The following is a 56363-nucleotide window of genomic DNA, read 5'->3' on the forward strand; positions in this document are numbered from 1 at the left end:
TGGAACAGACCGTGATTGAGCGCCTCTTGCCAGGTGGCATAGTGCCCGTGGGTCAGCAAGGCGACAAAGCAGATCATCACCAGGGTCGCCTGGATGGCCAGGAACACCTTGAGTTCAGCATCATAGCAGGTAGCGACCAACCGCACCGGCGGTGGGAGAATACCATGAAATGCAGGGCGAAGTTGACGCTGGCCAGCAGCAGGAACAGCACGGTAATCAGGTTGATGGCCGGGCTGTTGAAGAAACCTATGCTGGCATCGTGGGTCGAGAAGCCGCCCACCGACAAGGTGGAGAAGGAGTGGCAGATGGCATCGAACAGCGTCATCCCCGCCATCCAGTAGGCTAGGGCACAGAGGGTGGTCAGCAACAGGTAGATGAACCAGAGCGCCTTGGCCGTCTCGGCGATGCGCGGAGTTACCTTGTTGTCCTTGACCGGCCCCGGGATCTCGGCGCGATAGAGCTGCATGCCCCCGATCCCCAGCAACGGCAGAACGGCCACGGCCAGCACTATGATCCCCATGCCCCCCAGCCATTGCAGTAGCTGGCGGTAGAACAGAAAGGCCTTGGGCAGATCGTCCAGCCCGGTCAACACAGTCGCCCCCGTGGTCGTCAGACCGGAGAAAGATTCGAAAAAGGCCTCGGAGACCGACATGTTCGGCACGTCGCTGATGATGAAGGGGACGGCCCCCACACTGCCCAGCACGGTCCAGAACAGCACCACGATGAGGAAACCCTCTTTCGAGCGCATCTCCTTCTTGTGATAGCGGTTGGGAAACCAGAGCACCACGCCGAGCAGCAGGGCGATCAGAAAAGAGCTGACGAACTCGGCACCACCACCATCCCGATAGCCGAAGGCCACCAGTGCAGGCAACAGCATGGTCGAGCTGAACAGCGCAACCAGCAGGCCAACAATGCGAATAATGCTCAGAATGTGCATTACAGCTCCCTTTCCCAATTAAAGAGCGATGGATTCTAGCCATCTAAGGGACTGAGAGATACCCGTCCATGAGTCCGGTCGGTCAATTCACGGTCCACCTGAGCCCAAACCGAGGATTCCCACGCCACCTGCAAGGTGACCTGCTGACCGTAATCGGCCGCCAGCAATTCGCCATTATGGCTGCTGATCAGCGACTCGACCGTCCCCATGTCACCGTAATCGCAGTGAATGAGGAAGGGGTGCGCGGCACCTTGAGCAGGGTGGGCAGCTGCTTGAGGGCGGCACCGACACCGCCCCCATAGGCTTTGACCAGTCCACCGGTACCAAGCAGGATGCCACCGTAGTAACGCACCACCACGGCGCTATTTCACCGATGCCGGCCCCCATCAGCTGGGCCAGGATCGGCTTGCCCGCGGTACCGGAAGGTTCGCCATCATCGCTGAAGCCATAAACCTGGCTATCTTGCGGCGCCCCGCCACAAAGGCCCAGCAGTGATGGCCGCGGCCGTCGGATGTTGACGCTTCACCTCGTTGACCCACCCCTTGGCCGCCTCGACGGTCGGGGTATGGGCAATCAGGGTAATGAAGCGGCTCTTCTTTATCTCTTCGGTCAGCTCCAGCGGGGCGGCCGGAATGGAGTACGCTGCCGCCATCAGAGCCCTGCTTGCCTGGTGAGGTTCTCCACCCCATCCCCATGCAGGACGACGTTGTCCTCGATCCGGATGCCACCGAAGGGGCGCAGCGCCTCGACCTTGTTCCAGTTGACCCTCTTGCCCTGCTCACCCTGACGCAGCGGCTCCAGCAGACTGTCGATGAAGTAGAGGCCGGGTTCTATGGTGAACACCTGCCCCACCTCCATCACCCGGGTGCAGCGCAGATAGGGGAACTGCTCGGGCGCCGCCAGGTGGGTACCCCGCTCGTCCTGCATGAAGCCACCGGCGTCGTGCACCTGCAGGCCGAGGAAGTGCCCCAGGCCATGGGGGAAGAACACATTGGTGACACCGGTGTGGATCATCTCGTCCACCGACATGTCCACCAGCTCGGTGGCCTGCAGCAAGCGCGCCAGTCTGTGGTGCATCTGCAGATGCAGCTCGCTGTAACGGCGACCGGGTTTGATCTCCGCGATGATCTCCTGCTGCTGCGCATCCAGCGCCGCGATCAGATCGGCAAACTCACCCCGGCGCCAGGCCCAGGTGCGGGTGATGTCGGAGGCATAGCCGTGATAATCCGCCCCGGCATCGATCAGGAAGGAGTGGCGCTCCGCATCCGGCACCCGCTGGGTCGACAGATGGGTGTAATGAAGGATGGCCGCGTTGCGGTTGATGGCGACGATATTGCCATAGGGCGCCTCATTGGCCCCCTGCCCGACCGCCTTCATGTAGGCCAGGTTGATCTCGAACTCGCTCGCCCCCGCCATGAAGGAGTCCTTGGCCGCAATGTGGCCGCGCACCCCGAGCCGATTCGCCGCCCGCAGACACTCCAACTCATAGGGCGTCTTGTAGGCACGGTGGTAGTGCAGATAGTTGAGCACCGCCTCCGGATTGGGCTGTCCCAATCCCACCAGCTGGGCCACCTCGAGATGACCGCCCAGATAGGCCCACTCCTGCTTGTCGGCTGGCAAGTGATCCGCCACCTGCTCCGGCTTGGTCAGGAAGCGGATGTCGAAGAAGTCGACCCAGAAGGCATTGGGCAGGTCCGCCACCTTGTGCCAGAAGTCCACCGGCCGGTAGAACAGCAGCACCGGCTTGCTCACCCCGTCCACCAGCAGCCAGCAGTGGGGATTGTCCAGCACCGGTAACCAGGCCTTGAAGTGCGGATTGACCTTGAAGGGGTAATCCTGATCGTCGAGGAAGATGCGGTGGGTCTGGCCGGAGTGGATGGCCAGTCCGCTGAGCCCCTGTTGTTGCAGAATGTCGCGGGTGCGCTGCTGCAGGGTGTCTAGGTGCTGGGCAAAAAGTTGGCTGTAGCTGCTCATGGCGTCCTGCTCCGAGGTGAATGTGATAGCAGCATAACACCAAGCTCGGGGCGGCTCGACCCGTCAAGCTGCCGCTTCGTGAGGTAACGCATGCGTTACAAAGTGTTTGTTATCAACAGAAAACCAACCATTAACAAATCAAAAACAATTCAATACACTGCCGGTAGACAGTAGATATCAGCAGTCAGGAACGATTCATGCAAAACCTTTGTCTGTGGAAACCGGATCAGGACAGGATGCAGCACTCCAACCTCCACCAGTTCATGGCCGAGGTCAACCACTTCCACGGCCTGCAATTACGCAGCTACGCCGACCTCTATCAGTGGTCGGTGGAGAAGACCACCCGTTTCTGGCCGCTGGTGTGGCAGCACTGCGGCGTCAAGGGAGAGCTGGGGGACATAGTGGCGGAGAACCGCCAGGAGATGCAGCGTGCCCGCTGGTTCCCCGACAGCCGGCTCAACTTCGCCGAGAACCTGTTGCGCCGCCAGGACGAGAGCCCGGCCATCATCTCCCGCCTCGAAGGGGGGGTGAGCCAGACCCTGAGCTGGCATGAGCTCGGCGATCAGGTGGCCCGACTGGCCCAGTGGCTGCGCAGCCAGGGCATAGGCCGTGGCGACGTGGTCGCCGCCTATCTACCCAATATTTCGGAAACCGTGGTTGCCATGCTGGCCACCACCAGCCTGGGCGCTATCTGGACCTCCACCAGCCCCGACTTCGGTGAAGCCAGCGTGGTGGAGCGCTTCGGCCAGACCCGGCCCCGGGTGCTGTTTGCGGTGGATGGCTACCGCTATGGCGGCAAGGCCATCGACATTCAGGCCAAGGTCGCCAGCGTGGTGAGCCAAATCGACAGCATAGAGCAGACTGTGATGATCCCCCTGCTGGGCAACCCCCTGCAGCTCGGTCACGACTGGCATCAGGTGCTGGCGAGCCAGCCCGGGGCCCAGCTCGCCTTCGAGTCCATGGCCTTCAACGATCCGCTCTACATCCTCTACTCCTCCGGCACCACGGGCAAACCCAAGTGCATAGTCCACGGCATAGGCGGCACCCTGCTACAGCATCTGAAAGAGCACCAGCTGCACTGCGACATCAAGCCGGGGGAACGGGTGTTCTACTTCACCACCTGTGGCTGGATGATGTGGAACTGGCTGGTGAGCGCCCTCGCCTCCGGCGCCACCCTGGTGCTCTATGACGGCTCGCCGTTTTACCCGGATGGCAACGCGCTCTGGGATCTCGCCCGCGACGAGCAGGTCAGTTTGTTTGGCACCTCCGCCAAGTATCTGGATGCCCTGCACAAGCAGGGTTATGCCCCGATCACCACCCACCAGTTGCCACAACTGCGGCTTATCTGCAGCACCGGATCTGTGCTGTCGCCGGAGGGGTTTGACTATGTCTATCAGGGGATCAAACAGGATGTGCAACTCAGCTCCATCTCCGGCGGCACCGACATCTGCTCCTGCTTCGTCATCGGCAACCCCTTGAGCCCCGTCTATCGCGGCGAGAGCCAGGGCCGCGGCCTCGGCCTCGCGGTGCAGGTGTTCAACGAGGCCGGCCAGCCGGTACAGGGGGAGAAGGGAGAACTGGTCTGCACCAAGCCCTTCCCGGCCCAGCCCATCTACTTCTGGGGCGACGAGAACGGTGACAAGTACCACGCCGCCTACTTCGAGCGGTTCGACAACATCTGGTGCCACGGGGACTGGATAGAGCTGACCCCGACCGGCGGCATCCTCTTCTACGGCCGCTCCGATGCCACCCTCAACCCGGGGGGGGTGCGCATCGGCACCAGCGAGATCTACCGCTACGTGGAACAGCTGGACGAGGTGGAGGAGAGCATAGTCATCGGCCAGCAGTGGCAGCAGGACGAGCGGGTGGTGCTCTTCGTCAAGCTCAAGGCTGGCATGAAACTGGACGAGCCCCTGCGCGAGCGCATTCGCCAGCAGATCCGCGAGCACAGCACGGCCCGCCACGTGCCCGCCCGCATCCTGCAGGTGGATGCCATCCCCCGCACCAAGTCCGGCAAGATAGTCGAGCTGGCGGTGCGGGAGGTGGTGCACAACAGGCCCGTCAACAACACCCATGCCCTCGCCGACCCCGAGGTACTGAACCAGTATCGCAACAGGCCGGAACTGGCCAGTTGATAAATGACTCATATCCAGAGCAGGCGCCGCAAGGCGCCTCTCTTTTGCCCGTTTTGTGATGAGGAGCTTTTACTCGAGTTCTGTTAAACAAATGTTTTAAATAGGTGTTGAAAATGTCTCCTTTTGGATCAATAGTGAGCCTCGCCCCCTGCTGGGGAGAAAGGAGCAAAGCCCCCCACCGCGTGGGAACAAGGAGACACTCTCATGATCTACCAAGGCGAAACCCTGTCGGTCAGCTACCTCGAACACGGCATTGCCGAGCTGAGGTTTGATGCCCCGGGTTCAGTCAACAAGCTGGATCGCGCTACCCTGCTCTCGCTGAGCGAAGCGATCGCCGCATTAAAACAAGAACGTGAACTAAAAGGTCTGATCCTCACCTCCGGCAAAGACGCCTTTATCGTCGGCGCCGACATCACCGAATTCCTGGAACTGTTCGATCTGCCGCAAGAAGATCTGCTCGGCTGGCTGAAAAAGGCCAACGACATCTTCAGCGCCATCGAAGATCTGCCGGTGCCGACCCTGTCCGCCATCAAGGGCCACGCCCTGGGCGGCGGCTGCGAGACCATACTCTCCACCGATTTCCGTCTGGCTGACACCACTGCCAGGATCGGCCTGCCCGAGACCAAACTCGGCATCATGCCGGGCTTTGGCGGCACAGTCCGTCTGCCGCGCCTGATCGGCGCCGACAACGCCCTGGAGTGGATCACCACAGGCAAGGATTACCGTGCCGATGACGCCCTCAAGGTAGGCGCCATCGACGCCGTGGTCGCCCCCGCTGCGCTGCAGAGCGCCGCCGTGCAGATGATGAGAGACGCCATCGCGGGCAAGCTGGACTGGCAGCGCCGTCGCGCCGCCAAGAAGGCGCCGCTGCGCCTCTCCAAGCTGGAAGCCATGATGAGCTTCACCACAGCCGCCGGCATGGTTGCCGCCGTGGCGGGCAAGCACTATCCGGCGCCGATGACAGCAGTCAAAACCGTCGAGGCCGCCGCCGGCATGAGCCGCGACGAGGCGCTCAACGTCGAGGCGCAAGGTTTCATCAAGCTGGCCAAGACAGACGTCGCCAAGGCGCTGGTCGGCATCTTCCTGAACGATCAGCACATCAAGGCGCTGGCCAAGAAGGCGGCCAAGCAGGCAGCCAAGGCCACCAGCCACGCAGCCGTGCTCGGTGCCGGCATCATGGGGGGCGGCATCGCCTACCAGTCCGCCAGCAAGGGCATTCCGGCGGTGATGAAGGACATCAACGAGAAGGCGCTGGCGCTTGGCATGGGCGAAGCCACCAAGCTGCTCAACGGCCAGCTCGAGAAGGGCCGCATCGATGGCATCAAGATGGGCCAGGTGCTCTCCGCCATTACCCCGACCCTGAGCTATGACAACGTCAAGCACGTGGATCTGGTGGTCGAAGCCGTGGTCGAGAATCCCAAGGTAAAGGCCGCCGTGCTGGGCGAAGTGGAAGGCATTATCGGTGACGACGCCGTGCTCGCCAGCAACACCTCCACCATCCCCATCTCCCTGCTGGCCAAGGGGCTGAAACGTCCGCAGAACTTCTGCGGCATGCACTTCTTCAACCCGGTGCACCGCATGCCTCTGGTGGAGATCATCCGCGGCGAGCAGACCTCCGATGAAACCATCAACCGCGTAGTGGCCTATGCCGCCGCCATGGGCAAGTCCCCGGTCGTGGTCAACGACTGCCCTGGCTTCTTCGTCAACCGGGTGCTGTTCCCCTACTTCTTCGGCTTCAACAAGCTGGTCGCCGATGGCGCCGACTTTGCCGCCGTCGACAAGGTGATGGAGAAGGAGTTTGGCTGGCCCATGGGCCCCGCCTACCTGCTGGACGTGGTCGGCATCGACACAGGTCACCATGCCGGTGACGTCATGGCGCAGGGCTTCCCGGCTCGCATGAGCAAGGAAGGCCGCACCGCCATCGATGTGATGTATGACGCCAGCCGCTTCGGTCAGAAGAATGGCAAGGGCTTCTACGCCTACGAGCAGGACAAGAAGGGCAAGCCGAAGAAGGTGGCCGATGTGGCCGCTTACGAGCTGCTGGCCCCCCTTGCCAAGCCGAAACAGGATTTCGACAAGGAAGCCATCATAGCCCGCATGATGATCCCCATGATCAACGAGGTGGTGCTCTGCCTGGAAGAGGCCATAGTCGCCACGCCGGCCGAGGCCGACATAGCGCTGGTCTATGGTCTGGGCTTCCCTCCCTTCCGTGGTGGCGTGTTCCGCTATCTGGACACCATTGGTCTGGATCGTTACGTGGCCATGGCCGACCAGTATGCCGATCTGGGCCCGCTCTACCGCGTCAGCGACAAGCTGCGTGAGATGGCCGCCCAGGGCAAAACCTTCTACTGATTGCGGAAAGGAGATCCATTCATGAAAGACGTAGTCATTGTCGACTGTATCCGGACCCCCATGGGCCGGTCCAAGGGCGGCGCCTTCCGCAACGTGCGTGCAGAAGATCTGTCCGCGCACCTGATGAGCTCCATCCTGCTGCGCAATCCCAACCTTGATCCGAACGAGATCGAGGACATCTACTGGGGCTGCGTGCAGCAGACCCTGGAGCAGGGCTTCAACATAGCCCGCAACGCGGCCCTGCTGGCGGGGATCCCCAAGCAGGTAGGTGCTGTCACCGTCAACCGGCTGTGTGGCTCCTCCATGCAGGCGCTGCATGATGCTTCCCGCGCCATTCAGGTGGGTGATGGGGACATCTTCATCATCGGCGGCGTCGAGCACATGGGCCACGTGCCCATGAGCCACGGCGTCGACTTCCACCCCGGCATGGCGAAATCGGTGGCCAAGGCCTCCGGCATGATGGGGCTGACCGCCGAGATGCTGGGCAAGCTGCACGGCATCAGCCGTCAGCAGCAGGACGAGTTTGCCGCCCGCTCCCACCGCCGCGCCCATGCCGCGACCCTGGAAGGACGCTTCGCCAGGGAGATCGTCGGGCTGGAAGGCCACGACGCCAGCGGCGCCCGCTTCTTCTACGACTACGACGAGGTGATCCGCCCGGAGACCACGGTCGATACCCTGAGCCAGTTGCGCCCGGTGTTTGATCCGGTCAACGGCACTGTCACCGCCGGTACCTCCTCGGCCCTGTCCGACGGCGCCGCCGCCATGCTGGTGATGAGCGCGGATCGCGCCAAGGCGCTGGGGCTAACCCCCCGCGCCAGGGTACGGGCCATGGCCATAGCCGGCTGTGACGCCGCCATCATGGGTTACGGCCCTGTGCCGGCCACCCAGAAGGCGCTCAAGCGTGCCGGTCTGACCGTGGGTGACATCGACCTGTTCGAGCTGAACGAGGCCTTCGCCGCCCAGTCCCTGCCCTGCGTCAAGGATCTCGGCCTGCAGGATCTGGTGGACGAGAAGGTGAACCTGAACGGCGGCGCCATCGCCCTGGGTCACCCCCTCGGCTGCTCCGGTGCCCGTATCTCCACCACCCTGATCAACCTGATGGAAGAGAAGGATGCCACCCTGGGGGTCGCCACCATGTGCATCGGCCTGGGTCAGGGCATAGCCACTGTGTTCGAGCGGGTGTGATCTAAGCGGCTCACGCCAAGCGTGAGCCTGCATTGTCTTTTTGGGGTCGGCCCATCCGGCCCGTTGTCGAGTCTGTGGAGCGCGCCACACGGGGTGCGCACCTGCCGTCGGAATCTGCGTGTTGGCCGGCCCGTTTGGGTCGGCCTTTTTTATTCCGATATCCCGATCAGGGCCGATTCGGGGGCTATATTGCCCATAACTTCACATTAGAGGGGGGCCTTGCTTGCTTTTTGCTCCCCCGACAGGTTCAATCTGCACAAAAAAATGGGTGGATGCACATACATATGTCAACGAGCAAACAACTGCTTATCGTCGACGACGATCAGGAGATCCGCGAGCTGCTCAACGAATACCTGACCCGGGCGGGTTTTCAGGTACTGACGGCGGCCGAGGGCAACGAGATGCGCCAGCAACTCGCCCTGCACAGCCCGGACCTCATCATTCTCGATATCATGATGCCAGGCGACGACGGCTTTACCCTGTGCCAGCAGATCCGTCGCGACTCCCAGGTACCCATCATCATGCTCACCGCTGCCTCCGATGAGGCGGATCGGGTGATCGGCCTGGAACTCGGCGCCGATGACTACATCGCCAAGCCGTTCAGCCCGCGCGAGCTGCAGGCCCGCATCAAGGCGCTGCTGCGCCGTGCCGAATTCCGCCAGCCGGAGAAAGAAAAAGAGCCGAGCCGCCGCCTGCGCTTCGCCGACTGGACCCTGGACACCCTGAGTCACCAACTAACCCACGACGACGGCAGCCTGCTGGATCTCTCCGGCAGCGACGCCCTGCTGCTCGGCATGTTCCTGCAGCAGCCCGGCGTGGTGCTGGACAGAGACACCATCTCCGATGCCACCCGTGGCCGCGAGAGCCTGCCCATGGAGCGCGGCATCGACGTGCAGATCAGCCGTCTGCGCCAGAAGCTGGGTGACAACGGCAAGAGCCCGCGCATCATCAAGACCATACGCGGCAGCGGCTACATGCTGATCGCGGAAGTACACGAGATCCCGTGAAGGGTAAAAAGGTAGCAACAGCATGCTGACTGGCAAGAGGCACGAGATCCCATGAGAGGTCGGCGATTCTGGCAGGCACTGGTCCCCCGCTCCCTGCTGTCACGGATGCTGCTGCTGTTGCTGCTCGCCATCCTGCTCTCCCAGACCATACTCACCGGCATCTGGATGCAGCAGATCCAGAAGCGGGAGCTGGAGGGCATGCTCAGCACCACCCGCAACCTGGCACTCTCCGCCGCCTCCACCGTCAACTTCTTCAAGTCCCTGCCGCTGCAATACCGCCACATCGCCCTGGACCAGCTGCGCAACATGGGGGGCAGCCGTTTCTTCGTCTCCCTGAATGAAGAAGAGATCCACATCAGCGCCATCCCGGACAGCGAGCGCAAGACGCTGGTGCTTAAAGAGGTGGAGGAGGTGCTGACCCGCAAACTCTCCGACGCCATGGCCATCAAGGTGGACTTCTCCCGTCCCGAGGAGCTGCACGTCTTCAACAACGACACCCTGCTGGCAGACCTGCCCTCCTCCTGGGCCCGCTATACCCTGTCGCTGGAGCCCATCAATCCGCCGGTGCTGGTGACCCAGATCGAGATAGAGCCGGGTGAGTGGCTCTATCTGGCGGCCCTGCTGCCCGCCCCCTACATGACGCTGGATGACACCGTCATGCCGAGCAACCAGGTGCGCTTCATCGCCCTGATGACTGTCTTCCTCTGCTTCTTCACCTTCATGCTGGTGCGCTGGCAGACCCGGCCCCTGCGCCGGCTGGCCAAGGCGGCGGTCAACCTCGGCAAGGACATAGATCAGCCCTCCCTCAAGGAGGAGGGTGCCTCCGAGATAGTGGCGGCGACCCGCGCCTTCAACATCATGCAGCAGCGCATCCGCCGCTTCATAGACGACAGGGAGCGGCTGTTCAGCTCCATCTCCCACGATCTCAAGACCCCCATCACCCGGCTGCGGCTGCGGGTCGAACTGCTCGACGACGAAGCCCAGATAGCCAAGTTCAACAAGGATCTGGACGAGCTGGAGCTGATGGTGAAGGGGGCGCTGCAGACGGTGAAAGAGACCGACATTCACGAGAACCTCGAGCTCATCGATATCAATGCCCTGCTGGAGCAGATGGCGGAGGCCATGAACCTGCACGAGGATCTGCTCACCATAGAGGGGCACTGCAAGTGGCCCTATCGCGGCAAGCTGCTGGCCCTCAAGCGCTGCATCGGCAACCTGGTGGACAACGGCATCAAGTACGGCCACCGGGTGCGCGTCATCCTGATGGATGACGAGGAGATGCTGATCCTCTTCATCATGGACGAGGGCCCCGGTCTGCCGGAGGATCAGTTCGAGCGCATCTTCGAGCCCTACTACCGCCTCAGTACGGATTCCGCCGGAACCGGGCTGGGTCTTGGCATAGCCCGCAACATAGCCCACGCCCACGGCGGCGATCTGGTGCTGGAAAATCGCCCCCAGGGCGGCCTGCAGGCCACCCTCTCCCTACCAAGGCAGTAAAGCTTATGAAGTGGTTGTCGTTTTCTGTCATCGCCCTGTTGTCTCTGCCCGTCGGCGCCTCCCAGCGCGTCGGGGTGCTGCACTGGTGGCCTCCGGCGGCGAAGCGAAAGCGGTGGAAGTGCTCAAGTCGGAATGGGCCGAGCAGGGCAACCAGTGGAACGACTTCGCGGTGCAGGGCGGCGGCGGCAAGAGCGCCATGACTGTGCTGAAAAGCCGGGCGCTGGCGGCCAATCCGCCGGAGGCGGCGCACCTCAAGGGTTATGAGCTGCACGAGTGGGCCAGCCTGGGTTTCCTGCGCGACCTCAGCCCCATGGCCGAGCACCTCGGCTGGTATCCAGTCAGATGCCGCCCATGGTGCGGGCCACCCTCAGCCAGAATGGCGCCCTGATGGCGGTGCCCACCGGCATCCACCGGGTCAACTGGCTGTGGCTCAACCGCAAGGTGTTCGAGCGCAACAAGCTGACGCCGCCCACCAGCTGGGCCCACTTCATGACGGTGGCGGAGCAGCTCAAGGAGCAGGGCGTCACGCCGCTGGCCATCGGCAACGAGCCCTGGCAGCTGGCGGTGCTGTTCGAGACGGTGGCACTCGGTGAAGGGGGCAAGGCCTTCTATCGCAAGGCCTTCCTGGAGCAGGACAGCGCCACCCTGACCGGCCCCGACATGGTGCGGGTGCTGACCCGCTTCCAGCAGCTGCGCGCCTATGTGCCGGAAAAATACGCCGGCCTGAAGTGGCACCAGGCCACCAACCTGCTGGAGAGCGGCGGCGCCGCCATGCAGATCATGGGGGACTGGGTGAAGGGGGAGCTGAGCGCCGGCAACTACAGACCCGGAGAGGACATCGACTGCCTGCCAAGCCCGGGAAGCCAGGGCCTCTTCAGCTACAACCTGGACTCCATCGCCATGTTCAAGCAGCGGGATCCGGCCCAGCTACAAGCCCAGGGCGAGCTGGCCCGCCTGCTGATGACGCCGCGATTCCAGGAGGAGTTCAACCGGGTGAAGGGCTCCATCCCAGCCCTCACCCAGCCTGACATGAGCAAGTTCGATCGCTGCGCCATCCGCTCCTACCATGACTTCCAGCGGGCGGAGCGGGACGGCAACCTGCTGCCCAGCATGGCGGAGGGCATGGCCGTGCCGACCAACATGCGCCAGGGGATCATGGATGTGCTGAGCAGCTTCTTCAACGATCCCAAGGCCAACTCGGAGCAGACGGCGCAGCAGCTGGAGCGGGCCATGCGCTCGACCCGCTCAGGCGCGGAGCAGAAATGACAAAGGCGGAATCGCTCCGCCTTTGTGGGTGAATCGTCATCCGATTCAGGATTGATCGTTCTCGTCCTCATCCTCGTCGTAGTAGTCGCTGAGCTCGATCCAGAGCCCCAGCCCTATCATCACCATGGACCCGAACCAGGTGCCGGTGTTTCCGATCGGGCTGCCCAGCACTATCATGGCGAACGACAGGAACCCCATGCCTGCGTAGGCTTGCAATCTGCCGTAGGAGACCTGCATATTCACACCTCCTTGTTGAATATGGTTCAATTTTTATATTACTCATCGGGCAAGGTCTGGATAGAGCAGGATCACACTTTGGTTACATATGCTGCTCGAAGACCCCGATGTTTGATTATTTTTTCGCCTTGAGTATCATTGGCAGCTGAAATGGTTGAAGGTTGATTATTAATGAGTAATTTATTCTGCAATGCGACTCACGCGTTGGACGCAATCGGGCTTCGTTGCCCTGAACCTGTGATGATGGTGCGCAAGAAAGTGCGGCTGATGGCCGAAGGCGAGACCCTGCTGGTCAGTGCCGATGACCCTTCCACCACCCGCGACATCCCGAGTTTCTGCCGCTTCATGGATCACACCCTGATCGCCAGCGAGACAGAGCGGGCCCCCTATCGCTATCTGATCCGCAAGGGTCAATGAGCCCCTGTACCGGAGCAATCCATGACGATTACCCGAATCGGCACCACGGCCCGCTGGTCTGATGTTGTCATCCACAACGGCACCCTCTATGTGGTGGAAGTCCCCGCCACCGACGAGGCCGACATTCACCAGCAGACCCGCGAAGTGCTGACCAGCCTGCAACGCCTGCTGGAAGCCAACGGTTCCGGGGTCGACAAGATCCTGATGGCCAACATCTATCTCAAGGACATTGGCGACATAGCCGCCTTCAACGCCCAGTGGGACGCCTGGATACCGGCCGGCACAGCGCCCGTTCGCGCCTGCGTGCAAGCCCGCCTGGCCCACGAAGGCTACAAGGTGGAAGTGCAGCTGACCGCGGCGATCTGAGCCGCCCGCCCAGCCTGAGATAGCAAAAGGCCCCGCCATCACTGGCGGGGCCTTTTCGTTACCGGCAACCGGGCGACTTAGGCAGTCGGGGTCAGGGTAATGGTCACACGACGGTTCTGGGCCTTGCCGGCGGCGGTGCTGTTGGTGGCAACCGGCTGATCCGGGCCCACGCCGCTGGTGGCGATGCGGCTGCCGGTCACGCCCTGACCGATAAGCTGGGCGGCGACGGCGTCGGCACGCTGGGCGGAGAGCTTCATGTTCAGCTCGCGGGAGCCGGTGCTGTCGGTGTGGCCGACCACGTTCAGGCGGGTCTTGTCGAACTCGGCAACCACCATGGCCACGCCGGACAGGGTATTGGCACCGGCGGCTTTGAGCTGGGCGCTGGAGCTGTCGAAGGTGACATTGTTCGGCATGTTGAGGATCAGCTGATCGCCGTTGCGAGTCACGCTGACGCCGGTGCCCTGCAGCTTCTCGCGCAGCTTGGCTTCCTGCACATCCATGTAGTAACCGATGCCGCCACCCAGGGCGGCGCCAGCGGCCACACCGGTCAGTATGCCCTTCTTGCGATCACCCTTGCTGGAGGAGAGCGCGCCCACGGCAGCGCCGGTGGCGGCACCGGCCAGTGCGCCCCAGGCGCCCTTGGAGGTCTGGGATTCACCGGTATAGGGATTGGTGGTGCAGCCTGTCATGGCGATGGTCAGGGCAAGTGCAGGAACCAGTTTCTTGAAATGCATGAAAAAACCTCTGAAAAAGAACGACTCTAGCCGATGGCCGCGCATTCTACCCCAGAGAGGCGCCAGAGTGTGACGCGCGCATTGCGGATATGAACAAGGGGGCCAAAGCCCCCCTGTGTCATGCCGTGAGCGGCATGAGTGCTGCCTGCCCGGGCAGGCCGGACATCAATATTTGATGTCGCGCGCCTCGTCACGCCCTTCCTGCTTGTTGTCGCGGTGCTCCTGACGGCAATCGGCATTGCCCACCAGGCCTTCGCGGCACTCCTGCTTGGCGTCGCGGGATTCCTGACGGGTATCCTGACGCACATCGCGGGCTTCGCGACGCTCCTGGGCCTGTTTGGTTGCCTGTGCAGGCAGGGCAGCCAACAAGGCTGTGGCTGCAAGCAGCGCGAATACTGTCTTCTTCATGGTGGCTCCTTGGCTAAACGAAATACACCGGCTTGGGATGTCTGAATTATACACTGGGGTCAAGATAACCGCGGGACGGGCGCCAGCATGGCGACCCGACAGGGAGGCGGCTTGTCAGGATCAATATTTGACGTCGCGGGCCTCGTCTCGGCCCTCCTGCTTGCTGTCGCGATGATCCTGACGGCAATCGGCATTGCCGACCACGCCTTCACGGCACTCCTGCTTGGCATCGCGGGATTCATCCCGGGTGTCCTGACGCACGTCACGGGCATCACGGCGCTCTGCGGCCTGTTCGGTTGCCTGTGCCGGCAACGAGGAGAGCAGGGCGCTGGCAGCCAGCAAGATAAAGGCATATTTCTTCATGATTAACTCCACGGGGTCGACGAGATGGCGGGGCATCCGGCAACTGATTTATATGAATTCACGGGTGGCGGTGTCTGGCGAGTTACCCGCCAGCAGGCTCGCAGGCCCTTGGGGGCGGCGAGCCTGCTCGGCTGAGGGCCCGATATGCCGCTTGCCGGCTAATCAGGCGCGCTCATCAGCGTTTGACGTCGTTGGCTTTCTCTCTGACGTCCTGTTTGACTTCACGCTTGTCCTGACGGCACTCGTAGTTGTCCTTCTGGTCGGCTTCGCGGCAATCCTGCTTGGCATCGCGGACCTCGGGACGCACCTCCTGACGCACATCGCGGGAGTCCTGGCGATCGGCCGCATGAGCAGGCAGGACGGCCAGCAGAGAGCAAGCCGCCAGGATCAGACTGCCGACCGTGCGAATGGGAGATGAATTCAGTGACATGGATTAACCCTCAATGTTGATGGACCGATTTTGAGCAGGAGTGACTGTATGCCAGCTGTACCGAACAGCGGAAATGGGCCCCTGCCCCGCTGACACCTGGCCTGGCAGCAGCGGCCGACGAGGTGATCGCTCATCACTCCCGGCGCAGGCATAAGGGCAGGAAGATGGAGCTGGCGCGGCGGCAGGGCGGGCAAGGTGGGGCTGCGCCTGCCTCCCCCCAGATGCGGGGTTGCCGCTCGACGGCCGGTGACCCCAGAGTGGGGGACATTCCTCTCGGAGCCATGCCCATGTCATCCCTGCCCCACCCCGCCCTGCTCGTCATCGACCTCCAGGTCGGCCTTCTTCACGGCCCGGAGGCGCCCCATGCCGGTGCCGAGACCCTGGCCAACATCAATCGCCTGAGTCAGGCGGCCCGCGCCGCCGGTGTCCCCGTGCTGACGGTGCGCCACACGGGCCCGGCCGGTAGCCCCATAGCCGCCGGCAGTCCGTTCTGGCAACTGGCACCTGAACTGGCGGTCGACGAGGCCGATCGGGTGTTCGACAAGCACAGACCCAGCGCCTTTCATGGCACCGGCCTCGATGGCTGGCTGAAGGAGGGCGGAGTACAGACCCTGATAGTCACCGGCATGAAGACCCAGTACTGCATCGATACCACCTGCCGGGCGGCGGCAGATCTCGGCTACGCCGTGGTGCTGGTGAGCGATGCCCACACCTGCATGGATACCCCACAACTTGCTGCAACCCAGATCATCGCCCACCACAACGCCACCCTGGCCGGCCCCTTCGTGCGGCTGATGAGCAGCGACGAGCTGTGCGAGGCGCTGAGCCACTCCCTTCAACCCGGTTGATGACGGCGCCACAACGAAGAAGGGAGGCAGCATGCCTCCCTTCTTCGCTCAGCACCCGGCCGCTTATTTCGGCGTCCCTGACTGCTGGCACTCGGCGTGGCAGGGGCAGGTCACCAGATGATCGTTCACCATGCCCACCGCCTGCATGAAGGCGTAGCAGATGGTGCTGCCGACGAAGGTGAAGCCCAGCTTCTTGAGGGCCTTGGCCATGGCGTCAGACTCTGGCGAGGTGGCGGGGATATCGCCGTTGCCCTGGCGCTGATTGACGATGGGGGCGCCGCCGACGAAGCCCCACAGGTAGTCCGCGAAGTCGATGCCCTGCGCCTCCAGCGCCAGATAGGCGCGAGCGTTTTTGATGATCGACTGCACCTTGAGGCGGTTGCGGATGATGCCTTTGTCCTGCATCAGCCGCTCCACATCCTGCTCGTCGAACCGGACGATCAGGTTGGGATCGAAGTCGGCATAGGCGCGGTAATAGCTGTCGGTGCGCTTGAGAATGGTGATCCAGGAGAGCCCCGCCTGCTGGCCATCGAGGCAGAGCTTGGCAAACAGCTCGCGCGGGGCGCGCACCGGCCGCCCCCACTGATTGTCATGGTATTCGATATATTCCGGGTCCCTGGTCACCCAGGCGCAGCGCAGTTCCATTCCTCGTCTCCTGTTATTTTTCTCTGTCCGACTCTCTGTCCGACAAGGGGATTTCATCGGCCACATGACGGGGCTTCCATCCCGGGCCAACCAGGCCCGGCGCAGCCCCGCCCCATGAATCCCCTACAATTTCGCCTATTATCCGACCATGCCAGACGGTATACTCCTTCGGTTCACATTCAGCAAATCTTGCTCTGATTTCACTTCGCGCGAAAAACACTATGCAAAAATTCGATGTCAAAACCTTTCAGGGCCTGATCCTGCAGCTGCAGGACTATTGGTCCCGCCAGGGCTGTACCATCATTCAGCCGCTGGATATGGAAGTGGGTGCCGGTACCTCCCACCCCATGACCTGCCTGCGCGCCCTGGGCCCGGAGCCCATCGCCTGCGCCTACGTGCAACCGTCCCGCCGCCCCACCGACGGCCGCTACGGTGAGAACCCGAACCGCCTGCAGCACTATTACCAGTTCCAGGTGATCATCAAGCCTTCCCCCGACAACATTCAGGAACTCTATCTCGGCTCCCTGAAGGAGCTGGGCATGGATCCCGAGATCCATGACATCCGCTTCGTGGAAGACAACTGGGAAAACCCGACTCTGGGTGCCTGGGGTCTGGGTTGGGAAGTCTGGCTCAACGGCATGGAAGTGACTCAGTTCACCTACTTCCAGCAGGTTGGCGGCCTCGAGTGCAAGCCGGTGACCGGCGAGATCACCTATGGTCTCGAGCGTCTGGCCATGTACATTCAGGGCGTGGACAGCGTCTATGACCTGGTCTGGTCCGATGGCCCCCTGGGCAAGACCACCTATGGCGATGTGTTCCACCAGAACGAAGTGGAGCAGTCCACCTACAACTTCGAACACGCCGATGTGGACTTCCTGTTCCACTGCTTCGAGCAGTACGAGAAGGAAGCCCAGCACCTGCTGGCACTGGAAACGCCGCTGCCGCTGCCCGCTTACGAGCGCATTCTGAAAGCCGCCCACTCCTTCAACCTGCTGGATGCCCGCAAGGCCATCTCGGTCACCGAGCGTCAGCGCTACATATTGCGCATTCGCACCCTGACCAAGGCCGTGGCCGAGGCGTACTATGCCTCCCGCGAAGCGCTGGGCTTCCCCATGTGCAAGCGCACTGAGAACAAGCAAGGTTAAGGAACGGACATGGCACAACATACATTTCTGGTAGAGATCGGCACAGCTGAGCTGCCGCCAAAAGCCCTGCGCTCCCTGGCCGAAGCCTTTGCCGACAACTTCAAAGCCGAGCTGACCAAGGCCGACCTGGCCTTCGGCGACGTCGAGTGGTTCGCCTCACCGCGCCGCCTGGCGCTGAAGGTACACGCGCTGGCCAGCGAGCAGCCGAGCAAGAGCGTCGAGAAGCGCGGCCCGGCCGTCTCTCAGGCGTTCGATGCCGAAGGCAAGCCGACCAAGGCTGCCGAAGGCTGGGCCCGTGGCAACGGCATCACGGTGGAACAGGCCGAGCGTCTGGTCACCGACAAGGGCGAGTGGCTGGTCCACACCGCCAAGGTCGAAGGTCGTCCGGCCAAAGAGTTGCTGGGCGAGCTGGTTGCCTCTGCACTGGCCAAGCTGCCCATCCCCAAGATGATGCGCTGGGGCGACAAGACCATCCAGTTCGTGCGTCCGGTGTTCACCGTGACCCTGCTGCTGGATGGGGATCTGGTGCCCGCTCACATTCTGGGTATCGACTCCGCCCGCACCATTCGCGGTCACCGCTTTATGGGCGAGAGCGAGTTCACCATCGACAATGCCGACCAGTACCCGCAGATCCTGCTGGAGCGCGGCATGGTGGTGGCCGACTTTATGGCTCGCAAGGCCAAGATCAAGGCTGACGTCGAAGCGGCTGCCGCCGCCTTCGGTGGCGTTGCCGATCTGGACGACGCCTTGCTGGAAGAGGTCACCGCCCTGGTCGAATGGCCTGTGGTGCTGACCGCCAACTTCGAAGAGAAGTTCCTGGCCGTTCCGGCTGAAGCGCTGGTGCACACCATGAAGGGTGACCAGAAGTACTTCCCGGTCTACGACAAGAGCGGCAAGCTGCTGCCGAAGTTCATCTTCGTCACCAACATCGAGTCCAAGGACCCGAGCCAGATCATCAGCGGCAACGAGAAGGTGGTTCGCCCCCGTCTGTCTGACGCAGAGTTCTTCTTCAAGACCGACCTCAAGCAGACCCTGGCCTCCCGCCTGCCGCGCCTCGAAACCGTGCTGTTCCAGCAACAGCTCGGTACCGTCAAGGCCAAGGTCGAGCGCATCGAGACCGTCGCCGGCTTTATCGCCGAGCGCATCGGTGCCAACGTGGCTCAGGCCAAGCGTGCCGGCCTGCTCTCCAAGTGTGATCTCATGACCAACATGGTCGGCGAGTTCGCCAGCACCCAGGGTGTCATGGGGATGCACTACGCCCGTCACGATGGCGAAGACGAAGTGGTGGCCGTGGCCCTCAACGAGCAGTACATGCCGCGCTTCGCCGGTGATGCTCTGCCGTCCGCTCTGGAAGCCTGCGCCGTCGCGCTGGCCGACAAGCTCGACACCCTGGCCGGCATCTTCGGCATCGGCATGCTGCCCAAAGGCGACAAGGATCCCTTCGCCCTGCGCCGCGCCGCCATCGGTGCCCTGCGCATCATGACCGAGAAGCAGCTGGACCTGGATCTGGTTGAACTGGTGGAAGAGGCCGTTCGCGTCTACGGCGACAAGCTGACCAACAAGACCGTCGTTACCGACGTGGTCGACTTTATGCTGGGCCGCTTCCGCGCCGCCTATCAGGACGAAGGCATAGGTGCCGATGTGGTGCTGGCCGTACTGGCCCGCCGCCCGACCCGTCCGCTCGACTTCGATCGTCGCGTCAAGGCCGTCAGCCACTTCCGCACCCTGGATGCCGCCCTGGCCCTGGCCGCCGCCAACAAGCGCGTGAGCAACATTCTGGCCAAGGTCGAAGGCGAGTTGCCGACTGCCGTCAAACCGGAACTGTTGCAGGATGCCGCCGAGAAAGCGCTGGCCACCCAGGTTGCTGCACTGCAAGCCGAACTGGCTCCGCTGTTCGCCGCCGGTGACTATCAGGCCGCCCTCACCCGTCTGGCCGCCCTGCGCGAACCGGTCGACACCTTCTTCAACGAGGTGATGGTGATGGCTGAAGACGAAGCCCTCAAGGCCAACCGTCTGGCGCTGCTGAACAACCTGCGCAACCTGTTCCTGCAAGTAGCGGATATCTCCCTGCTGCAGTGATCTTGGTTGGGTTTGTGATATAAAAACGGCGCCACGAGGCGCCGTTTTTTTAATAACGAAAAGGCAGCATGTTAGGGGGATTGTTAAGTCTGCGTTCTAAATTATCGAGCTCATTTTTAACATCTATTCTTTTCATTTCATTAAAAATAATTGGGCTGCTATTTTGATAATGAATAACTGGAATGATAATTTTAAAACCATTTTCAAAGAAATATTCGTTAGCTAATACCGGCACATCAAAAGAAATGTTAACTATTTCCGATATTGCCTCATCAACGAGGCTGATGAGTGACTCAGTAATAGAAATGTAATTTAACAACTCATTGACACCATATTTTTTACTGAAATTCCTTATATTAAGCGCAGCAACACCAAAAGGCATATTAGAACATCCCTCACGTTGACACTCTATCGCTATTCGATGCACATTTTTTGCCAAATCATTTCGATCTTTAAATAAACCGACCGCATCGTTATATTTACAAAATGCATTTTGTATTTTTGAAACAATATCTTTCTCAACATTATCACCGAGATTGCTTTTTCTAAGCAAGAAAATAAAATTAGCTGCATCAGGCTCAATCAATGAGAAGTTATTATTAACAACATAGGGAAATTTCATTCCTCTCAAAATACTTGCGTCGTCCTCCAAGAGTTCATAGTACTCATGTTTTATAGCAGATAAATTAGAGAGACACTGTCTGGTTTGAAGCAACAACTTGCATGCTTCTTTCGCATTTTTATTGCTCTCATTGACAAGTTCATCACGCTTTGATTTCATCATAGATAATTGATACGCTAGTAAAGCTGATATAAATATCCCGCAAAAACTACCAATTCCTGAAGGAAAAGCTATTAGCATTTCCTTTGCAAAACAAAAGTCTACATTGCTCTGTTCACATGCAACCATCGATTTTTCATATACAAGAAAAAAACCTAGGAATATCATTGCTGAAATCACGACAGATATATACATATGTATTCTCATGACAATCCCTGTAGACTTTAAAAAACTAGTCGCTGTTATAACCCAATTCATAATTAAGGCCATAATTTATTTGCAACGTCAATATTACTTTGAAAGGCTGGGATGAAAGGCTGGGGGATGAAAGGCTGGGACACCCACCTAATCCCAGCTTTGACAACTCACGCCTCCTCCACTTTTCTTAAACCGTGAGACCCGAGGAGAGAGCCGCCATGACCATCGCCCGTTCACGCCAGATCAGCCTCGCCGATACGCCTTACTACCACGTGGTCAGGAAAAGCAAAGCTGGGACACCCACCTAGCTCCAGCTTTGACAACTCACTCACCTCACACTTTCCTTAAATCGAGAGACCCGAGGAGAGAGCCACCATGACCATCGCCCGTTCACGCCAGATCAGCCTCGTCGATACGCCTTACTACCACGTGGTCAGCCGCTGCGTCCGGCGCGCCTTTCTTTGCGGCCAGGATGATCACTCAGGCCAAAGCTACGAGCACAGACGCCAATGGGTTGCCGACAAGCTGGGCCAGCTGTCGCAGGTCTTTGCCATCGGCATCTGCGCCTATGCCGTGATGAGCAATCACTATCACCTGGTACTCAAGGTGCAGGCCAACATTGCCCATGAGTGGAGTGAACGGGAAGTGGCAGAGCGCTGGTCCCGCCTGTTCCAGTGGTCCTTGCTGGTGGAAGGGCTGGGACACCCACCTAATCCCAGCTTTGACAACTCACGCCTCCTCCACCTTTCTTAAACCGTGAGACCCGAGGAGAGAGCCGCCATGACCATCGCCCGTTCACGCCAGATCAGCCTCGCCGATACGCCTTACTACCACGTGGTCAGCCGCTGCGTCCGGCGCGCCTTTCTCTGCGGCCAGGATGCTCACTCAGGCCAAAGCTACGAGAGGGCTGGGACACCCACCTAATCCCTGCTTTGACAACTCACTCACCTCACACTTTCCTTAAATCGAGAGACCCGAGGAGAGAGCCACCATGACCATCGACCGTTCACGCCAGATCAGCCTCGCCGATACGCCCTATTACCATGTAGTCAGCCGCTGTGTCCGGCGGGCATTTCTCTGCGGCCAGGATGATCACTCAGGCCAAAGCTACGAGCATAGACGCCAATGGGTTGCCGACAAGCTGGGCCAGCTGTCGCAGATCTTTGCCATCGGCATCTGCGCCTAAGGAAGGGCTGGGAAAGGAAGGGCTGGGACACCCACCTAGCCCCAGCTTTGACAACTCACGCCCCCTCCACTTTCCTTAAACCGTGAGACCCGAGGAGATAGCCGCCATGACCATCGCCCGTTCACGCCAAATCAGCCTCGCCGATACGCCTTACTATCACGTGGTCAGCCGCTGCGTCCGGCGCGCCTTTCTTTGCGGCCAGGATGATCACTCAGGCCAAAGCTACGAGCACAGGCGCCAATGGGTTGCCGACAAGCTGGGCCAGCTGTCGCAGGTCTGTGCCATCGGCATCTGCGCCTATGCCGTGATGAGCAATCACTATCATCTGGTACTCAAGGTGCAGGCCAACATTGCCCATGAGTGGAGTGAACGGGAGGTGGCTGAACGCTGGTCCCGCCTGTTTCAGTGGCCCTTGTTGGTACGGCGCTGGTATCAGGGGGAGAAACTGATAGCACCCGAGCTGGACCTTGTGCACCAGTTGATCGCCCAGTGGCGGGAGCGCCTCCATTCCATCAGCTGGCTGGTGCGCTTGCTGAACGAGTCGCTGGCCCGCCAGGCCAATCAGGAAGACGGCTGCAAGGGCCACTTTTGGGAGGGACGCTTCAAAAGCCAGGCCCTGCTCACCGAGTCGGCACTGCTGGCCTGCATGACCTATGTCGACCTCAATCCCATTCGGGCTGGCATCGCAACCACACCGGAGAAGAGCGACTTCACCAGCATCCAGCAGAAAAACTGGGACACCCACCTAATCCCTGCTTTGACAACTCACTCACCTCACACTTTCCTTAAACCGAGAGACCCGAGGAGAGAGTCGCCATGACCATCGCCCGTTCACGCCAGATCAGCCTCGCCGATACGCCTTACTATCACGTTGTCAGCCGCTGTGTCCGGCGCGCCTTTCTCTGCGGCCAGGATGAGCACTCAGGCCAAAGCTACGAGCACAGGCGCCAATGGATTGCCGACAAGCTGGGCCAGCTGTCGCAGGTATTTGCCATCGGCATCTGCGCCTATGCCGTGATGAGCAATCACTATCATCTGGTACTCAAGGTGCAGGCCAACATTGCCCATGAGTGGAGTGAACGGGAAGTGGCAGAGCGCTGGTCCCGCCTGTTCCAGTGGCCCTTGCTGGTGCGGCGCTGGTATCAGGGAGAGGAACTGATAGCACCCGAGCTGGACCTTGTGCACCAGCTGATCGCCCAGTGGCGGGAGCGCCTCCATTCCATCAGCTGGTTGGTGCGCTTGCTGAATGAGTCGCTGGCCCGCCAGGCCAATCAAGAAGATGGCTGCAAGGGCCACTTTTGGGAGGGACGCTTCAAAAGCCAGGCCCTGCTCACCGAGTCGGCACTGCTGGCCTGCATGACCTATGTCGACCTCAATCCCATTCGGGCTGGCATCGCGACCACACCGGAGAAGAGCGACTTCACCAGCATCCAGCAACGTATCGAGCAAACCGCTGATCTAGCCACACAGACCCCCTTGCTGCTGCCTTTTGCGAGAGAAGGTAAGCCAGAGGCGCTCCCCTGCTATTTTGCCGATTATCTGGCGCTGGTGGATTGGACAGGGCGAGCCATTCGCCTCGATAAGCATGGCCATATCCCGCATCATCTTGCACCTGTGCTCCAGCGCCTGGGCATAGAAGAGGGACAATGGTTGGGGCAAGTCACCCTGTTTCGGCGCCACGGTATCAGAGCGATGGGTGACAAGCTTTGCTGCCAGCGCTATGCCGCCCATTGTGGCCAGACGCGATGTTATCAGCCTGCACACAAATGGGGTTTTCAGGTTATCCGCCATTTCCCATCAGGTGGGTGTCCTAATTAAGAGATTTATTTCCCATCAGGTGGGTGTCCTAATTAAGAGATTTCAGATGGGTGTCCCAATTAAGAGATCAATTCAGGGAGGAGAGATGCCGATCTGCAGGTGTCTTTCGATGGGTTATGTCTTGGAGGAGATGAATTGGACGGCAAGGCAATCATGCTTTCTGCGCCTTCATTCAGCCCCGGTTAATATATGAAAGTCAGGAGTCTATATAATGGCGAAATATCTGTCATAGGATTGACCGGAATAGCTGCCGGGCCAACGGCTAGAGCAACATATTGGCAGCATTTTCAATATGCATCATTTCAAAGGGCACTTTCATGAAACGTCACCTTATTCTTCTTGGCGCCATTCTGGTACTGAGTGCTTGCTCCTCCACTCCCAGCAGTGAATATACGAAAGCGGGTGCCTCTGAAGCCCAGAGAACAGATGCCTTATCCGAGTGCCAATATCAGGTCAAACTCAACAGGATCGAGGATGAAGAGCAGGCAGAGCTGATCAACCTGTGCATGCAAGGCAAAGGCTTCCGTCTGACCCCGGTTGAATAACCCCCTATGACCGCCTGAAACAATATCTGCCCAATGTAAAAAGCCCCATATGATGACCATGTTTGGGGCTTTCAATCCTTAGGCAGCAATGGAAAGGCCGCAATCAATCAACCTATGGCCAAGATCCCGACTCTCACCTTGCTGTCGCCGCCATCTCCTCGCCAAGGCCGTGGCGCCTCAAAGCACGATGCCGAGCTGCCGTTGCAACTGCCGTTTCCCCTTGGGGGTCAGGGTCAGTTCACGGCTCTCCAGCCCGCGCACCAGCCACCCCTTGTCCAGCATATGGCTGAGCAGGCGGGCACCAAGCTGGCCGCCAAGATGCATGCGTCGCTCGCTCCAGTCGAGACAGTGGCAGGCAAAGGGGCGCTTGCCAGTCGCCATGCAGTCGATGCCAAGCTGACCGAGATGCTGCTCCCCCTGCGGGGTCAGCCCATAGCCCTCAGCCTCCAGCCAGCCTTGGCTCATCAGGCCGTCATGGAGCCTCACCCCCAGCTCGCCCGCCAGATGGTCATAACAGCTACGAGCAAAGCGCAGCCGCTCCGGGGTCTTGCTCCTGAGCGCCCCCGTGCCCATGTCCACCAGCCCCATCAGTTGCTCCACCACCAGCGCCACTTCATGGCTCGCGATGCGGTAGTAGCGATGTTTTCCCTGCCGGACACAGGCCGTCAGCCCCTGCTGCTGGAGCCGGGCCAGGTGGCTGCTGGCGGTTGACGCCGACACCTCGGCCATCAGGCTCAGCTCGGTCGCCGTCCAGGCACGCCCATCCATCAGGGCGCACAACATGCGGGCGCGGCTGCCATCGGCGATGGCGGCCGCCACCTGCGCCAGGCCTTGTTCCAGGCTCTCCTGTTTGCTCATCTCGCTACTCTCTGCTTGCCCCTGTCATTGCCACTCTGCCGTGACCCTGCGGGCCTTGTCGATGTCGTCGGTAACCAGGATCAGCTGGTTGGCATGGTCGCTGTACAGGATGATGATGTTGACCGAGGCATCCCCCAGAGCGCTACAGATGGCCCCCAGCTGCCCCGGCACCTCCTGCTTGAGGCGGCGCACCAGCACCTCGCGCACCGCCACCACCTCCAGCCCCCCTTGCTCGGCGGCCCGGGCCGCAGCGGCACCATCTTCCACCAGAAAGTGGGCATGACCTGCGCCCCCCAGGGCGAACATGCCGCCCCCTTCCAGGCTGACACCGGCCCGCCCCATCAAGCTCCCGAACTGCCCCAGTGTGCCCGGGTTATCGGGCAGCATCACGTGAATATCGTACATCCCTGCTTCTCCTTGGTGACTCGAGTCCGCAGAGTAATGCCATGGCCGGGGCAACGCTTCGATGGCGGACGAAGTGTCCACCCCTTCTGCCCGTGACGACCCAAGCAAAACGGCGCCCGAAGGCGCCGCTTTTTCTGCATACGATCACAAGGGATGCCGATCAGCCGGTATAGACAGGCAGCAGCCCCGCCATGTTGAGCAGATGGAAGGCGGCGGTCAGCACCCCGAACAGGATCACCAACCCTATCATCAGGATACCGCCGGGAGCGCGGAAGCCCGCGCTGCCATCAGGCGCCGCCTTGCGCACCTTCCAGGCCAGCAGCGGCGGTATGATGCAGGTCCACAGGGTGGCCACAGCGCCCGCATAGCCGATGGCCACCAGGAAGCCGAACGGGAACAGCAGGGAGAGCACCAGAGGCGGCAGGAAGGTGACGCCCCAGGACTTGGCGCGACCGGCGCGACTGTTGTCGAACTTGAACAGGTCCGCCAGATAGTCGAACACCCCCAGGCCCACCCCGATGAAGGAGGAGAGAATGGCCGCCATGGAGAAGGCGTTGAGGGCATTGGCCACCGCCTTGGATTCGATCACCGAGCCCAGGGCCTTGAGCAGGGCATCCACGTTGCCCCCCTGCTCGATCACCGGACCGAACTCGCTGCGGGGCAGGTTGCCGAACACGCTCACCAGCCAGATGAGGTAGAAGGTGAGGGCGATGACGGTCCCACCCAGGATGGCGCGGCTGGCGCGGCGCTCCTCGCCGTAGTAGGCCCGCATGGACGACACCGAGTGGTGATAGCCGAAGGAGGTGAGTGCCACCGGCAGCATCACTAGGGCATAGGGGGCGTAGTGGGTCTCACTGCCGACTCTGTCGAGCAGCAGGTCGAGACGAATGTTCATCGACAGTCCAGAGATGCCGAAGGCAAAGCTCAGCCCCATCAGGATCACCAGCAGCACGGAGATGCGATCCACCGCCCGGGTGGAGTGCCACACCAGCACGGAGAAGACCAGGGTGAACAGCACGGAAGCCCAGTGGCTGCCCATCCCCGTCATGCCATCTATGATGAGACCGGCCGAGGTGATGTAGGCGTAGAGCAGTATGCCGCCGACGAAATAGACGCTGAGGTTGTTGAGGGCATTGACCTTGTTCCCCAGCAGATCCCGGGTCACGGTATCGAAGGAGACGCGCAGCGGATAGCCCTTGTAGGATTCGAGCAGCATCCAGCCAGAGACCGTCATCACCACCATGGTCAGCGCCACCGCGAGCATGGACCAGAGGCTCCAGGCACCCGCGCCCGCACTCGGCAGTCCCAGCATACCGGCTCCCACACAGACGCCGGCAATGATGCATGCCCCGCCCACCAACGATGGTTTCTGTTCCATTACTCCCCCAAACGGATTGTTGACTGGTCACGGCGCGCCGCCGTGCTTCTCCTGCGTTCGCCAATGCTGGCGCCGGGGGACTTTACCCTTCATGCCTTCGGGTATCAAATCCGGGGGCGAATTGATGGGAAATGGGGGCGATATACGGCCATTGCTCCCCTGTTCGGGGTGGTTCAGGCGCCAGACACCACAGGGGGCGCCCGCAGGCGCCCCCTGTCGGCTTGCCGGAGGGTTGAGGTCAACCGGTATAGATGGGCAGCATGCCCGCCATGGCCATCAGGTGGAAGATGGCCGTCAGCACCCCGAACAGGATGACGGCCACCACCATGGGTTGGCCACCGGGGGCCTTGAAGCCGCCCCCTTGTGGCGCCAGCTCCCGGGATTTCTTCGCCAGCAGGGCGGGGATGATGCAGGCCCAGACGGTCGCCGCCGCCCCGGCATAGCCGATGGCCACCACGAAGCCGAAGGGGAACAGCAAGGAGAACACCAGAGGCGGCAGGAAGGTGACGCCCCAGGACTTGGCACGGCCCTGGCGGCTGTTGTCGAACTTGAACAGATCCGCCAGATAGTCGAACACCCCCAGGCCCACCCCGATGAAGGAGGAGAGGATGGCCGCCATGGAGAATAGGTTGATGGCGTTGGATATCCGCTTGGATTCGATCACCGAGGCCAGCGCCCCGAGCAGCACATCGACGTCGCCCCCCTTGGCGATGATGGGGCCGAAGGCATTGCGAGGCAGGTTGCCGAAGATGCTCAGCAGCCACAGCAGGTAGAGCGCCAGCGCGATCAGGGTACCCCCCAGGATCGCCTGCTTGGCCTTCTGCTCCTCGCCGTAATAGGCCCGCATCGACGCCACCGAGTGGTGATAGCCGAAGGAGGTGAGCGCCACCGGCAGCATGGCCAGGGCATAGGGCGCCTGACCCAGCTCCTCGGTGAGGGAGTGGAACAGCATGGTCGCGTCTATGTTGGCGGCAAGGCCCGACACCCCGAACACGAAGCTCAGTACCATAAAGGCGATCAAGACGACCGAAATCCGATCCACAGCCCGGGTCGAATGCCAGACGAAGCAGGAGAACACCAGCACGAACAGCACCGAGGCCAGCTGGCTATTGATGCCGAGCAGGCCGCTCAGGATCAGACCCGAGGAGGTGATATAGGCGTACAGCAGAATGCCGCCGACGAAATAGACGGTCAGGTTGTTGAAGATATTTATCTTGTGACCGAGCAGATCCTTGGTCACCGAATTGAAGGAGGCAGTCAATTCATAGGGTTTGAAGGCTTCCAGCAGCATCCAGCCGGAGACCGTCATGATGATCATGGTGAGAATAATGGCCAGCGAGGACCAGCTGGTCCAGGCGCCCGCCCCCGCACTCGGCAACCCCAGCATGCCGGCGCCGACACAGACGCTGGCAATAATGCAGGCCCCTCCCGTCACGGATGGTTTTGATGTCATGTGTTGTCACTCCCGAAATTTCACAGAGCTGTGAAAAAAAAGGGGCACCTGATTAAGTGCCCCTGACTCGTTATGCTTCTATTAATTTTTCACTCTTCTTGCTGACCGCCTGACCCTGAGGCTCGATCTCCTTCAATCTGGCGGTGAAGTGGCGCAGCACAGCCGGCTCATAAATAAAGTCGAGCCCCTTCACGTTCCTGGCGTTCTTCTTCACCTCGCCGAAGGCCTCGATGACAAAGTCCATGTGGGTCTGGGTATAGGTGGCGCGCGGTATGGTGAGGCGCAGCAGCTCCGCCGGGCAGGGGTGCTGCTTGCCGGTAGCGGGATCCCGCCCCAGCAGCAGGGAGCCTATCTCCACCGCCCGGATGCCGGCCACCTTGTAGAGCTCGCACGCCAGGGCGTGGGCCGGGAACTGATCCGCCGGGATGTGGGGCAGCAGCTTGCCGGCGTCCACGAAGGCCGCATGGCCCCCCGCCTGCTGGCACACCACGCCTATGGCCTCCAGGCCGTCTACCAGGTACTGCACCTGGCCGATGCGGTAGGCCAGCCAGTCCTGGCGCATGCCGTCCCGCAGTCCCACCGCGAGCCGCTCCATGGCGCCCCCCTCCAGACCGCCGTAGGTCGGGAAACCCTCCTGCACCACGCAGAGAGTGCGACACTCTGTGTAGACGTCCAGCATGCTGTCGTCCTTGAAGCAGAGCAGGCCCCCCATCTGCACCATGGCATCCTTCTTCGCCGACATGGCGAGGCCGTCGGCGTACTTGTAGGACTCCATGGTGATGGCCTCTATGCTCCAGTCGGCATAGCCGGGCTCGCGCTGCTGGATGAAGTAGGCGTTCTCGGCGAAGCGGGCCGAATCCATGATGACGGGAATGTCATACTTCCTGGCGATCTCGTAGACCGCCTTGAGGTTGGCAATCGACACCGGCTGGCCCCCGGCTGAGTTGCAGGTGATGGTGCTGACGATGTAGGGCACGTTGGCCGGACCCGCCTCCAGGATGGCCTCCTCCAGCTTGACCAGATCGAAGTTGCCCTTGAAGTCGGCGGTGACCGAGGTGTCGAACGCCTCCTTGGTGTAGACGTTCTTCGCCACGCAGCAGTTGATCTGGGTGTGGCCCTGGGTGGTGTCGAAGAAGTAGTTGGAGAGCGCCACCATCTTCTTGCGATCCAGTCCCTTCTCCTGCTCCCGCTTCTTGATCAGCACGGGGATGTAGATCTGCTCGGCGCCGCGCCCCTGGTGGGTGGGAATGGTGAGCGAATAGCCGAAGATCTCCTGCACCGCCCGCTGCAGGGCGTAGTAGCTGCGGCTGCCGCTGTAGGCCTCGTCACCGCGCAGCATGGCGGCCTGCATGTCCTGGGTGATGGCACCGGTGCCGCTGTCGGTCAGCAGGTCGATGAAGACATCCTCGCTGTCCAGCAGGAAGGGGTTCATGCCCGCCCTTATGATGGCCTCCTCCCGGTAGGCGCGGGTGGTGCGCTTGACCGGCTCGATGACACGAATGCGGAACGGTTCGGGAAGATGCTTGAAGTTTTCCATGGATAGACACCCTAGCTTTAAATATTCAGGATGAGTCTCATCACCCGCCATCAATAATGGTTGGCAGCTGGCGAATAATGAGATCGGGTGCACGACATCGCCTCGCCAATAAATAAGGCGAGCGCCAGTGCAGATTATTTCAGATCAGGAATTCAGACGGACTCGTTGCATCCATATAAATGCACAAGCGCCGCGGGGGATATTACAGCGGGAAGAAGAAAGCGATTTTATGATCCAGGGTAAACCACTTGGGTGAGGTGATCATGATATTCATGTTGTTGCTCATCTGGTTGAAATTAACAACGACCAATAACGCAATCCATTATGGGGGGCCCCGCCCAAGGATCAATTGCGACATGAGCAATTTGGGATGGCGCTAACAGTTTGGCGGGGGATTTTTATACACCCCCGCCGACGGCTCAATGATTCAACCAGGGCAGCCGCTGCAGCAACTCGTAGCGGTCGGCGAGCGGCGTCTGGCTGACCCAGAACTCCAGCAGGCCGTAAGCGAGCAGCGGCAACACCAGCAGCAACAGGCAGAGCAGACCCAGCAGCCACTGGGGCTCCAGCCTGCGTGCCTTGCTGCCCAAGTACAGTGCATCGGCGCTTTTGGGGCAGGCGGCGACGCAGCTCATGCAGCTGCTGCACTCGAGGCTGTGCACCGCGATCAGCTGGTGCACCTGGATGCGGGACGGGCAGGCCCGGCTGCACCTGTCGCAGTCATGGCCAGCACTTCGCAGGCAGCGGTCCGGGTCGCGGCGAATGCGCAGAGGTGTCAGCAGGCCGAGTAAAGAGAGCCAGGCGCCATAGGGGCACAGATAACGGCAGAACCCTTGCCGGAAGCTGGCGGTGAGCAGCAGCACCCAGCCAAGGCAGAGGCCCAAGATCAGGGTCAGGTTGAAGAAGAAGGCCCCCATCTTCATGTCCGCCGCCTGATGGTAGGGGCTGGCGAGGTAGCCGGGCAGGGCGGCGCCTGGCACCGCGATCAGCACGATAAACAGCAGGAAAGCCAGCACCAAAAACTTCTGGGCCCGCAGCAGCCAATCCAGCCAGCGGGGCGGCACCCACTCCCCCGGCAACAGGCGAGTACGCAGTCGGTGCAGCCACTCACCCACCAGCCCAAGGGGGCAGAACCAGGCACAAAACGCCCGACCCAGCAGCAGGGCCGACAGGCAGAGCACCAGCACAGTGATGGTGGCCGCCGGATGGTGCGGATCCACCAGCCCCTGTCCGAGCCAGGCCCGCAGCCCCAGCCCGCCGGCAATGGGCAGGAAGCCGTCCACCACATCCGGACGCACCAGCCAGGGGGGTATCCCCTGCCCCAGCTGCCAGATATGGATGCCGTACTGCACAGTCACCAGCCCCCAGCAGAGCAGCAGCAGCTGGCGGGCCTGGGCCCGCAGCGACTGGCTGTTGATCCCGCCGAGTACCGGCAGCGGCCGGTATCTGTGCCACAGGGCGAGGGGGACGACCACCAGCCCCAACCCGATCCAGAGCAGGCTGTCCGCCACCAGCAACCAGAGCATGAGCAGCAGGCCGAGGGCAAGACGCCACTGCCAGCCCGATCGCGCCTGCCACGCCAGCAGCACCAGATAGACCAGGCCAGCCACCATGGTCATGGCTTCAATCAGGCTCATGCATCTCCCTCACAGAACTCATTCGGATAAGGGGACAGGATAACGAACATCTGAGTTGATTATTTTGATCTGCATGGGCAGAGGGGCCATTCACCCGGATTGGCCCCACCCGTTCTCACCCTTTGCGGCTGTTGAACCTTATTATTTTCGGCTGTTGAACAGGGGTTGATCCGACGAACCCTGCTCGGCCCAGAAGTGGATATTGAAGCGGGCATCTTCCGACAGCTCGACCCTGTGCCAGTACCGGGGCGGGCTGGTGGCAAACTGCCCGGCCCGGATCACCAGACTCAGCTCCGGCTCCTCGGCCTGTTCGTCGGCAAAGCCGTGATAGGTGACGGTGCCCTCCATCACGCAGAGCTGGCCGAACACCCCGGCTGCCGTGTTGTGGTGACTGAGCAGGGCCTGGGGCACGTTGGCGCGGGTGAAGAAGGGGGTGGAGCAACGAACCACCCAGTGGGCGGGAATAAGGTGCAGTGACATAGACATTCTCCTCAGATGGCCGGTCTGCCCGGCCTTGAATAGTTGGCGGATCAGCGGGGCAGCAGGCGCAGCAGCGGGAAGGCGGCGCTCATCTGATCCCCACCCACCACGAAGCCGCACAGCGCGCCATCCTCGCCACGGGCCTCGGCCACCAGGCCCTGGCTGTTCCAGCGGCACTGCCAGGCGAGATCCTCGCCCTTGGTGCGGCCCGCCAGTTGCAGCGGATAGCGCGGCGTCTTCACCTTTATCAGCATGGGGGGCAGGATAAGCGGGGTCGGGGTACCGAGCAGGGTCTTGGCCAGGGCATTGGCCCCCAGCACTATTGGTTGCAGGAAGGGAAGCAGCTGACCCCGCCACTGCACGCAATCCCCCAGTGCGAAGATATGGGGATCGCTGGTCTGCAGCCGATCGTCGACCAGGATGCCGCGCTCCACTGCCAGCCCGGCCCCACGGGCCAGGGCCAGATTCGGCCGCAGGCCGATCGCGGCGATCACCAGATCCTGCTCGCAGGTGCGCCCGTCGGTCAGGTTGACGCGCCAGCCATCCCCCGGCTGGGCATCCATCTTGGCGAGACCCGTCCCGAATTGCAGGCTGACCCCCTGACTGCGCAGCGCCTGTTGCAACGGCTGGGTCAGGGTGGCGGGCAGCAGGTTGCCGAGGGGGCTGCCCGCCAGATCCACCAGGGTGACCTCGCGGCCGTCGCTAGCCATGTCCATCGCCAGTTCGCAGCCAATCAGCCCGGCCCCCAATATCATGATGCGTCTGGCCTGCTGGATCAGCCCCTCGGCGGCGGCGTACTCCTGCTGGCTGTTGAGGGTCACCAGATGCTCGCTGCCCGGTATCTCGGGGCGCACCGCGCTGGCGCCGGTGGCCAGCACCAGCTGGCCGTAGGGGAAGCTGCCCTGCGAGGTCAACAGGGTGCGCCGGGCGGGATCTATGCCGAGAACCTGGCAGTGGGGCAGCAGCGCTATGCGCTGTTGCTCGGCAAAGTCGCTGCCGCTCAGCCGGGTCATGGCGGCGGCGGCGCAGCCTCGGCTCACCACGTGGCTGAGATCCGGCTTGTTGTACTCGTCGCCGCTGTCGGCGGTGATGAGGCGGATGGGCTGTTCACCATCCAGCTTGCGCAGGCTCTTGACCAGCTGCTGGGCGGCGAAGCCGCTGCCGATCACCACTATCTCCCGGCTGATGCCGGCGTCATTCGGAGTGACTGCGTTCATACACAGGCCTCCACGGCGCAGGGCTCGAAGACCTCCTTGCCGATGCCGCAGCCCGGGCAGAGGAAGCTGTCAGGTACCTGGGCCCAGGGAGTGCCCGGTGCCACCAGCTGATCCGGCTCCCCCAGTGCCGGGTCATAGACCCACTGGCAGACGGTGCAGAGCATGGGCTGATCGTCATCCCATTCAGCGGCGACCGGTGCGGCTTGCGGCGCCTTGGCCACAGCAGCAGGCATCACAGGGGCAGGCGTCACCGCCGCCTGGGTTGTGGAAAAAGCTGGGACACCCACCTCAACTCCTACCTCAACTACCGGAGCCGCTGCGACGCTAGTTGTGATGATCGGACGGGGCGCGTCCAGCGGATGCAGGGCCCACTGGCGGGCGAGCTGGCGACCGTGCTCGCGGCACTGTGCCAGGGCCGAGCCATCCGGGCGCCACTTGGCCTTGAGGGAGAGGCTGATGTCGAAGCCCGCATCCATCAGCCGGGTCTGGATCCTGTCCACCGCGCCGCCGGTCCAGCCGTAGCTGCCGAAAGCCGAGGCGCGCTTGTTTCTGAAGCGCAGGCCGGTGATCTCCTCGAGCATGCCAGCCACCTTGGGCATCATGACGTTGTTCATGGTGGAGGAACCCACCAGTATCCCCTTGGAGCGGAACACCTGGGTCAGGATCTCGTTCTTGTCGTGGCGCGCCACGTTGAAGATCTTCACCGCCACCCCCGGGTCCACCTCGTGGATGCCCTGGGCGATGGCGTCCGCCATCATGCGGGTATTGTTGGACATGGAGTCGTAGAAGAGGGTGATGCGATCCTCCTGATAGTGGTCAGCCCACTCCAGATACTTGAGGATGATCTGGGTGGGATCCTCGCGCCAGACGATGCCGTGGGAGGTGGCCACCATGCTCACCGGCAGGTTGAAGCCCAGCACCTCCTGGATCTTGGCGGTCACCAGGGGGCTGAAGGGGGTGAGGATATTGGCGTAGTAGCGCTGGCACTGCTCCATCAGCTCGGTCTGATCCACCTCGTCGTTGAACAGGTGCTCGTCGCAGTAGTGCTGGCCGAAGGCGTCGTTGGAGAAGAGCACCGCGTCCTCTGTCATATAGGTCATCATGCTGTCGGGCCAGTGCAGCATGGGGGTCTCGATGAATACCAGCTGCTTGCCGTTGCCGATATCCAGACTGTCACCGGTCTTGACTGGGTGGAAGTTCCACTCCGGGTGGTGATGGTGGCCTGTGATGGAGTCGATGGCGTTGTGGGTGCAGTAGATGGGGGTGCCCGGGATGCGGGCCATCAGCTCGGTCAGGGCGCCGGCGTGATCCTCCTCGGCGTGGTTGATCACCACATAGTCGATGGAGGCGAGATCTATCTCCGCCGCCAGGTTCTGCACGAACTCACGGCTGAACTTGTGATCGACGGTATCGATCAGCACGTTCTTCCCTTCGCGGATGAGGTAGCTGTTGTAGCTGGTGCCCTTGTGGGTCTTGTACTCGGTACCGTGGAAGTCGCGCACCTCCCAGTCCCGTTGGCCGACCCAGTGGATGTTGTTCTTGACGTGAATGCTCATCAGGCAGTTCCTCAGCAGGCAATAGTGAATGTGTGACTGAATTCCCTATTGCAGCGGACGTGCCAACTTATAACCTATTGTTTTTACTAGATTACAATATCTGTCATTGTCATTTAGACAACCCCTCTCTATAGTCAAAATCACAAACACACTGTCATTTGGACAATCATCGTGATCTCGACCGACAGCCTGGCGCGCATCGCCCTCGACCTGCAACTCGGCATCTCCCACCAAGACAGGTTCCACCGTCTGATCCAGAGCGTGCGCAGCCTGCTGCACTCGGACGCCTCTGCCCTGCTGCGCTACGAGGGGGGCCAGTTCATCCCGCTCGCCATCGACGGCCTGATGCAGGACGTGCTGGGCCGCCGCTTCGCCCTCAAGGATCACCCGCGCATGGAGGCCATAGCCCGGGCTGGCGACGTGGTGCGCTTTCCCGCCGACAGCTCCCTGCCCGACCCCTACGACGGCCTGATCCCGGATCACGACGACTTCAAGGTACACGCCTGCGTCGGCCTGCCGCTCTTCTCGGATCAGACCCTCATCGGTGCCCTGACCATAGACGGCATGAACCCGACCCAGTTCGACGGCATCAGCGACGAGGAGTTGCGGCTGGTGGGGGCCCTGGCCGCCGCCGCCCTCAGCAACGCCCTGCTGCTGGAACGCCTCGCCCGCCAAAGCAGCGAGCCCCTCGCCTCAGCCCCCCATGCCGAGGGCCAGCCGGAGATGATAGGCCACTCCCCCGCCATGGCCCGGCTGCGCCACGAGATAGACGTGGTGGCGAGCTCGGAGCTGAACGTGCTGATCCTGGGGGAGACCGGGGTCGGCAAGGAGCTGATCGCCAAGGCGGTGCATCAGGGCTCACCCCGCGCCGGCGCGCCCCTGGTCTATCTCAACTGCGCCGCCCTGCCGGAATCCGTGGCCGAAAGCGAGCTGTTCGGTCACGTGAAGGGGGCCTTCACCGGCGCCATCCACAACAGGGCGGGCAAGTTCGAGCTGGCCGACAAGGGCACCCTCTTTCTGGACGAGATTGGCGAGCTGTCGCTGGCGCTGCAGGCCAAGCTGCTGCGGGTGCTGCAATACGGGGATCTGCAGCGCATAGGTGACGACACCCCCCTCAAGGTCAATGTGCGCATCCTGGCCGCCACCAACCGGGATCTGAAGCAGGCTGTGGTCGAGGGGCAGTTTCGAAGCGATCTCTACCACCGGCTGAGCGTCTTCCCGATCCAGGCCCCGGCGCTGCGGGAGCGCCCCGGCGACATTCCCCTGCTGGCCGGTTATTTTTGCGAACGCTGCCGGGTCAGCCTGGGGCTGGAGCGGCTGCGCATCCTGCCCGGGGCGCTGGCACTGCTCGAGGGTCACGACTGGCCGGGCAACGTGCGCGAACTCGAGCACGCCATCCACAGAGCAGCCGTGCTGGCCAGGGCCGAACAGGGCAGCCAGTCCCCGGCCCTGGACGCCCAACACTTCAATCTGGGGGCGGCGGTCTCGCCGCCGCCTGCCGCCAGCACGGCCACCCCGGCCCCGTCCGTCGCCACCGGCCTCGGCCTGCGCGCCGCCACCGACGCCTTCCAGCTCCAGCTGATAGAGCAGACCCTGGCGGCCCAGGACGGCAACTGGGCCGCCACCGCCCGGGCGCTGGCGCTGGACGGCGGCAACCTGCACCGGCTCGCCAGGCGGCTCGGCCTCAAGGCCTGAGGGGCGGCGCCGGGCCCCAAAAACAAAAACCCCCTCGCGAGGGAGGGGGTTTGGGGACAACCGAAGTGGCGATCAGCGCAGGGACTTGACCGAGCGGCGAACGATCAGCTCGGGCTGAACCGTCATGGACTCGACTTCCAAGGCCTTGTTGCGGATCCGGCTCACCAGATGCTGCACCGCCAGCAGGCCCAGCTCGGCCTTGGGGTGGCGAATGGTGGTGAGCGGCGGGCTGGAGAAGCGCGCCATCTCCACATCGTCGTAGCCGATCATGGAGATATCGTCCGGCACCTTGACCCCGGCTTCCCAGGCGGCGCAGATGGCACCGATCGCCATAGGATCGTCGAAGGCAAACACCGCCGTCGGGCGGGGCTTGAGGGCCAGGATCCGCTGCATGGCGTCGTAGCCGCTCTGGCTCTCGTAATCCCCTTCAAAGATCTGCTCGTCCTTCAGGGTCAGGCCATGCTCGCCCAGGGCGTCACGCACCCCGTCCAGCCGCTGCTGGGTGGTCGGCTTGTCGATCTGGCCCGTGATGCAGACGATCTCGGTGTGACCCTGCTCCAGCAGATGACGCACGGCCAGGCGCGCACCAATGCGGGCGTTGTCGTTGATCACGTTGGCAAAGTCGCACTCGGTTCCCCAGTCCAGTACCACCTGGGGCACGTTCTTGTGGATCCGCAGCATGTCCCGCAGCGGGGTGTCGATGTCGGTCCCCAGCACCAGCAAGCCGTCGACCCGCTTCTCCATCAACATGCGCAGATAGTGCTGCTGACGGGGGGGCTGGTTCTCGGTGTTGCACAGGATCAGGCTGTAACCCTGTTCGAAGCAGTAGGCTTCCACCCCTTGCACCACTTCCGCAAAGAAGGGGTTGGCACTGGTGGTGACCAGCATGCCTATGGTCTTGGTCGAGTTGATCTTGAGGCTGCGCGCTACCGAATTGGGCGCGTAGTTGAGTTCTGCCACCGCCTCAAGCACTTTCTGGGTTGCATCTTCGCTGACCCGACGGGTGTGATTGAGTACATGTGAGACGGTGGAGATGGATACGCCTGCCCTGGAGGCGACATCCTTGATAGTGGCCATCTCTGTCTCCTGAATAACAAAGGCGGAACAGTAGCAGATTTCCCGAATAAAGGCTTGGTTTTAACGAGAGCTGCCAGCGAATTGTCAATCTTGGCTAATCTAGGCGGTCATTTCTTTTTGCGCAAACGGAATTTGGTCAAAATGAGAGCGGACGCAGAATGAAATATCGTCAGTTTTTTACTCTGAAAATTGTCACCGTGACAATTTGTTGTCAGTATGTTAATCGACATCCACAATATTAAACTCCAAAATATAAACTTAAGCAGGGTATTTGTTTCATAAATGCCCTACCCAAGCCGTTCCGGTTAGTATCTTTAACATCTTGTTATTGCACAGCGAGGAATGATAGAACCTTATCTATTGCCGGGCTGGCGGGACACAGGCTCGGAATGACACACGGAAAATGAAACAATCCACTGATTAAGGGACGAATCAATGAATAACTTGAGCAAAATGGCAGTCAGGGCAGCGGTTTCTTTGGCTCTGTTTGGATCAGTCTCAATGGCCAATGCGGCCGATACCATCAAGATTGGCATCGCCGGCCCCCTGACCGGCCCGGTCGCCCAGTACGGTGACATGCAGTTCACCGGCGGCAAGATGGCGGTCGAGCAGATCAACAAGGCGGGCGGCATCAAGGGCAAACAGATCGAAGCCGTCATCTATGACGACGCCTGCGATCCCAAGCAGGCCGTGGCCATCGCCAACAAGGTGATCAACGACGGCGTCAAGTTCGTGGTCGGCCACCTCTGCTCAGACAACACCCTGCCCGCTTCCGACATCTATGAAGATGAAGGTGTGCTGATGGTGACCCCGGCCTCCACCAACCCCAAGATCACCGAGCGTGGCTACCAGCTGACCATGCGCACCATTGGCCTGGACAGCGACCAGGGCCCGACCGCCGCCAAGTACATCATCGAGCAGGTCAAACCCCAGCGCGTTGCCGTCATCCACGACAAGAAGCAGTACGGTGAAGGCATCGCCTCCAGCGTCAAGGCGGCGCTGGACAAGGCTGGCGTCAAGGTAGTGGCATTCGAAGGCATCACCGCCGGGGACAAGGACTTCTCCGCCCTGATCGCCAAGCTGCAGAAAGAAAACGTGGACTTCGTCTACTACGGCGGCTACCACCCGGAGCTGGGCCTGATCCTGCGCCAGGCTGGCGAGAAAGGCCTGAAAGCCAAGTTCATGGGTCCGGAAGGTGTGGGTAACAAGGACATCTCCGCCATCGGTGGCCCGGCCTCCGAAGGCCTGCTGGTCACCCTGCCGAACAAGTACGACCTGCTGCCTGCCAACGCCTCCATAGTAGAAGCCTTCAAGGCCAAGGGTCAGGACTCCTCGGGTCCCTTCGTCTGGACCACCTACGCGGCCATGCAAGCTCTGGCAGCCGGTATCGCCAAGGCGGGCGAGGATGATCCCGCTGCCGTGGCTGCCGCCATGAAGGCCGCACCGATCGACACCGTCATGGGTCCCCTGACCTGGGCACCGAATGGTGACCTGAAGGGCTTCGAGTTCGGTGTCTTCCAGTGGCACGCCGACGGTACCTCCACTCAACTCAAATAATCTGCCGGTCGGGGGTGACAAGCGTCACCCCCTCCTTTCTTTGCGGGCAAGTACAGGGAACGCAGTATGTCCGAACACCTTCTTTATCTGGTTCAGCAGCTGCTGAACGGATTGACCATAGGTAGCACCTATGCGTTGATCGCCATCGGCTACACCATGGTCTACGGCATCATAGGCATGATCAACTTCGCCCACGGCGAGGTCTACATGATCGGCTCCTATGTCGCCTTCATGGTGATGGCCGGGCTCATGATGATGGGCATCGACAGCACAGTGCTGCTGCTGGGCGGCGCCTTTCTGATCAGTATCCTCATCACAGGCAGCTATGGCTGGACCATAGAGCGGGTCGCCTATCGCCCGCTGCGGGGCGGCAATCGCCTCATCCCCCTCATCTCCGCCATCGGCATGTCGATCTTCTTGCAGAACATGATGCGAATGGCCCAGGGCTCGCGCGATATCGCCATGCCCACCCTGATCTCCGGGGGTTGGACCCTGGGCGGTGAGGAGGGCTTCCAGGCCAGCCTCTCCTACATGCAGCTCATCATCTTCGTGGTGACCTTCATCACCATGCTGGCGCTGACCCAGTTCATCAACCGCTCCCGCATGGGCCGCGCCTGTCGCGCCTGTTCGGAAGACATCAAGATGGCCAACCTGCTGGGCATAGACACCCATGTGGTCATCTCCATCACCTTCGTGCTGGGGGCCGCCCTGGCCGCCGTCGCGGGCGTGCTGCTCGGCATGTATTACGGCGTCATCAACCCCTATCTCGGCTTTATGGCCGGTCTCAAGGCGTTTACGGCAGCGGTATTGGGCGGCATCGGCAGCATTCCTGGCGCCGTGATCGGCGGCCTGCTGCTCGGCGTGGTCGAGGCGCTCACCGCCGGTTACCTCAGCACCGAGTACAAGGATGTGATGGCCTTCGCCCTGCTCATCTTCGTGTTGCTCTTCATGCCCACCGGCATTCTCGGCCGTCCGGAAGTGGAGAAAGTCTGATGAAACGTCAATTTATCCATGCCTGCATCGCCAGCCTGATGCTGCTGGTGCTCTCCTTCTGGCTGCTCGGCTTCAAGCTGGAGACCGATGGCTCCCGCCTGCTGGTGGTGAGCCGGCTCGATGTCTCCCTGGCCTGGCTGCTGGGGGGCGCCACCATCGTCTTCTGGTTCCAGATGCTGCGCGGCCAGATCAGTCGCCTGTTCCAGGCCTCCATCAGCGGCTTCTCCGTCGGCTTCACCAAGCTGGTGCTGCCGAGCCCGGAGGAGGCGCCAAAGCTCTACAACCTCACAGCCATCCTGGTGCTGTTGTTTGCGGTCAGTTGGCCCTTCATGGCGTCCCGCGGTGCCATCGATCTCGCCACCCTGGCCCTCATCTACATCATGCTGGGGCTGGGGCTTAACGTGGTGGTGGGCCTCGCCGGCCTGCTGGATCTCGGTTACGTCGGCTTCTACGCGGTCGGCGCCTACAGCTACGCCCTGCTCAACACCTACTTCGGCCTGAGCTTCTGGGAGTGCCTGCCCATCGCCGGCCTGATGGCGGCCACCTTCGGCTTCCTGCTCGGCTTCCCTGTGTTGCGGCTGCGGGGGGACTATCTGGCCATAGTCACCCTGGGCTTTGGCGAGATCATCCGCATCCTGCTCAACAACATGACCACCCTGACCGGCGGCCCGAACGGGATCTCCGGCATTCCCAAGCCGACCCTGGGCGGCCTGGAGTTCAACCGCACCGTCAAGGACGGCGGCTGGGAGACTTTCCACGAATTTTTTGGCATCACCTATAACGCCAACCACAAGGTGATCTTCCTCTACCTGATGGCGCTGGTGCTGGTGGTGGCGACCCTGTTCGTCATCAACCGCCTGCTGCGCATGCCGCTGGGCCGGGCCTGGGAAGCGCTGCGGGAAGACGAGATCGCCTGCAAGTCGCTGGGGCTCAACCCCACCATCATCAAGCTGACCGCCTTCACCATAGGCGCCTGCTTCGCGGGCTTCGCCGGCAGCTTCTTCGCCTCGCGCCAGGGCTTCATCAGCCCGGAGTCCTTCGTCTTCATCGAGTCGGCCATAGTCCTCGCGATCGTGGTACTGGGGGGCATGGGCTCCCAGATCGGGGTGGTGCTGGCAGCCATCGTCATGACGGTGCTGCCGGAGCTGGCCCGTGAGTTCAACGAGTACCGCATGCTGATGTTCGGCCTCTTGATGGTGTTCATGATGATCTGGCGGCCGCAGGGACTGCTGCCCATGAGCCGACCCCATATGGAGCTGCGTAAATGAGCAAGCTGAACAATACCAACAACAAATTGCTCGACGTCTCTGACCTGTCGATGCGCTTCGGCGGCCTGTTGGCGGTCAACGGCGTCAAGCTGGATGTGGACAAGGGCGAGGTGATCTCCATCATTGGCCCCAACGGGGCGGGCAAGACCACCATCTTCAACTGCCTGACCGGTTTCTACCGCCCGACCGGCGGTACCATCCGCTACCGTGGCGAGGAGATCCAGGGGTTGCCCGGCCACCTCATCGCCCGCAAAGGCATAGTGCGCACCTTCCAGCACGTGCGCCTGTTCAAGGAGATGACGGCGGTGGAGAACCTGCTGGTGGCCCAGCACAGGCATCTCAATACCGGCTTCATCGCCGGTCTGTTCAAGACCCCGAGCTTCCGCCGCGCCGAGAAAGAGGGGCTGGAGCAGTCCGCCTTCTGGCTGGAGAAGGTGGGTCTCAAGGATCTCGCCAACCGTCCCGCCGGCAACCTGGCCTATGGTCAGCAACGCCGCCTCGAGATCGCCCGCTGCATGGCGACCCGGCCCGAGCTGCTGATGCTGGATGAGCCGGCCGCCGGCCTCAACCCGCACGAGACCGACGAGCTCAACGACCTCATCTCCAACCTGAGGGACGAGTTTGGCGTCTCGGTACTGCTTATCGAGCACGATATGAAGCTGGTGATGGAGATCTCCAACCGCATCTTCGTGGTGAATCAGGGCACCCCGCTGGCCCATGGCAAACCGGAAGAGATCCGCAACAACCCGGCCGTGATCAAGGCCTATCTGGGCGAGTCGTAAGGAAATCAAGATGTTAGAACTTCGCAACGTATCGACCCACTACGGCAAGATCCAGGCGCTGCACGACGTCAGCGTCGAGATAAAAGAGGGGGAAATCGTCACCCTGATCGGCGCCAACGGCGCCGGCAAGACCACCCTGCTGATGACGCTCTGCGGCGAACCCAAGCCCAGCAGCGGCAGCATCTGGTTCGAGGGGGAGCAGATAGACTCCCTCAGCACGGCCCGCATCATGCGCAAGGACATCGCAGTGGTGCCTGAGGGGCGCCGCATCTTCGCCCGCCTGACGGTGCAGGAGAACCTGCTGATGGGGGCCTTCTTCGTCGACAAGGCCGAGCAACCTGCCCTGCTGGATCAGGTGTTCACCATGTTCCCCCGGCTGCACGAGCGGCTGGAGCAGCGGGCGGGCACCATGTCCGGCGGCGAGCAGCAGATGCTGGCCATAGGCCGGGCCCTGATGAGCAAGCCGCGCCTGCTGCTGCTGGACGAACCCTCCCTGGGGCTGGCCCCCATCATCATCCAGCAGATCTTCGACACCATAGAGCAGCTGCGCCAGAAGGGGATGACCATCTTCCTGGTGGAGCAGAACGCCAACCAGGCGCTCAAGCTGGCGGATCGGGGCTATGTGCTGGAAAACGGCCGGGTGGTGCTGCAAGACACGGGGGCGGCCCTGCTCGCCAACCCGGCAGTGCGCCAGGCCTATCTCGGCGGCTGATCATGAGCAGGACAGAGGCAGGGCCGGACAGACACAGCTTCTGGCACGACCCTGCCCTGCCCTTCATCGAGGCGCGGGCGGTGCAGGATGGCCGCCACGTCTGCTACGACAAGCACAGCCACGCCCACTTCTCCATCGGCGCCATCACCGGCGGCCACAGCCACTACCTCAACCAGCGGAGCCTTCAGGAGGTCGGCCCGGGTTCCCTGGTGCTGATGAACCCGGAGGAGGTGCACGCCTGCAACCCCATCGCCGACCAACCCTGGTCCTATCTGATGTTCTACCTCGACACCGACTGGCTGCGCAGCCAGCAGGAGGAGGCCGGCCTCGGCAGCGAGTTTAGGCCCTTCGACATGACGGCGAGCCGGGATCCCCTGCTCTACCAGGGCTTGCAGCACCTCCATCACCAGTTGGTGCAGGCGCCGGATCCCCTGGCCCGCGAAGTGGCCTGCCACCTGTTCAGTCGCCAGTTGCTGGCCAGGCTCACCCCGGCACGCTGGGACGATCGCCCGCCCCAGCACCTGCAGCGGGCCGCCGAGCTGATGCAGGACGACAGCGCCAGCCCCCTCAGCCTGTCACAGCTGAGCGCCGTTGCCGGGCTCACCCCCTCCCACTTCGTGCGCGCCTTCAGCCAGCATTACGGCATGACCCCCCACGCCTATCTGCTGGACAGGCGCATCCGCCACGCCCGCACCCTGCTCAAACAGGGGCAGCCCCTGGCCGAGGTCGCCCTGGCCAGCGGCTTTGCGGATCAGGCCCACTTCCAGCGCCAGTTCAAACGCCGGGTCGCCGCCACCCCGGGCCAGTACAGGACCCAGCTCGCCCGTCAGGCTGAACGCACCAGATAGGCGGCGCTGAGCAGCAGCAAGAGTGCCATGGCCCGGTTGAACCAGCGCAGTCGGCGAGGCACCAGCAGCAGCCCCTGCATGCAACTGCCGGCATAGGCCCAGCAGGCGATTGAGCCGAGGCAGATCACCAGATAGACAGAGGTAAACAGGGCTATCTGCCCCAGCCCGCCCGCGACCCCGTAGGCCCCCATCCCCATGCTGGCCGCCAGCCAGGCCTTGGGGTTGAGCCACTGCATCAGGGCCCCGTACCAGAAGGCGGGTGGCGCCCCCGCCCCCTGTCCACCAGCAGCTGCCAGGCCATGTAACAGAGAAAGAGCACGCCGCCCCAGTGGATGGCGCCCGCCGCCACCGGCCACCGGGACAGGGCACCACCGAGGCCCAGCCCCATCAGCAGGAGCAGCAGTATGAAGCCGAGGGTTGCTCCCACCACGTGGCACAGGCTGGCCGGGAAGCCGTAGCGAGCGCCGGTGCCGAGGGCGACCAGGTTGACTGGCCCCGGGGAGATGGACATGGCCAGGGCAAACCCGGACATGGACAACAACAGACTGATTTCCATGGATGATGCTCACGCAAAGGATTGAGCCACCAGCCTATCCGGCACGCCCGGGCCGATATTGAAGGAAATTGCGATCCCGCGGCACATGGCAAGGCACATTGCGGGCTTAGCGCTAGCCACGGCTTGCGGTAAACTGGCCCTCAATCATCTATTTGCAGGACATCTCAATGGACCAGTTTGCCCATATCAGCGCCCAGGATGCCCACCAGAAGCTGGAGGCCGGTGAGGCCCGTCTCGTGGACATTCGTGATCCCCAATCCTTCGAGACGGCCCACGCGGTCGGCGCCTTCCACCTCACCAACGGTTCCCTGGTTCGCTTCATGAACGAGGTGGACTTCGACACCCCCGTCATAGTGATGTGCTATCACGGCAACAGCAGCCAGGGAGCGGCCCAGTATCTGCTGCAACAGGGCTATGACGCCGTCTACAGCCTGGACGGCGGCTTCGAGGCCTGGCGCAGGGAGTTCCCGATCCAGGCAGGCGACGCATGACAGGGGCGGGCCACTCCTCCCCGGCCGGCATGATCCAGCTGCTGGTACTGGGTGACGCCCGCATGGCCCAGGCGCTGGTGGATTACCTCGCCACCCTGGGCATCTCGTGCGAGCTGACCCAGTCCGAGCTCGGCGTCTCCGTCTGGCTGGCGGACGAGCAGCGCCTCGCCCAGGCCCAGCTGGAGGTGAAGCGCTTCCTGGCCGAGCCCAATCACCCCCGCTATATGGAGGCCTCCTGGCAGTCCGGCCGGGCGGATGCCCGCATCGACTACAGCAAGGGGATGACGGATCCCGTCACCGACTTCCTCCATCAGGCAGGCCCCCTGACCCTGGTGGTTATCATCGCCTGCCTGGCCATCTATGCCCTCGACGCCATAGGCCTGCCCATCTTCGACGAGCTGGCGTTCCACCCGACCCTGGCCCAGTTCACCGACTGGCAGGCCTGGCGCTACGTCACCCCGGCCTTTATCCACTTCTCGGTGCTGCACCTGGTGTTCAACCTGCTGTGGTGGTGGTATCTCGGCGGCCAGATCGAGCAGCGGCTCGGCAGCGGCAAGCTGTTTATCCTGCTGCTGGTCGGGGCTGCGCTGCCCAATATCGCCGAGTTTTTCGTGAGCGGCCCGCGCTTTGGCGGCCTCTCCGGGGTGGTCTATGCCCTGCTCGGCTACAGCTGGCTGCGGGCCAGACTGCAGCCCGCCTGCGGCCTCACCATGCCGCCGGCCCTGATGGGCTTCATGCTGATCTGGCTGGTGCTCGGCTTCTTCGACATGCTCGGCACCCCCACCGCCAACATGGCCCATCTGGTCGGCCTGCTGGTCGGTCTGCTGCAAGGCTGGCTGGACAGGCATCACAGACCGGCGTGAGACCTGGTTGTCGGCAAGTCTTTCGACCTGCTCGGCAGCCATAGCGACCGCCAACATGGCCCATCTGGTCGGTCTGCTGGTCGCGGCCTGCTGCAAGGCTGGCTGGACAGGCATCCCAGACCGGCGTGAGGCGTTTGCTACAGTCAGCCCACCGCTATTACCCCAAAAACAAAACGCCGCCCCAAGGGGCGGCGTTGTTATTGGCCGGCTGGCTTACTGCTTGAGCAGGCTGGCGTCGGTCACCTTGACCGCAGTGCCGTCGCTTGCGAAGAAGCTGCCGAACTGGGTCTGCATCTCTGAGGTGACGGCGCCGGTCGGATCGAAGTTCTCATCCGGTGCCAGCAGCGAGCTGTGACCGCCGGCCACGAAGCGAGTGGCGTGGTGATTGGCCGCGCCGGTCGCGCTCAGGGGTTGCAGGGCCAGCACCTTGAACAGCGGCTCGGTGCCACCCAGAGGCGCTGTGGCAATGCTGTTCGGGATAACCCGATCCGACAGGCTCAGGGCGCCGTCGCCGACGACTTCGGTGGCAAACAGCGGGAAGTCCGCCGCTATGCCGCGACCCAGGTTGATCGGATCAGCCGAATCCAGCACCGACTGGGCCGCGAAGCTGTAGCTCTGCAGGGTACCGGCCGCGCTCGCCTGGGTAGCAGCGTCCAGGCTCGGCAGGAACTCGTTGACGAAGCAGGTCGGCGCCGCCGTCTTGCAGTTCGGCGCATAGGCGGTGAAGGCCGTCTTCAGGGCGGCGCTGCCACCGGTCAGCACGCTCATCTGGATGGTCGGGCCGAAGGTCGGCGAGTTCAGCAGCAGCGGGGCTATGCCGCCACCCGGCATGGCCAGGCCACCGGTGGTGAACTTGAACAGGGCATCCGCCTGGGCGTTGCCGATGGGCTGGTTGGCCACCGCCAACAGGTTGGCCCCGGCGATGGCACCCAGGGAGTGACCCAGGAAGTGCACCTTGAGGCCCTTCTGACCGATAGCACCCTTGGCATTGGCCAGACCCACCGCCAGACGCAGGCCCAGCAGATCCGCCACGCTCTGTTTCAGGTTGTCCCGCGCCACCGTCAGGTAGCTCAGGTTCAGGTAAGGGGTCGGGTTCTTATCCGTGGTGACAGAGTCCGGACTGCCGGTCAGGGCGAAGCCACGCTCCCCGTGCAGCGGATGATCGATCACCACCACGGCCACGTTCTTCTTTGCCTGGGCGCCGGCACCGATCTGACTCAGCGCCAGGGCGTAGGCGTTCTCCTTCACCGAGGTGACGCCGTGCTGATAGATGATCACATCTGTGATGGTCTTCAGGTCATTGGTTGCGGCAAAGATCCGCATCGGCACGGACTGCACCTCTTCCAGCTTGGGCAGCGGGTTGAAGCGGCCTATGTTCATCTCGGGATCCAGCGCCTTACCGCCGGAGGTGAGGGTCACCCCTATCAGCTTGCTCGCCTCCGCCAGCAACTCGGCCTGACGGCTGGGATCGGCGATGAGCTCGCCCAGCAGGGCCGGATCCACACCGGCGCCCACCAGACCGCCGATCACCTCGGCATCCTGTGCCTTCAGCGCATTGGCGATGGCATAGAGGCTGGGGATGGCACCATGCCAGGACTGGGTCCTGGCCTTGTCCCAGGAGCCGGCGGTGGCCGGTGAGGAGAGGAAGTAAGGCAGCTTGACCGTACCGGTAAAGACCTGGGTCATACCGGCAAGACCTTTCAATTGCGGGTTAGCTTCAACGGCGGCGGCAATGGCATCTTTCTGCTCTTGCGGCAGGAACTGCTCCGCATCCAGCTGGGTCAGGAAGGTATTGCTACCGGTCACGGCCAGGGTGTAGGTGCCGGGCAGGCTGGTGTTGCCCAGGGCATCCTGCTTCCACAGGGCGGCAGCGTCCAGGGTCGGGCTCTTGAGCACGGAAGCGGCCGCGCCCTTCACCGCCACCAGCACGTCGGCACCGGACTGGGTACCGAACCAGTCGGAGAAGATCACGTGATCGCTGGTGATGCCGGTGGCCGCCTTGAACAGCCCTTCCTGCAGCGCGATCAGGCCGCTGATGGTCTGCTCCTGGGCATTGCTGCCGGTGGTGCTCTTGTAGTTGCTATAGTCGCTGCCAGCCCGCAGGGGGTTGCCGCTACTGTCCTTGAGCGAATCGGTCGCCACTATCATGTAGTAGGAAGAGGGATTGAGCGGCTTGAGCGGCACCAGGTTCAGCTTGCCCACCGACTCGGCGACCACGAAGTCCACCCCGTAGGTCAGCACCTTCTTCACGCCACTCGGGCGCAGGGCGGCGCTGTCGAACTCCAGCTCCAGCAGGTAGAGCGGGGCCACCGAGGCACCGAATTCGGCGGCGGACGGCGCCTTGACTGTGATGCCCGAGGCAGTCACTGGCACTATCTGGATCGCCTGGGTAGTGGACCAGCCATCCAGGGTGGAGAGGGCTGAGACTGGATTGGAGAGATCGGCCGTTTCGGTCGAGAACTTCAGGGTGCCGTCACTGGCACGGGCGGCCAGGGCGCTGGGGCGCGCCGCATTGGTGCCGCTCAGCAGATAATCGAGATAGCTTGAGGTATCGCCTTTGTTTTCGTCACTGCCACCACAACCGCTCAGCAGCGCACTGACGACTGCCGCGTAAATTAGCTTCTTTTTCATATCCTTATCTCTTTATATGTTGTTATCCATGATGAGCCTGACGGGGTAGGGTCCAAACCCGACCGAGTCATATTAACAGCAACGCAACAATTAATAAGCCTCTGGTCGGTCATCTGATCTGATTTTTTTGTGTACAACATCAAGGAATTGGAATTGATCCCCGGCGCCAGAGGGTAACAGCCTTCCCCTTATCACCAGACCCGACCAGAACCTTTCAGCGTCAGTGGCGCAAAAAGCCACCCCGATCTCGGCAAAGGGGGGGATTTGTCGGTAGAATGGCGCCATTGCTTAAGGAGAACCCCATGATCGACCCGAAAAAACTGGAAGAGATCGCCAAACAGATACACAACGCCCTGCCGCCCGGCATTCGCAGCATGGGTGAAGAGGTGGAGAAGAAGACCCGTCAGGTGCTGCAGGCCCAGCTGAACAAGCTGGATCTGGTGAGCCGCGAAGAGTTTGACGTGCAGACCAAGGTGCTGCTGCGCACCCGGGAGAAGCTGACCGCCCTCGAGGCCAAGCTGGCCCAGCTGGAACAGCAACTCGGCGCCAAGGGCGAGTAATACGACTCGACGTCCCGTCGGCACATAAAACAAACCCCAGCCAGGCTGGGGTTTGTTGTTTCTGATGCCCAAGGGGGGCCGATAGGGGCTGGCAAATCAAGTTGCTCACCCCCTCATCCCCACCCCTTCTCCCGCGAGGGGAGAAGGGAGCAGATCGGCACTCCTCGGGTAGACGGTGATCAGATGAACTCGTAGGCGTCGCCGAAGATGCGCTCTGGCTCGGCACCCAGCACCTTGAACTCCTCGCGGGCGGCACCCGCCATCTCGAAGCGACCGGCCACATAGATGTCGTAGTCATGCAGGCTGACGAAGTCATCCATGATGGCCTTGTGCACCAGACCGGTCTTGCCGGTCCAGTCCGCTTGTGGCTCCTGCACCACGGGGATGAAGGTCAGCGGCGCATAGTCGCGCTCCCACTGCTGCATCAGCCCCTGCTCATAGAGCCAGTGCGCCTGGCGCACGCCCCAGTAGAGGAACACCGGGCGCTTGCTGCCGGTATCGATCAGATACTCCAGGATGGCGCGGGCGTAGGAGAAGCCGGTGCCACCCGCCATCAGGATCAGGGGGCGCGGCGATTCGTCACGCAGGAAGGCCTTGCCCGCCGCCAGTTCGATCTCGATCTCCCCCTGCTCGCGCATGCGGGCCAGCACCTGGCCGGCGTAGGCGTTCTCCGGGGTGGCACCGATCTGCAGCTCCAGCACACCGGAGCGGGTCGGCGAGTTGGCGATGGAGAAGGGGCGCTTGTCCGAATCGCTCATCACCACCAGCAGATACTGGCCAGGCTTGAAGCTCACCGCTTGCTGCGGCGTCAGGGCCACGTGCCAGATGGTGTCGACATATTCGCGCAGTTCCTCTACGCGGCACTTGATACGTTGCATTCTTGTCCTTGTGAGGGGCCTGCCCGGCCCGCTTCGCTCATGGTTTCACTGTTTTCTGGCGACCAGCTTGTGGTCAAGTCAGTCGAGCATACCCAATTCGGCACGGCAATACCGCACTTTTGCGTCGACATGGCCGCCAGCCCGGGCGGGTCGCTCAGTCGAGGATCTTCAACTCGTCCCAGATCCCGTCGATCTTCTGCTTCACCGCCTCGTCCTGGACTATGGGCTGACCCCACTCCCGGTTGCTCTCCCCCGGCCACTTGTTGGTGGCATCCAGCCCCATCTTGGAGCCGAGCCCCGAGACCGGCGAGGCGAAGTCGAGATAATCGATGGGCGTGTGTTCGATCAAGGTGGTGTCCCGCGCCGGGTCCATCCGGGTGGTGATGGCCCAGATCACGTCCTTCCAGTCCCGGGCGTTGATGTCGTCGTCGCAGACGATCACGAACTTGGTGTACATGAACTGGCGCAGGAAGGACCAGACCCCCAGCATCACCCGCTTGGCATGGCCGGGATAACGCTTCTTGATGGTCACCACCGCCATCCGGTAGGAGCAGCCTTCCGGCGGCAGGTAGAAGTCCACTATTTCGGGGAACTGCTTCTGCAGCAGCGGCACGAACACCTCGTTCAGCGCCACCCCGAGCACAGCCGGCTCATCGGGCGGACGGCCGGTGTAGGTGCTGTGATAGATGGCATCGCGGCGCATTGTCATGTGGGTGATGGTGAACACCGGGAACTCGTCCACCTCGTTGTAGTAGCCGGTGTGATCCCCGTAGGGACCCTCGGGTGCCATCTCCCCCGGCTCCAGATAGCCTTCCAGCACGATTTCGGCGCTGGCGGGCACCTCGAGATCGCAGCTCAGGGCCTTCACCACCTCGGTGCGGCTGCCCCGCAGCAGGCCGGCGAAGGCGTACTCGGAGAGGCTGTCCGGCACCGGCGTCACGGCGCCGAGTATGGTCGCAGGATCGGCGCCGAGCGCCACCGCCACCGGGAAACGTTCACCCGGGTGGGCCTCCTGCCACTCGCGAAAATCGATGGCGCCGCCGCGGTGATCCAGCCAGCGCATGATGAGCTTGTTCTTGCCGATCTTCTGCTGACGGTAGATGCCGAGGTTCTGGCGCTTCTTGTAGGGGCCTCGGGTAATGGTCAGCCCCCAGGTCACCAGGGGCGCCACATCGCCGGGCCAGCAGTGCTGGATGGGGATCTGGTCCAGATCCACCGCGTCCCCCTCCAGCACCACCTGCTGACAGGGGGCGGAGGAGAGCCGCTTGGTCGGCATGTTGAGCACCTGCTTGAAGATCGGCAGCTTCTCCATCAGCTCCTTGAGACCACGGGGCGGCTCGGGCTCTTTCAGGTAGGAGAGCCAGACCCCGACCTGGCGAAGGGCACCGACGTTGGGCTGGCCCATGCCCATGGCGACCCGATCCGGGGTGCCGAACAGGTTGGTCAGCACCGGCATGGAGTAGCCTTTGGGATTCTCGAACAGCAGGGCCGGGCCGCCCGCACGCAGGGTGCGGTCGCTGATCTCGGTCATCTCCAGATAGGGGTCTATCTCGCGGCTGATGCGCTTGAGCTGTCCGGTTTGTTCCAGCTGCGCGATGAAATCACGCAAGTCCTTGTATTTCATGCAGGTACCCTAGCGGGGTCAGGAGGTTCCGCATTATAACCCTGGCCGCGCATCCGGTGTACCCGTATCGGGCAGCATGACGGACGAGGCGTGACGTCTTTCCTGCCTGTCAGCCGATCGGCAAGCTGGGCCAGCAGCCTGGGTTCGTCCATCTGCAGCAACAGGCTGGCCACCAGCGCGCTGTATTGGCGGTTGAGAGCTCCGCCAGCAGGAATTGCTGGGCCTTGTCCGGCAGCGGCGAGAGCGCGCTGAGCTGGCTGCAGGGCGGCTCTTTCAGCTTGAGGGTTGCACTGGCGGCAATCAGCAGATCGCTGGCCGCCGCCGTGATGGAAGCGGCTGATGGTGGAGAGTGCGGCCACGCTGTCCTGATCCACCGGCTGACGCCACAGCTTCATAGAGCGCGCTGTCGCCGGTACGCTTCCAACAGCCGCAGCAGCAACTGGTTGTCGGGCAGGAAGATATTCATGGCGGCCAGCGCTTGCGGCCTCCCGCATTGCAGAGCGGGAAGCGGCTGCCGATCGAGCAGGGCCAGCAGCGCCTGCTGCTGCATGGCCAGATCGGGGTTACGGCTGTAGTAGATGGCTTTAGCGAAGCTGCCCTGGGCCAGCTGCTGGCGATAGTTGTCCTGCCAGGCCAGCTGCTGCCAGTGCCATTGGCCAGCAACTGCCGGGCGCGGGCGGCAAAATCGTAGGCGGGTTGCTGCACCAGAAAGCCGTCCACCTGCTGCTCCACCAGCCACTGGGGGCCTTGGCGGCCTGAGCCGCGCACCCAGGCAGCAGGGGGATACAGGGGTGGCCGGCATTGGAATATCCCCAGCAGCTGCAACAGCAGGAACTCCCGCTGCCCCACCGCCAGGGTTGCCAGCAGGGTGTCGATGGCGGCAAATTGCCCGAGCTGCAGCCGGCCGCCAGATAGCGCTGGTGACCCTGCAACCCCTCGGTCGGCCACCAGCGCCGCCACTTGCGGCAGGCTGGCATGGCGGCAGCAACCCCAGCAATAACCAGAAAACAGGCTTCATGACGTCCCTATCCTTGTGACATCGGGATTTCATACTACTCAGGCGACCGGAAAATAGATAAACAAAAACCGCGACCTGGGCCGCGGTTTCGTCATTTTCTGACCGGTTACTTCTGCTGGCGCCGCATGGCGTCGAAGAACTCGTCATTGGTCTTGGTGGCTGCCAGCTTGTCGATGAGGAACTCGATGCTGTCGATCTCGCCCATGGGGTGAATGATCTTGCGCAGTATCCACATCTTCTGCAGCTCGTCCGGCGCAGTCAGCAGCTCTTCCTTGCGGGTGCCGGAGCGGGTGATGTCGATGGCCGGGTAGACACGCTTCTCGGCAATCTTGCGCGAGAGGTGCAGTTCCATGTTGCCGGTACCCTTGAACTCTTCGTAGATGACTTCATCCATCTTGGAGCCGGTATCCACCAGCGCGGTGGCGATGATGGTCAGGCTGCCGCCTTCCTCAACGTTGCGGGCGGCACCGAAGAAGCGCTTGGGCCTGTGCAGGGCGTTGGCATCCACACCACCGGTCAGTACCTTGCCGGATGAGGGGATGACGGTGTTGTAGGCACGCGCCAGACGGGTAATGGAGTCCAGCAGGATGACCACATCCTTCTTGTGCTCGACCAGGCGCTTGGCCTTCTCGATCACCATGTCGGCAACCTGAACGTGGCGCGAAGCAGGTTCGTCGAAGGTAGAGGCGATCACTTCACCCTTCACCATGCGCTGCATCTCGGTCACTTCTTCGGGACGCTCGTCGATGAGCAGCACGATAAGTTCACAGTCCGGGTGGTTGTAGGCGATGCTCTGGGCGATGTTCTGCAGCAGCATTGTCTTACCGGCCTTGGGCGGCGCCACGATCAGGCCACGCTGGCCTTTACCTATGGGGGCAGCCAGGTCCAGCACGCGGGCTGTGATGTCTTCGGTCGAGCCGTTGCCACGCTCCATGCGCAGACGCTCGTTGGCGTGCAGCGGAGTCAGGTTCTCGAACAGGATCTTGTTGCGGACGTTTTCCGGGCGGTCGTAGTTGACCTCGTTGACCTTGAGCAGCGCGAAATAACGTTCGCCCTCTTTCGGTGGCCGGATCTTGCCGGAAACGGTATCGCCGGTTCGCAGGTTGAAACGGCGGATCTGGCTCGGGGAGACGTAGATATCGTCCGGGCCGGCCAGATAGGAGCCGTCTGCACTGCGCAGGAAGCCAAAGCCGTCGGTCAGGATTTCCAGCACACCGTCGCCAAAGATATCCTCGCCACCCTTGGCGTGCGCCTTGAGGATCGCGAAGATGATGTCTTTCTTGTGCGCCCGAGCCAGATTTTCCAACCCCATGGATTCGCCAAGCTGTACCAGCTCAGACACAGGAGTGTTCTTTAGTTCAGTCAGATTCATAGTGGTGAAAGTCTGTAAGCAAGGATTGAAATGAGGAGACAGTCTGCTGGATTGATGCTGATCGGATTTGACTTGCCAGGCTGCTGTTAAGCAAGGAGTCAGGCAAAAAGGTTAGCAAACGAGCGATAAACTAGCACCAATCGGGATGAGCGTCTAGGTGATAAAACACAAGGAGCGCATTATTGCAATGCGCTCCTTCTTGATTATTACAGGTTACCGTCCAGGAACTCTTTCAGCTGAGTCTTGGACAGGGCGCCGACCTTGGTCGCTGCCACTTCGCCATTCTTGAACAGCAAGAGGGTCGGGATACCGCGAATGCCATACTTGGGCGGAGTGTCGGCGTTATGATCGATGTTCAATTTCGCCACTGTCACGCGACCGGCATATTCTTGGGCGACTTCGTTCAGGATCGGGGCAATCATCTTGCACGGACCGCACCATTCAGCCCAGAAATCGACCAGAACGGGGCTGTCGGCTTTGATTACATCGGCCTCGAAGCTGGCATCGCTCAGCTGAACAATCTTGTCACTCATCTCCAACTCCAGTCAGTAATTAAGGCTTTATTGATGGTTCAACAAAGGCAATAGTTGCCCTATTTGAAATGATCCTGTTTATTATTGCAAGCCTAACCTGATAACCTACCGCCATGAGCAAAACACATCTAACGACCGAAAAATTCGCCCAAATGGGCCTCGAACCCGAAGTTCTGGCTGGTCTGGAATCAAAGGGATTTCACTATTGTACGCCCATCCAGGCACTGTCTCTGCCCCTGCTGGTAGAAGGCCATGACCTCGCCGGTCAGGCCCAGACGGGGACCGGCAAGACCCTTGCCTTCCTGGCCGCGACCTTCAACTATTTATTGACCCATCCCCTGACCAGGCCGCGCCTCGTCAACCAGCCCCGCGCCATCATCATGGCCCCGACCCGGGAGCTGGCGGTCCAGATCTACAACGATGCAGAAGGCATGTCTGCCTCCACCGGGCTCAAGCTCGGTCTCGCCTATGGTGGCGAAGGCTATGACAAGCAGCTGGCCGTGCTGGAACAGGGTGTCGACATCCTGATCGGTACCACAGGCCGCATCATCGACTACTTCAAGTCCAAGGTGATCGATCTGGGCAACATCCAGGTCGTGGTGCTGGATGAAGCGGATCGCATGTTCGACCTCGGCTTCATCAAGGACATCCGCTTCCTGTTCCGCCGCATGCCGCCCGCCACCGAGCGTCTGAGCATGCTGTTCTCCGCCACCCTCTCCCTGCGGGTGCAGGAGCTGGCCTACGAGCACATGAACCACCCGGAACACGTGCAGATAGAGCCGGAACAGATGACCGGCGTGCGGATCAAGGAGGAGCTGTTCTACCCCTCCAACGAAGACAAGATGCTGCTGTTGCTCTCCCTGATGGAAGAAGAGTGGCCGGAAAAGGCCATCGTCTTCGCCAACACCAAACATGTCTGCGAAGACGTGCATGCGTGGCTGGAGAACGACGGCCACCGCGTCGGCCTGCTGACCGGTGACGTGCCGCAGAAGAAGCGGATGAAGATCCTGGAAGACTTCACCAAGGGCACCCTGGACATCCTGGTCGCCACCGACGTGGCCGCCCGTGGTCTGCACATCCCCGACGTGACCCACGTCTTCAACTACGACCTGCCCGACGATGCCGAAGACTATGTACACCGTATCGGTCGTACCGGTCGTGCCGGCAAGAGCGGTCACTCCATCAGCCTGGCCTGTGAAGACTATGCCTTCAACCTGCCGGCCATCGAGGAGTACATCCATCACGCCATCCCGGTCAGCAAGTACGATCGCGACTCCCTGCTGGATGATGTGACCGCCCCGAAACGGGTGTTCCGCAACCGTCAGCCGGTGAACCGCAACATGCGGGATCGCCAGGGTGGTGGCAACAGCAACAACCGCCGCCGTCCGCCACGCAAGAACTAAGGGACTGGCCCAGTTGCACAACTCGCCGCTCTATGCCGCCATCGACCTCGGCTCCAACAGCTTTCACATGCTGGTGGTGCGCGAGGTCGCCGGTGCCCTGCGCACCGTCACCAAGGTCAAGCGCAAGGTTCGCCTCGCCGCCGGTCTCGATCCGGAGTTTCGTCTCAGCCGTGCCGCCATGGAGCGGGGCTGGGACTGCCTGCGCCTGTTCTCCGAGCAGTTGCAGGACATTCCGTCCGACAACATCCGGGTGGTGGGGACCGCCACCTTGCGCCTCGCCACCAACGTTGACGAGTTCCTGAGCGAAGCGGAACGGGTGCTCAACCACAGCATAGAGATCATCTCGGGCGAGGAAGAGGCCAAGACCATCTACGAGGGGGTCTCCTGGACCTCCGCCGGGGAAGGCAACCGCCTGGTGATCGACATCG

At 61.8% G+C, this 56363-nt stretch carries 50 protein-coding genes and 7 pseudogenes (2 of these 57 running past the window's edge); 28 read left to right on the plus strand and 29 right to left on the minus strand.

Going from position 1 to position 56363, the window contains the following annotated elements; genetic code table 11:
• The 3 genes and pseudogenes from ACF2JD_RS18030 to pepQ all read right to left on the minus strand — a co-directional run.
• A pseudogene (locus tag ACF2JD_RS18030) lies at window positions 1-937 on the minus strand (TrkH family potassium uptake protein) (it extends 519 nt beyond the left edge of the window).
• Window positions 938-972: 35 nt separating this feature from the next.
• A pseudogene (locus tag ACF2JD_RS18035) lies at window positions 973-1589 on the minus strand (YigZ family protein).
• The gene (pepQ, locus tag ACF2JD_RS18040; protein WP_106885442.1) at window positions 1589-2911 is read right to left on the minus strand and encodes a Xaa-Pro dipeptidase; all 1323 of its coding nucleotides are present in this window, start codon (window positions 2909-2911) and stop codon (window positions 1589-1591) included. Before pepQ ends, ACF2JD_RS18035 begins: the two are co-directional and overlap by 1 nt.
• Before the next feature lie 197 nt (window positions 2912-3108).
• Here pepQ and ACF2JD_RS18045 point away from each other — a divergent pair, with 197 nt between their 5' ends.
• The 6 genes and pseudogenes from ACF2JD_RS18045 to ACF2JD_RS18070 all read left to right on the plus strand — a co-directional run bounded on the left by ACF2JD_RS18045 (window position 3109) and on the right by ACF2JD_RS18070 (window position 12353).
• Window positions 3109-5046: an acetoacetate--CoA ligase gene (locus ACF2JD_RS18045; RefSeq protein ID WP_440987909.1), complete on the plus strand. Its 1938-nt coding sequence runs from the start codon at window positions 3109-3111 to the stop codon at window positions 5044-5046.
• 204 nt (window positions 5047-5250) lie between these two features.
• Window positions 5251-7398, plus strand: a complete 2148-nt coding sequence (fadB, locus tag ACF2JD_RS18050) for a fatty acid oxidation complex subunit alpha FadB (RefSeq protein ID WP_440987910.1) — start codon at window positions 5251-5253, stop codon at window positions 7396-7398.
• 21 nt (window positions 7399-7419) lie between these two features.
• Complete coding sequence (fadA, locus tag ACF2JD_RS18055; RefSeq protein ID WP_440987911.1) at window positions 7420-8583, plus strand: acetyl-CoA C-acyltransferase FadA; 1164 nt, start codon at window positions 7420-7422, stop codon at window positions 8581-8583.
• 284 nt (window positions 8584-8867) lie between these two features.
• Window positions 8868-9590 (plus strand): response regulator, encoded by a 723-nt coding sequence (locus ACF2JD_RS18060; RefSeq protein WP_025328790.1) that lies wholly within the window; start codon window positions 8868-8870, stop codon window positions 9588-9590.
• A 51-nt stretch (window positions 9591-9641) separates the two neighbouring features.
• On the plus strand, window positions 9642-11087 hold the full coding sequence (locus ACF2JD_RS18065) for an ATP-binding protein (protein ID WP_106885438.1): 1446 nt from the start codon (window positions 9642-9644) through the stop codon (window positions 11085-11087).
• Window positions 11088-11092: 5 nt separating this feature from the next.
• A pseudogene (locus tag ACF2JD_RS18070) lies at window positions 11093-12353 on the plus strand (ABC transporter substrate-binding protein).
• Between the two features lie 45 nt (window positions 12354-12398).
• On the opposite strand, the gene ACF2JD_RS18075 reads toward ACF2JD_RS18070, so the two are convergent.
• Window positions 12399-12590: a hypothetical protein gene (locus ACF2JD_RS18075; protein ID WP_025328793.1), complete on the minus strand. Its 192-nt coding sequence runs from the start codon at window positions 12588-12590 to the stop codon at window positions 12399-12401.
• A gap of 171 nt (window positions 12591-12761) precedes the next feature.
• Between ACF2JD_RS18075 and tusA the strand changes: the two genes are divergently transcribed.
• Window positions 12762-13007 (plus strand): sulfurtransferase TusA, encoded by a 246-nt coding sequence (gene tusA / locus ACF2JD_RS18080; RefSeq protein ID WP_440987912.1) that lies wholly within the window; start codon window positions 12762-12764, stop codon window positions 13005-13007.
• Between the two features lie 21 nt (window positions 13008-13028).
• A complete protein-coding gene (locus tag ACF2JD_RS18085) occupies window positions 13029-13373 on the plus strand; it encodes a RidA family protein (RefSeq protein WP_163149960.1) in 345 nt (114 codons plus the stop codon).
• A gap of 77 nt (window positions 13374-13450) precedes the next feature.
• Here the strand turns inward: ACF2JD_RS18085 and ACF2JD_RS18090 are convergent, their stop codons facing one another.
• The 4 genes from ACF2JD_RS18090 to ACF2JD_RS18105 form a co-directional block, all read right to left on the minus strand.
• A complete protein-coding gene (locus ACF2JD_RS18090) occupies window positions 13451-14107 on the minus strand; it encodes an OmpA family lipoprotein (protein WP_106885434.1) in 657 nt (218 codons plus the stop codon).
• A 165-nt stretch (window positions 14108-14272) separates the two neighbouring features.
• Window positions 14273-14515 (minus strand): hypothetical protein, encoded by a 243-nt coding sequence (locus tag ACF2JD_RS18095; protein ID WP_005323913.1) that lies wholly within the window; start codon window positions 14513-14515, stop codon window positions 14273-14275.
• 120 nt (window positions 14516-14635) lie between these two features.
• The gene (locus ACF2JD_RS18100) at window positions 14636-14878 is read right to left on the minus strand and encodes a hypothetical protein (protein WP_429165119.1); all 243 of its coding nucleotides are present in this window, start codon (window positions 14876-14878) and stop codon (window positions 14636-14638) included.
• Window positions 14879-15053: 175 nt separating this feature from the next.
• Window positions 15054-15308, minus strand: a complete 255-nt coding sequence (locus tag ACF2JD_RS18105; protein ID WP_440987913.1) for a hypothetical protein — start codon at window positions 15306-15308, stop codon at window positions 15054-15056.
• A 287-nt stretch (window positions 15309-15595) separates the two neighbouring features.
• On the opposite strand from ACF2JD_RS18105, the gene ACF2JD_RS18110 reads away from it, so the two are divergent.
• Window positions 15596-16156, plus strand: a complete 561-nt coding sequence (locus ACF2JD_RS18110; RefSeq protein WP_440987914.1) for an isochorismatase family protein — start codon at window positions 15596-15598, stop codon at window positions 16154-16156.
• Window positions 16157-16219: 63 nt separating this feature from the next.
• Here ACF2JD_RS18110 and ACF2JD_RS18115 read toward each other — a convergent pair whose 3' ends face one another.
• Window positions 16220-16801 (minus strand): DNA-3-methyladenine glycosylase I, encoded by a 582-nt coding sequence (locus tag ACF2JD_RS18115; protein WP_440987915.1) that lies wholly within the window; start codon window positions 16799-16801, stop codon window positions 16220-16222.
• A 221-nt stretch (window positions 16802-17022) separates the two neighbouring features.
• Between ACF2JD_RS18115 and glyQ the strand changes: the two genes are divergently transcribed.
• Window positions 17023-17946, plus strand: coding sequence for a glycine--tRNA ligase subunit alpha (gene glyQ, locus ACF2JD_RS18120; protein ID WP_005320598.1), 924 nt, complete (start codon window positions 17023-17025; stop codon window positions 17944-17946).
• Window positions 17947-17955: 9 nt separating this feature from the next.
• Window positions 17956-20025 carry a glycine--tRNA ligase subunit beta gene (glyS, locus tag ACF2JD_RS18125; protein ID WP_411166462.1) on the plus strand — a complete coding sequence of 690 codons (2070 nt, stop codon included), beginning with the start codon at window positions 17956-17958 and terminating at the stop codon, window positions 20023-20025.
• A 49-nt stretch (window positions 20026-20074) separates the two neighbouring features.
• Here glyS and ACF2JD_RS18130 read toward each other — a convergent pair whose 3' ends face one another.
• A complete protein-coding gene (locus ACF2JD_RS18130; protein WP_440987916.1) occupies window positions 20075-21001 on the minus strand; it encodes a hypothetical protein in 927 nt (308 codons plus the stop codon).
• Window positions 21002-21379: 378 nt separating this feature from the next.
• Here ACF2JD_RS18130 and ACF2JD_RS18135 point away from each other — a divergent pair.
• The 5 genes and pseudogenes from ACF2JD_RS18135 to ACF2JD_RS18155 form a co-directional block, all read left to right on the plus strand.
• A pseudogene (locus ACF2JD_RS18135) lies at window positions 21380-21694 on the plus strand (alpha-amylase family glycosyl hydrolase); the annotation flags it as partial.
• Between the two features lie 301 nt (window positions 21695-21995).
• Window positions 21996-22187: pseudogene (locus tag ACF2JD_RS18140) on the plus strand (alpha-amylase family glycosyl hydrolase); the annotation flags it as partial.
• A gap of 109 nt (window positions 22188-22296) precedes the next feature.
• Window positions 22297-22920, plus strand: a pseudogene (locus ACF2JD_RS18145) (transposase); the annotation flags it as partial.
• Window positions 22921-23006: 86 nt separating this feature from the next.
• Complete coding sequence (locus ACF2JD_RS18150; RefSeq protein WP_440987917.1) at window positions 23007-24008, plus strand: transposase; 1002 nt, start codon at window positions 23007-23009, stop codon at window positions 24006-24008.
• Window positions 24009-24325: 317 nt separating this feature from the next.
• Complete coding sequence (locus ACF2JD_RS18155) at window positions 24326-24553, plus strand: lipoprotein (RefSeq protein WP_290030727.1); 228 nt, start codon at window positions 24326-24328, stop codon at window positions 24551-24553.
• Between the two features lie 177 nt (window positions 24554-24730).
• On the opposite strand, the gene ACF2JD_RS18160 is transcribed toward ACF2JD_RS18155, so the two are convergent.
• From ACF2JD_RS18160 to norV, 10 genes are all read right to left on the minus strand, one after another.
• Complete coding sequence (locus ACF2JD_RS18160) at window positions 24731-25411, minus strand: metalloregulator ArsR/SmtB family transcription factor (RefSeq protein WP_440987918.1); 681 nt, start codon at window positions 25409-25411, stop codon at window positions 24731-24733.
• A 24-nt stretch (window positions 25412-25435) separates the two neighbouring features.
• On the minus strand, window positions 25436-25816 hold the full coding sequence (locus ACF2JD_RS18165) for an amino acid-binding protein (RefSeq protein WP_440987919.1): 381 nt from the start codon (window positions 25814-25816) through the stop codon (window positions 25436-25438).
• A gap of 160 nt (window positions 25817-25976) precedes the next feature.
• On the minus strand, window positions 25977-27194 hold the full coding sequence (locus ACF2JD_RS18170) for an aromatic amino acid transporter (protein ID WP_025328806.1): 1218 nt from the start codon (window positions 27192-27194) through the stop codon (window positions 25977-25979).
• Window positions 27195-27432: 238 nt separating this feature from the next.
• The gene (locus ACF2JD_RS18175) at window positions 27433-28647 is read right to left on the minus strand and encodes an aromatic amino acid transporter (RefSeq protein WP_440987920.1); all 1215 of its coding nucleotides are present in this window, start codon (window positions 28645-28647) and stop codon (window positions 27433-27435) included.
• Window positions 28648-28717: 70 nt separating this feature from the next.
• Window positions 28718-30184, minus strand: a complete 1467-nt coding sequence (tnaA, locus tag ACF2JD_RS18180) for a tryptophanase (protein ID WP_411634137.1) — start codon at window positions 30182-30184, stop codon at window positions 28718-28720.
• Window positions 30185-30386: 202 nt separating this feature from the next.
• Window positions 30387-30470 carry a tryptophanase leader peptide gene (tnaC, locus tag ACF2JD_RS18185; RefSeq protein WP_080675260.1) on the minus strand — a complete coding sequence of 28 codons (84 nt, stop codon included), beginning with the start codon at window positions 30468-30470 and terminating at the stop codon, window positions 30387-30389.
• A gap of 133 nt (window positions 30471-30603) precedes the next feature.
• Window positions 30604-31821 (minus strand): 4Fe-4S binding protein, encoded by a 1218-nt coding sequence (locus ACF2JD_RS18190; protein ID WP_440987921.1) that lies wholly within the window; start codon window positions 31819-31821, stop codon window positions 30604-30606.
• Between the two features lie 141 nt (window positions 31822-31962).
• Entirely contained in the window at window positions 31963-32301 is a 339-nt protein-coding gene (locus tag ACF2JD_RS18195) for a DUF1971 domain-containing protein (protein ID WP_440987922.1), read from the minus strand.
• A gap of 50 nt (window positions 32302-32351) precedes the next feature.
• Window positions 32352-33518: an NADH:flavorubredoxin reductase NorW gene (gene norW / locus ACF2JD_RS18200; RefSeq protein WP_440987923.1), complete on the minus strand. Its 1167-nt coding sequence runs from the start codon at window positions 33516-33518 to the stop codon at window positions 32352-32354.
• A complete protein-coding gene (gene norV / locus ACF2JD_RS18205) occupies window positions 33515-35074 on the minus strand; it encodes an anaerobic nitric oxide reductase flavorubredoxin (protein ID WP_440987924.1) in 1560 nt (519 codons plus the stop codon). The genes norW and norV overlap by 4 nt, the downstream gene beginning before the upstream one ends.
• Before the next feature lie 171 nt (window positions 35075-35245).
• On the opposite strand from norV, the gene norR reads away from it, so the two are divergent.
• Window positions 35246-36769 carry a nitric oxide reductase transcriptional regulator NorR gene (norR, locus tag ACF2JD_RS18210; RefSeq protein WP_440987925.1) on the plus strand — a complete coding sequence of 508 codons (1524 nt, stop codon included), beginning with the start codon at window positions 35246-35248 and terminating at the stop codon, window positions 36767-36769.
• A gap of 72 nt (window positions 36770-36841) precedes the next feature.
• Here norR and ACF2JD_RS18215 read toward each other — a convergent pair whose 3' ends face one another.
• Entirely contained in the window at window positions 36842-37846 is a 1005-nt protein-coding gene (locus ACF2JD_RS18215; protein ID WP_106885418.1) for a substrate-binding domain-containing protein, read from the minus strand.
• A gap of 435 nt (window positions 37847-38281) precedes the next feature.
• On the opposite strand from ACF2JD_RS18215, the gene ACF2JD_RS18220 reads away from it, so the two are divergent.
• The 6 genes from ACF2JD_RS18220 (at window position 38282) to ACF2JD_RS18245 (ending at window position 44006) form a co-directional block, all read left to right on the plus strand.
• On the plus strand, window positions 38282-39403 hold the full coding sequence (locus ACF2JD_RS18220; RefSeq protein WP_162520030.1) for a branched-chain amino acid ABC transporter substrate-binding protein: 1122 nt from the start codon (window positions 38282-38284) through the stop codon (window positions 39401-39403).
• 66 nt (window positions 39404-39469) lie between these two features.
• Window positions 39470-40396: a high-affinity branched-chain amino acid ABC transporter permease LivH gene (livH, locus tag ACF2JD_RS18225; protein ID WP_111913037.1), complete on the plus strand. Its 927-nt coding sequence runs from the start codon at window positions 39470-39472 to the stop codon at window positions 40394-40396.
• Entirely contained in the window at window positions 40396-41664 is a 1269-nt protein-coding gene (locus ACF2JD_RS18230) for a high-affinity branched-chain amino acid ABC transporter permease LivM (protein ID WP_163155228.1), read from the plus strand. Before livH ends, ACF2JD_RS18230 begins: the two co-directional genes overlap by 1 nt.
• Window positions 41661-42446, plus strand: a complete 786-nt coding sequence (gene livG / locus ACF2JD_RS18235) for a high-affinity branched-chain amino acid ABC transporter ATP-binding protein LivG (protein WP_440987926.1) — start codon at window positions 41661-41663, stop codon at window positions 42444-42446. The genes ACF2JD_RS18230 and livG overlap by 4 nt, the downstream gene beginning before the upstream one ends.
• Before the next feature lie 10 nt (window positions 42447-42456).
• A complete protein-coding gene (locus ACF2JD_RS18240; RefSeq protein WP_106885413.1) occupies window positions 42457-43158 on the plus strand; it encodes an ABC transporter ATP-binding protein in 702 nt (233 codons plus the stop codon).
• A gap of 2 nt (window positions 43159-43160) precedes the next feature.
• Window positions 43161-44006, plus strand: a complete 846-nt coding sequence (locus ACF2JD_RS18245; RefSeq protein WP_289981135.1) for an AraC family transcriptional regulator — start codon at window positions 43161-43163, stop codon at window positions 44004-44006.
• Here the strand turns inward: ACF2JD_RS18245 and ACF2JD_RS18250 are convergent.
• Window positions 43985-44562: pseudogene (locus ACF2JD_RS18250) on the minus strand (LysE family translocator). The gene ACF2JD_RS18245 and the pseudogene ACF2JD_RS18250 sit on opposite strands and share 22 nt — an antisense overlap.
• A 167-nt stretch (window positions 44563-44729) precedes the next feature.
• On the opposite strand from ACF2JD_RS18250, the gene glpE reads away from it, so the two are divergent.
• Window positions 44730-45053, plus strand: coding sequence for a thiosulfate sulfurtransferase GlpE (glpE, locus tag ACF2JD_RS18255; RefSeq protein WP_025328822.1), 324 nt, complete (start codon window positions 44730-44732; stop codon window positions 45051-45053).
• Window positions 45054-45082: 29 nt separating this feature from the next.
• The gene (glpG, locus tag ACF2JD_RS18260; protein ID WP_411634144.1) at window positions 45083-45916 is read left to right on the plus strand and encodes a rhomboid family intramembrane serine protease GlpG; all 834 of its coding nucleotides are present in this window, start codon (window positions 45083-45085) and stop codon (window positions 45914-45916) included.
• 213 nt (window positions 45917-46129) lie between these two features.
• On the opposite strand, the gene ACF2JD_RS18265 is transcribed toward glpG, so the two are convergent.
• On the minus strand, window positions 46130-48547 hold the full coding sequence (locus ACF2JD_RS18265; protein ID WP_440987927.1) for a VolA/Pla-1 family phospholipase: 2418 nt from the start codon (window positions 48545-48547) through the stop codon (window positions 46130-46132).
• A gap of 302 nt (window positions 48548-48849) precedes the next feature.
• On the opposite strand from ACF2JD_RS18265, the gene ubiK reads away from it, so the two are divergent.
• Window positions 48850-49107 carry a ubiquinone biosynthesis accessory factor UbiK gene (gene ubiK / locus ACF2JD_RS18270; RefSeq protein ID WP_025328825.1) on the plus strand — a complete coding sequence of 86 codons (258 nt, stop codon included), beginning with the start codon at window positions 48850-48852 and terminating at the stop codon, window positions 49105-49107.
• 179 nt (window positions 49108-49286) lie between these two features.
• On the opposite strand, the gene fre is transcribed toward ubiK, so the two are convergent.
• From fre to trxA, 6 genes are all read right to left on the minus strand, one after another.
• On the minus strand, window positions 49287-49985 hold the full coding sequence (gene fre / locus ACF2JD_RS18275) for an NAD(P)H-flavin reductase (protein ID WP_025328826.1): 699 nt from the start codon (window positions 49983-49985) through the stop codon (window positions 49287-49289).
• Window positions 49986-50139: 154 nt separating this feature from the next.
• Window positions 50140-51609, minus strand: a complete 1470-nt coding sequence (ubiD, locus tag ACF2JD_RS18280; RefSeq protein ID WP_025328827.1) for a 4-hydroxy-3-polyprenylbenzoate decarboxylase — start codon at window positions 51607-51609, stop codon at window positions 50140-50142.
• On the minus strand, window positions 51606-52004 hold the full coding sequence (locus ACF2JD_RS18285) for a hypothetical protein (protein ID WP_440987928.1): 399 nt from the start codon (window positions 52002-52004) through the stop codon (window positions 51606-51608). The genes ubiD and ACF2JD_RS18285 overlap by 4 nt, the downstream gene beginning before the upstream one ends.
• A 67-nt stretch (window positions 52005-52071) precedes the next feature.
• Window positions 52072-52557 carry a hypothetical protein gene (locus tag ACF2JD_RS18290; protein ID WP_440987929.1) on the minus strand — a complete coding sequence of 162 codons (486 nt, stop codon included), beginning with the start codon at window positions 52555-52557 and terminating at the stop codon, window positions 52072-52074.
• Between the two features lie 176 nt (window positions 52558-52733).
• A complete protein-coding gene (rho, locus tag ACF2JD_RS18295; RefSeq protein ID WP_440987930.1) occupies window positions 52734-53999 on the minus strand; it encodes a transcription termination factor Rho in 1266 nt (421 codons plus the stop codon).
• Between the two features lie 206 nt (window positions 54000-54205).
• Window positions 54206-54532 (minus strand): thioredoxin TrxA, encoded by a 327-nt coding sequence (trxA, locus tag ACF2JD_RS18300; RefSeq protein WP_025328829.1) that lies wholly within the window; start codon window positions 54530-54532, stop codon window positions 54206-54208.
• A gap of 113 nt (window positions 54533-54645) precedes the next feature.
• Between trxA and rhlB the strand changes: the two genes are divergently transcribed.
• Entirely contained in the window at window positions 54646-55935 is a 1290-nt protein-coding gene (rhlB, locus tag ACF2JD_RS18305; protein ID WP_106885407.1) for an ATP-dependent RNA helicase RhlB, read from the plus strand.
• 13 nt (window positions 55936-55948) lie between these two features.
• A protein-coding gene (gene gppA, locus ACF2JD_RS18310) for a guanosine-5'-triphosphate,3'-diphosphate diphosphatase (RefSeq protein WP_440987965.1) crosses the window boundary here: on the plus strand, window positions 55949-56363 show its 5' end (the start). The gene runs 1076 nt beyond the window's last position; only the first 415 of its 1491 coding nucleotides appear in the window; its start codon is at window positions 55949-55951; the stop codon falls past the right edge of the window.

Source organism: Aeromonas ichthyocola (assembly GCF_046087985.1).
Classification (GTDB): Bacteria; Pseudomonadota; Gammaproteobacteria; order Enterobacterales; family Aeromonadaceae; genus Aeromonas; species Aeromonas rivipollensis.

Bases quoted from the DNA above. Each gene is read 5' to 3' on its own strand.
- ACF2JD_RS18230 (WP_163155228.1), top strand. From the start codon at position 40,396: ATGAAACGTCAATTTATCCATGCCTGCATCGCCAGCCTGATGCTGCTG.
- rho (WP_440987930.1), bottom strand. From the start codon at position 53,999: ATGAATCTGACTGAACTAAAGAACACTCCTGTGTCTGAGCTGGTACAG.
- pepQ (WP_106885442.1), bottom strand. From the start codon at position 2,911: ATGAGCAGCTACAGCCAACTTTTTGCCCAGCACCTAGACACCCTGCAG.
- trxA (WP_025328829.1), bottom strand. From the start codon at position 54,532: ATGAGTGACAAGATTGTTCAGCTGAGCGATGCCAGCTTCGAGGCCGAT.
- fadA (WP_440987911.1), top strand. From the start codon at position 7,420: ATGAAAGACGTAGTCATTGTCGACTGTATCCGGACCCCCATGGGCCGG.
- ACF2JD_RS18195 (WP_440987922.1), bottom strand. From the start codon at position 32,301: ATGTCACTGCACCTTATTCCCGCCCACTGGGTGGTTCGTTGCTCCACC.
- livG (WP_440987926.1), top strand. From the start codon at position 41,661: ATGAGCAAGCTGAACAATACCAACAACAAATTGCTCGACGTCTCTGAC.
- ACF2JD_RS18130 (WP_440987916.1), bottom strand. From the start codon at position 21,001: ATGTATATATCTGTCGTGATTTCAGCAATGATATTCCTAGGTTTTTTT.
- norW (WP_440987923.1), bottom strand. From the start codon at position 33,518: ATGAACGCAGTCACTCCGAATGACGCCGGCATCAGCCGGGAGATAGTG.
- ACF2JD_RS18285 (WP_440987928.1), bottom strand. From the start codon at position 52,004: ATGAAGCTGTGGCGTCAGCCGGTGGATCAGGACAGCGTGGCCGCACTC.
- ACF2JD_RS18165 (WP_440987919.1), bottom strand. From the start codon at position 25,816: ATGTACGATATTCACGTGATGCTGCCCGATAACCCGGGCACACTGGGG.
- tnaA (WP_411634137.1), bottom strand. From the start codon at position 30,184: ATGGAAAACTTCAAGCATCTTCCCGAACCGTTCCGCATTCGTGTCATC.
- glyQ (WP_005320598.1), top strand. From the start codon at position 17,023: ATGCAAAAATTCGATGTCAAAACCTTTCAGGGCCTGATCCTGCAGCTG.
- livH (WP_111913037.1), top strand. From the start codon at position 39,470: ATGTCCGAACACCTTCTTTATCTGGTTCAGCAGCTGCTGAACGGATTG.
- ACF2JD_RS18095 (WP_005323913.1), bottom strand. From the start codon at position 14,515: ATGAAGAAGACAGTATTCGCGCTGCTTGCAGCCACAGCCTTGTTGGCT.
- ACF2JD_RS18215 (WP_106885418.1), bottom strand. From the start codon at position 37,846: ATGGCCACTATCAAGGATGTCGCCTCCAGGGCAGGCGTATCCATCTCC.
- ubiK (WP_025328825.1), top strand. From the start codon at position 48,850: ATGATCGACCCGAAAAAACTGGAAGAGATCGCCAAACAGATACACAAC.
- ACF2JD_RS18170 (WP_025328806.1), bottom strand. From the start codon at position 27,194: ATGGAACAGAAACCATCGTTGGTGGGCGGGGCATGCATCATTGCCGGC.
- ACF2JD_RS18085 (WP_163149960.1), top strand. From the start codon at position 13,029: ATGACGATTACCCGAATCGGCACCACGGCCCGCTGGTCTGATGTTGTC.
- ACF2JD_RS18105 (WP_440987913.1), bottom strand. From the start codon at position 15,308: ATGTCACTGAATTCATCTCCCATTCGCACGGTCGGCAGTCTGATCCTG.
- ACF2JD_RS18160 (WP_440987918.1), bottom strand. From the start codon at position 25,411: ATGAGCAAACAGGAGAGCCTGGAACAAGGCCTGGCGCAGGTGGCGGCC.
- ACF2JD_RS18265 (WP_440987927.1), bottom strand. From the start codon at position 48,547: ATGAAAAAGAAGCTAATTTACGCGGCAGTCGTCAGTGCGCTGCTGAGC.
- rhlB (WP_106885407.1), top strand. From the start codon at position 54,646: ATGAGCAAAACACATCTAACGACCGAAAAATTCGCCCAAATGGGCCTC.
- ACF2JD_RS18110 (WP_440987914.1), top strand. From the start codon at position 15,596: ATGTCATCCCTGCCCCACCCCGCCCTGCTCGTCATCGACCTCCAGGTC.
- ACF2JD_RS18240 (WP_106885413.1), top strand. From the start codon at position 42,457: ATGTTAGAACTTCGCAACGTATCGACCCACTACGGCAAGATCCAGGCG.
- ubiD (WP_025328827.1), bottom strand. From the start codon at position 51,609: ATGAAATACAAGGACTTGCGTGATTTCATCGCGCAGCTGGAACAAACC.
- ACF2JD_RS18175 (WP_440987920.1), bottom strand. From the start codon at position 28,647: ATGACATCAAAACCATCCGTGACGGGAGGGGCCTGCATTATTGCCAGC.
- ACF2JD_RS18045 (WP_440987909.1), top strand. From the start codon at position 3,109: ATGCAAAACCTTTGTCTGTGGAAACCGGATCAGGACAGGATGCAGCAC.
- tusA (WP_440987912.1), top strand. From the start codon at position 12,762: ATGAGTAATTTATTCTGCAATGCGACTCACGCGTTGGACGCAATCGGG.
- ACF2JD_RS18065 (WP_106885438.1), top strand. From the start codon at position 9,642: ATGAGAGGTCGGCGATTCTGGCAGGCACTGGTCCCCCGCTCCCTGCTG.
- fadB (WP_440987910.1), top strand. From the start codon at position 5,251: ATGATCTACCAAGGCGAAACCCTGTCGGTCAGCTACCTCGAACACGGC.
- norV (WP_440987924.1), bottom strand. From the start codon at position 35,074: ATGAGCATTCACGTCAAGAACAACATCCACTGGGTCGGCCAACGGGAC.
- glyS (WP_411166462.1), top strand. From the start codon at position 17,956: ATGGCACAACATACATTTCTGGTAGAGATCGGCACAGCTGAGCTGCCG.
- ACF2JD_RS18100 (WP_429165119.1), bottom strand. From the start codon at position 14,878: ATGAAGAAATATGCCTTTATCTTGCTGGCTGCCAGCGCCCTGCTCTCC.
- ACF2JD_RS18150 (WP_440987917.1), top strand. From the start codon at position 23,007: ATGACCATCGCCCGTTCACGCCAGATCAGCCTCGCCGATACGCCTTAC.
- ACF2JD_RS18060 (WP_025328790.1), top strand. From the start codon at position 8,868: ATGTCAACGAGCAAACAACTGCTTATCGTCGACGACGATCAGGAGATC.
- ACF2JD_RS18115 (WP_440987915.1), bottom strand. From the start codon at position 16,801: ATGGAACTGCGCTGCGCCTGGGTGACCAGGGACCCGGAATATATCGAA.
- glpG (WP_411634144.1), top strand. From the start codon at position 45,083: ATGATCCAGCTGCTGGTACTGGGTGACGCCCGCATGGCCCAGGCGCTG.
- tnaC (WP_080675260.1), bottom strand. From the start codon at position 30,470: ATGAGCAACAACATGAATATCATGATCACCTCACCCAAGTGGTTTACC.
- ACF2JD_RS18190 (WP_440987921.1), bottom strand. From the start codon at position 31,821: ATGAGCCTGATTGAAGCCATGACCATGGTGGCTGGCCTGGTCTATCTG.
- ACF2JD_RS18155 (WP_290030727.1), top strand. From the start codon at position 24,326: ATGAAACGTCACCTTATTCTTCTTGGCGCCATTCTGGTACTGAGTGCT.
- ACF2JD_RS18090 (WP_106885434.1), bottom strand. From the start codon at position 14,107: ATGCATTTCAAGAAACTGGTTCCTGCACTTGCCCTGACCATCGCCATG.
- fre (WP_025328826.1), bottom strand. From the start codon at position 49,985: ATGCAACGTATCAAGTGCCGCGTAGAGGAACTGCGCGAATATGTCGAC.
- ACF2JD_RS18245 (WP_289981135.1), top strand. From the start codon at position 43,161: ATGAGCAGGACAGAGGCAGGGCCGGACAGACACAGCTTCTGGCACGAC.
- glpE (WP_025328822.1), top strand. From the start codon at position 44,730: ATGGACCAGTTTGCCCATATCAGCGCCCAGGATGCCCACCAGAAGCTG.
- ACF2JD_RS18075 (WP_025328793.1), bottom strand. From the start codon at position 12,590: ATGCAGGTCTCCTACGGCAGATTGCAAGCCTACGCAGGCATGGGGTTC.
- ACF2JD_RS18220 (WP_162520030.1), top strand. From the start codon at position 38,282: ATGAATAACTTGAGCAAAATGGCAGTCAGGGCAGCGGTTTCTTTGGCT.